Raw genomic sequence first — 53,799 nt, 5'->3', positions numbered from 1 at the left:
AGCGTTAAATACGATAGAACCGATGATGCTCATCACCAGTTCTTTGAGTTCGTTATTACCGTCGAACAGGTGATTACGGCCCAGGGCGTCCCAGATAAGGTTTTTGTTTTTGAGCACCTGATCTTTTTCATTATCCGGGGCGCGGTTTGTGACGTTATCTCCCTGACCACCAACCGTGCATCCCTGCCGTGATGCGGCCCAGTCTGCGAAGATATTGCTTTCGCCGGCAATGTCCTGGCAGATTTTCTGGTTTGAAACCTGCGTTACCGGCCAAAGCCCGCCGATGATGCCCTGAGCGGCCTGACAGGAACTCATGTTTGCGGAGTTAACATCCGACGCCAGCTTTTGCAGAAAGTCTTTGGCCTGCTTGAGTTCGGGCACCATCGTCTGGAGCGCCAGGTCGAAGGCATAGCCGGCAGCGTTACTCATGATCTGTTTCACGAAGCGCTGCAGTTCGGCACCATTGATGAAAGAGAACGCCCCCAGGTAAGAGTCAATTCCGCCACAGCCCGCATTGAGCGTAGGCACCTGCATAGAGATAAGCTGAACCTGTTTAACCTGATTACGCAGGTAGACTGAACCACCGGTAACATAGCCTGCGGCCTGTCCCTGCCATGCCTGCGCTCTTGAGACGTTACCGTCAAAGCCCAGACTGCCAAAATAACCGTTGAGATCGCCCTGCACGTCGGCCAGTGCAGGCGCGCAGATGAACAGTGCCGCAGCGGTAGAAAGAAAGATCTGCCTGAGTTTCATTGTTTCTGTTCTCCGTTAGCAGCCATCACAACTACCAGCTGATTAACAAACTGCATGTCATTTTTTTTCATAAGGTTCCTGCCTCAGAGCAGCCAGTGTCTTAGCCCGCAATACACAGACGGGCATGTCATTACTTGTCATCGCTGGTTCTCATGGTCCATAAATCCCTGGCGGCGCAGCGTGATGCTTATCAGCGCGCCACTGCCTGCGCCTCCGGCAAGTGAGAGCAGGAAAAGCAGCGGGAAATCACGCACAGCGCTCAGCAGCCCCTCCCCTGCTCCGGCTCTGAGAATGAGTAAGCCGCCATCGGTAAATTCGCAGACAAGCCAGGCATAGAGACCTGATGCGGCCAGAAATGAGGCGCAAACAAGCAACAGCACGCTCTCCAGTCTGGTGAGCGTCAGTGGTTCTTCAGTCATGTTTATCCCTGGGCGGCGATGCCGCTGCGTTACTGAGGGGTAACCGAGCCGCTGCTGGGAACCGGCCCCAGCGTGTCCGGAGGAAGGTGATCGATATCCGCTTCAATCATCTGAGAAAGGCGCTGGCTCATGGTGGCCATGTCGGTATCGCCCTGATAAAGCGGATAGGCCGTGTTGGTATTGACGTTGACCATAAACGTTGTCGGCGTGGCTATTGGCAGGCCATTACCGAAAAAGGTCAGGATTTCACCGGCAATGGGTTCATTTGGACCGGCTTTACGGGGTATCAGCGCGACCGGAAAAGACGCGTCCCCATACCCGTCGAGCGAGTAGGGATACACTTTGATGCCCATTTCATCCGCCCAGGTTTTCAGCTTGGGATCGAACTTTGCGCTGTACTGGCACCCACGCTGCATGAAGACCACCACAGCATAGTCATTAATGTTGACCTGACGACCGTCAGCCAGTTGAACCATACTGGGCGGTCTGTTTACATGCCCCTGCGCGCGCTGCGAGCCGGGTATACCCAGATCCGGCAACTGTGGGCCCTGCTTTGCTTTCAAACGCTCAAGCGCGGCAATCTCATCGGCCACCGTCGCCTGCGCCATCACCGGCGCAAAAAGCATCATCATAACGAGCAGCTTTTTAAGCCTCATTGTGACCTCCACTCCCACGCCCTGTGCGCCGGTAAACGATAATTTCATAAATGACTAACATCGCCGTCATACCGAGATAAAGGCTGCTGAGAATGACGAGAACATCGTGTGTGACGGTTACAGACCAGTTAAGTAACTGGCGAAGACAGTTACAGATAATGCCCGCCATAAACAGCGCGGCAATCAGCGGAAGTCGTTGCATCATTTACCTCGATTATTACGGCGGCGGAAATAGTGAGCGGAGTAACTCGCGAACACTGAAATCATCACGCTGGTTAAGTAGAGTTCCCGAAGCAGGTTGTTTTCCTGAACAATCCAGGTTTCACGACTTTCAGCGACCTTTACACATTCAGACGGAGGGGCCTCCGGTAGCTCAGACCTTGCTGTCACGTCATTTCGGGACTGCGGAGGAAAGTCAGCTGGCACAGTGGGCTCAGGCACGTCCTGCGACTTGCAGGTCCATACCTGTCCGGCAGCTGCATCGCGCACCGCCTCTTCAGCCCAATGCAGAAGCATCAGCCCTCCGCTTCCGGTCTCATTTGCGCAAAAAATGAAGAGTAAAAAGAAAAACATCGCCGGATGAATCACAAACGTCCGTAGCGTCAGGTTTGCCAGCCGCTGCACAGCCGTAACCCGTCCCTGCCACGCGGGAGAGAGCAGTAACATAGGAAGTCCTCAGAAGTTGGGTTTAAAGCCGGTGGCTACGTTCAGAAAACGCTTCGCCAGGTCGTCCTGGGTCATAAAGCCGTAGGCCAGCGGCCGGTAATTCTTCGATTTAGGGTCAACCAGAAACAGCGCGGGAAAATGGGTTATTCCCATTCTGGCGGTCTGGCCGGCGTCAGTCCGGCTGTCTGGCACCTGGGGAGAAACGGTGCCGTCCACGCTGACCGGTATCAGCGAGATATGCCGGAGTCTGGCAAAATCTGCCACTACGCCAGCCATCTGCGCGTCAATCGGGTCCTGCCCGCGGTAGAAGTAGAAAAGACCGTATTCGCCGGACAGTTTTTTAATGGCGTCGTTCTGCTCCTCCTGGTCCCGCGCCTGCTGCAACGGTGCCGTACTGTTGTAGTGCGGATGCTCCAGGTTGTAATCGAGGTCCGGATGATCAAGCTGCGCCACGGCAAACGACTGGCTGAACATCGAAGCCCGGTCGGTCCAGAACTTCTGCCAGCGCAGAAACGTCGCGGTATTTTCAGCAGAGGGATGCAGAATGGCGTTGTTAAGCGCCTCCTTCGTGTATCCCTTAAGTACATCAGCCTGCTCGGAAGGGGTTAACCTGCTGAAATCCGGCACACCGGGTTGCGGCGGTTTAACTTTCGGCGCAGGCGTTTCCGGCTTCTTTTTGGGCTCGTTATACCAGTGCCAGCCGGTAAATGGCGCTGCAGGTGTGATTACGGCGTCGGCACTCTGCGCATCATCTGCCAGTACCGGCGCAGCCCCTGCCATCAGCAGACAGGCAAGCAGCAGACGTTTCATTTTTTGCCTCCGTTTTGTGCCGCTGCCTGAGCAGCGATACGCTGTTTAGCCTGCTGAACCATCGTGGACGAATCCGGGATTTTCTGGTTGGCCATGAGGTCGCTGTAGAAGTCCTGGAAGTTAATCAGGTCAAAGTTGATGGACTGCAGCTCCGGCACGGTGATCCCGCGACAGTTCGGCGAATCACCGCTGCCGAAATCCACGTGCAGCTGGTCACGCCGCCCCTGCTCCTGAATGATGCGGCTCAGCTTGCCGCCAAAGACGCAGTAAACCTGACTTTTCTGGACACAGACGCCCAGCACGGCGTGATCGCACTTGTCGCCCACGTAAACCGTGACCTTTTTAGCCTTTGCCTTGCCGATGGCCATCTCCTCGCTGTTGCAGTTCGCCAGTCCGGAACTGTTGCCCCAGCCGGTATCCACGCAGCAGTTAGAGAATCCTGCAACAGCCTTGCGACACGACATCGGCTGACCGGTAAAGGCACGGATGTCCGTCTGACTGCCTTTTTTTACGTCATCTCCTGCAGAGGCGAGACCGGCAAGCTTGGAAATCGACATATCAAAACCATTGTCACCCGTGCCGTCCGTGTCGCTGCAGTCGCCGGAGCGACAGAAATACTGGCCGCCGCACAGCAGGCCCTGTGAGGTGTAAGTGGTCTGACACTGGTAGGTGTCATTTTCATGAATGCAGGCAGTTCCGTAGGTCTGTGAACAGCTTTTACCTGCCAGGGTACAGTTGCGGTTGTTCATGAGCTGGTCGCAGTTGCCCGTCGAGTTAACCGGCACGACATAAGCGTCTGAGTACTGCCAGCAGTCGCTGTACTGGGTGTAATCCCGGCCGTTCTGGGTAATGGTCCGGTTCCCGCCCGGGTCCACGCACTGTGTGCCTGCGCTGCCTGTTGACTGTGACTTGTCAAAAGGGCAGCTTTCGGTCCAGACCACGCGCGAGGAGGTGGTGTCGCGTTCTGCGCTCATTTGCAGATGAATGCGGAAAATCAGACTGCCGTTTGAAAATTGTCTTTCGTTGCCATCACGTGCTTCTTCGTAGTGGCCGTCGGTGTCGTAATGGATATACATGGACACGACCTGGCCCTTTGAAACGCGTTGCGGGCTGATGTTGAAAGCGCCTGAATAGTTGTATTTGGTGGTAATAGAGGTGCCAAAAGCCCGCATGGTATAGCCCAGGCGGTCACCGTGATAATCCGGGGCTCTGGGAAGCAGAAACTCCCAGGAGCCGCTCGTTAACGTGCCGTCATCCGGTACGGTATAGTCATAACGAAGCCACCAGTTGGCTTCGTGGTTAGCCGGTGCGTTTCGTGCATCCATGACAAACTGAGTGGTGTAGGTCTCTTTAGAGCCGGTCACCTGGATGCTTGCGGTGCGTGCGCAGGTCTGAATCTGATTGATGTCTCTGTCGCAGCTGTAGTTCTCAAATACCGATTTAGAAACGACCTTTTCGCTGCAGTTAGCGTTGGTGCCGTCAACAATGCTGCCCCCGTTTGCCTCGGCGTTTTTGCCGTTCTGAATAAAGTCGGCGTTCGGGTCAATTTTCGGCGAGGGGTTTTTGGTGCTGGAATCATTCACCGCCTGACCGGCGTCATTCTGACTGAGTGACGTCTGACCTTTGTCGGCAATGCCGCCGTCTCCGCCCCGCACGCCGCCGTAGTTACTGCTCTGTGAGGGGTTCGGAGTGTAGCCAGGGATAACCGAGGACGGGTCAGTTCCACTGGCGGACGAGGTGCCCTGATTTTTATTATTCTGACCAAAGTTACTCGCATCATTGAAGGCATCACTGTTGGCATCAGCGTAAGCACCGCGTATGCCGGTGAGCAGCAGAAACGCCAGAAGACATAACCGTTTCATCGCCCCTTTTCCCCTTCTCTCAGCAGCTGCGCCGCGACGGAGCCGCAATCGCCGCGCTGCTGAATTTCTTTGAGTGCCTGACTGAGTTCCAGGTTGCCGTAAATGACGTCGAAATTTTTCCCGCAGGTCACCACCAGTGCCGGTACCGCTTTGATGCCGTACTGCTGAAAAAGCGTTGGGTCAATCTGGACACCGGCTTTCTTGTCCTTTTTGGAGAGTTCAACCATGACTTCGGCCGTCTTATGAAAGTCGTTGTTGAGCAGACCGCGAATGGTCGCCGGGATACCAAAACGCCGTGCATCCTGCAGCATGAGCACCAGGCCTTCCTCCGGAATGCCCAGGCTCACGAAATACACCGCGCGCGGCACAGGGCGGTCCGCGCTGTTCTGCTCTGCCTGAGACGCGGCTATCTCGTTCTGGAACTGAGTCACGCGGTTTTGCTGCATGTCAGGCAGCGCAATGTTTGCGCCTTCAAGTTGCTTTTTAAACTGCTCCAGCTCCTGCTGCTGCTGTTTCATGTATGCCAGATTGTCACCTGATACGGTGGGCTGCTCCGCTGCGGACAACGCACAGGCATAAAACAGCGCGGCGCTGATGATCAGTGCCCTCAGAGAAATGTTCATGATGAGTCCTTACAGATAAACGCAGTTGCGCTTTCGCCAGAGCAGCCAGCCGAAGTTCTTCTTCGTGGCCGGGGTGTTATGAGTGCTGCCCCACAGCTGCGTCGAGGTGCCAAACGGATGGCAGTCGCTGGGTTCGGGATACATATTGACCATCTGATAACGCCAGCGCGATTTTGGGATGATCGGGGACGGATATTCATAGCAGACAGCTACGTCAGCCCCGACCGTCTCCATCACCAGCCCCTCCCGGTGCAGCTTGAAGTCCATTCGCTCCGTCACCAGCAGTGATGCCTCCAGGGGGGAAAACTCGTTGCTGGTATAGCCCGTAAAGGGGTACATCGAGCCCTGCGCCCCCGCGCACCAGAACAACGGATCAAGCGGCATGCCTGCTGTGGATGAAATGGAATCAGCTGCACAGGCCCCCTGCGCCAGCAGATTGTTAAACAGCGCCACTTCCGGATTGATGATCATAGAGAGCGTACTGTCGTTCCAGAGCGGATCGACTTCCGACAGATAGGCTATGTCCATGTCGCCGGTCTGCATACATCCTTCACTGGTGATGATGTTCAGCCAGAACAGCAGCGGATACTTGTACCAGTGAACGTGATAAAAGCTGCCGGGCGTGGGTGAATCGCTTTGACCGGCACGGCCCGTTCCGGTCCGGCCCAGGTCGATTTTGAAGCCGCCCATGTTCACCATCACGCCCGGTTCACGCGTAACGTCGGTGAGCGCAAGCGGTTCCCAGAATCCGATGGCCAGCCCCAGACGGTAAAAGATGCCGTAGGGACACAACTGAATCGGCATCGATGGATTGGGTGTATCCGGGTGTGCGCCTGACGCCAGCTGAATACTGCCGAGCGTCATGGGAAACAGGCATTTCCAGCAGACGTCGCTGATGGGATTCACCCACCGGCCATCCCCGGCGTTACTCCCTCCAGCCATTGCAGGCCTTACGACCGTCACTGACAGCAGCAGACACAGGACCAGTAATAATCGTTTCATTCGTCCGTCCTGTCCGACAGTGGACGGAGCCAGACACAGACCGGGCCGTCGTCGGTATCATGGATACTGCCGGTAAACCAGCCTTCTCCGGGCGGTTTAGCCGGAGTCCAGTCACTGCAGTCACCGGTTTTCCAGAATCGATTCATCTGCCTTTCCTCCACCTCATTTTCCATCCACGACGTGGCTGATTTCAGATTGTTTGCTTTAAGCCAGTCATTAAATGCACCGGGCAGCGCAAACTCTCTGTCCTCTGGTGGGGAATAATAAAAAGGATGGGTCCAGTGTCCCCAGCGATCGCGCACGACTTCGTGCGCCGAAATTTCAGCGACATTATTCATAGAAGATATTCCGGTTACGGAGAGTGTCAGTTAGTCAGGCCTGCCCGCGAAATGCAGGCTGAGGCGTACCACAGCAGGGCGAGGAACGAACAGCCTGCATGCAGCGGGAAGGAAGGTTTCAGACGCTCACGCGAAATGCTTTTTGACCAGAAGGCTGGCAAAAAACACGCCCAGTACCAGGGTCATTACAATGCTGTACCTGTCCATAATTTGAACTCCGGTTAAGAAAGTTGTGTCAGCAGGCCATAAGAGGCTCAGCCCGCATAAAATGCAGGGAGGCAGGATGAGTCAGACTCAGTGACTGCCTCCGTCACCGCCACCGCAGTCGCCGCCGGCATCGGATGCGCTACAGCCTCCGTCATACCCTCCACTGCCCGAGTCGCTCATCATTACGACCGACGTGATGCTGCTGTCATCACCTGCTTTACGGGTCCGGGACGTGTCTGCCTGCAAGTCGGGTGCGCTTTTACCGAAAATCATCATCCAGAACATCCACAGCACGGTTGCAATACCTGCTGTCACCAGAAGGAGCTTTACCACAATCATGACTCAGGGCTCCTTATTGAGGCCTGCTCTGCCTTGCACGGATAAACACGGAAGGCGTAGCCGCATTCATCATCATGATCGCCCGCAGCCAGCTGGCCTTGTTCAATCCGGCTGGCTGTCTGTTCAAGGAACCAGCCTGTTTCTCCCTCTCCACCGTGGCGCGTCAGTTGCAGCAGTACCCTCACATTTTCCCGGTCAGGTTTGTCAGTCTGTTCACCAAATACCTCTGTCCACACATCTGGCTCGACGTGACCGCCACACCCCGCGCTGCCAAAGTAAGAAGGCTTGTCTGTGACCGTCCTGGCCATAATGCATACGGTCATGTTGTGGTCTGAGAATAATCGCCTCAGTTCTTCTCCCGGCGAACACAGCTGTGATACCGGGATTCTGCGCAGCATGTCCGGTACAGCCATCGTCAGGGTTCCGGGCGTTACCCCTACGTCCAGGCTGATTTGCCGCAGTGGCCAGGCATGCTTATACCATCCGACATCTGTCCCGATGCTTTCTGCCAGCCTGCTGAGTTTCCTGTCCTCTTCACATCCCTCAAGCCTTATCCAGTGACGCCTTAACTCGTTCATTTTCTCCGGATCGGTATAAAACCCCTGAATTGCCTTTTCTTTTCGGTTCAGTGCTTCTCTCAGCTTATCTGTCTGCCTGTACTTCTGTAACAGGCTTACCACTGCGGTAAACAGTACCATCACGAATACCAGATATATTTCATGTGTCATGATCATCACCTCTGATACAACGAAGTTCCGGCCATCCAGTCATCGTCAGTTCCGGCCAGATGCGAGGAGCGTGCTTTTTTTGATGGACAGGAAATAAAAGCCCAGCCGGTATAACCGTCGTTAACGCCATACTGGAGGATGCCTTTTTCAATCTGCTCTGCCACGGATCGCAGAAAATGCGGCAGCGTTTCAGGGGCTGTCTGGTGTGTACCCTGCAGCAGAACCACCACTGCCTCTCTGTCAGGCATCGGCATGTAAGGACCGAAAACCTGCGTATAGGCCCCGGGCTGCGCTCTGCCCCCGAAAGAGTCGGGACCAAAAAATGAGGGGTTGTCTGCGGTGATATCAGACTCCATCTGCCAGCGTAAAACCCCCTCTTTGCCCAGTTTTCCACCCGTAAATGTTCCTCTTTCCTTTCTGAGTGAGCGGGCAAGCTGGCGCAGGCCATCAGGTATTTCCCGCTGCAGCGTACCCGGCGAGCCCCAGCAGAGGATGCTGACCTGCTGCAGTGGCCATGCCTCCTGCAGCCAGCCCGAATGCACATCGCGCTGTGTTATAAACGAACGCGGTGTAATGACTGTCTCTGCTTCAGTATGCCGTGATGCGTTTCGTCCGGCTGCGCGCAGTGCCAGCGCTTTGTTCGTTCGCCTGCGTATGATTCTTCTGACTTTTGAGGCTACCCACAGGGTTAAGGGAAGCCCACCCGCGACATACAGCACTTGAAGTTTTTCCACCTGGTGCCTCCCGGTTCATGGGTCAGATCTGGTGCGCCCCGAACGCAGCCTCTTCCGGGGGCCTCGTCGCGTCATGGCAGGCCGGAAAGGCATCACCTTTCAGTGTGACGAACCAGCCTGCTGCCTCCGCAGCCCTCTGGCAGGAAGCCGCCCAGCTGTGCGCATACCCCTCTTCTGACGCCTGGGTCTGCAGCTTTTCCTCATGCTCACTGCCCAGAAACGGCGTGAAATAGCGGTGACGGGCACCGACGACTTTCAGCCCCACCCTTAACTGCACATCATCAGGAAGTAACACCTTAAGACGCTCGTTTCTGCGCAACCTGTGGCCCTCATCCTCCAGCGCCCCGCCATAAGCGGCCAGCAGATGCTGCCAGAGCCGCGCGTTCTCGCTCTGAGCCATACACGCCGCCATGTTCAGACTCCCCAGCGGATAACACCCGGTTTTCTCGACCGGAAGGTCGTAAGTCATCTCCTGCTTCGGAGGCTGCAGCCGGGTATGCACAGCCTTCAGTACTTTCCCGGTAAGCGTTCCGATAACGTAACCCGTCACCATTGTGAGCAGCACCGACCAGACCGTTACGCCATCAGGAAGAAAAGGTGCGTCCACAGCCTCGGGCAGTGAACCGGGCTGCTGTATCTGTAGAACGGGCATTCCCGCCACCGTTTGAGGCGGGTCATAGGCCGAAGTAACAGCCTGTCTGATGCCCTCTGCCAGGGCATGGGCCGATTCATCCTTCATAGCTTCCACCCTTCTGCGACGCAGGATCGATAAACGACTCCTGGAGAAAACCATCACGGCGCAGTACTGTTGCCACATCCGCTTCGTTCAGGGACGCCCAGACAATGTCTTTGCGCATTTTGCCGTTAAACGCCAGAAGGACCTGCAGCGCGGCACGGACAATCACTGACTCCGTGTAAAGCGGATGTTCCTCCGTCATGAGCCGCAGACCGGCCTTGTCGGCGTCATTCATACGCACCGTGGTCGCATGTCGCTTAACGTGTTCGGGTGTCGTTACATCCCGCATGTTGTGACTCATTTCAGTGCCACCTCCTCCACCCTGAGCGTGCGGCCGTCACGCGTGATGCGAACCGGGGTATGCTCAAAGCCAAATTTTGTTGTTAACGTGCCGTACTGATCAAAATAAACAGGCTCATCAAGCGCCAGACTGCTGTCGTGGATGTTGCCTTTGACCAGGATGACTTTGACGTTTTGTTGCCCTTTAATCTGCTTTGCCGCCCAGCCCATCTGCGCCGCATTGTCACCGTCGATGAAATAAAGCGTCTCACTGAAAGCCACCCTGTCCAGTGGATTGATTTTGTCACCGGCACGGGCAATGACGTTGCCGCGCATATCTGTGATGGTTTCCTTTACCGTGAAGGTCGGGTCAAAACTGTAAACCCGGTCTTTTGTCGCGGGCGAAAGCCCTGCAACCGGCGTCGGGCGAACGGCATGGGCTTTGACTCTTGCCTCCGCTTCCCGTTGCAGCCTTGCCAGCTCTCCGCTGTCCTGCATCCCTTTGAGCCGCTGAGCGATAAAATCCAGCAGGTCAGGTTCGGATATCGGAAACAGATGGCCAACCGTGCCCAGGTCTTTTGCGGCGGCTGGCCACACAACGGCAATACTGAGCAGCAGCGCAACCAGCCTCGCTCTCATCGTGCCTCCTTCATCTGGCGGGCTATGTCGGCCTGAATCTCTGGCGTGATATCCTCTGCACCGTTTACAACAGCCCCTTTCACCAGAATCAGGGCTGAATGGTGCTGCTGCCAGTCACTGAGACTGTTGTCCAGGGCTTTGCTGAAGCGGTTTGTCAGTACCTCAGCCGCTTCTTTTGTGAGGGGGTTGAGGGCGCTCTGTTGCCTGAATGCATCAATTGTCCCCTTCATATCAAACACCACCGTGGCAGGCCTTTCGGCACTGGCTACCAGAGCGCTGATACCGGCGCTGAGGAACAGAATCAGTGCCCCTCCGGCAAGGTAATGCACTCCGGATCGCCGCCAGAAAGGCTGCACTGCGGGAAGAGGTGTGTCGTCAGACTGGTGTGAATTGCCAGACGACTGCCCGCCCTCACTGACGGGCAACGTGTTTTCATCCTGCATCGTTATTTCCTCTGGTTATGCCGCCGTAATCCCGGCCCAGCGTTCGAGTTCTTCCATCTCTTCCTTATACATATGCGGCTGGCACGCAAGCAGGTAAGCCGCCTCCTCACTGGTCGCCCCCATCTCCTGTGCGTTCGTCATAAACTGATAATCATCTCCACGCGTACTGAACATCGCCCGCGTGACCGGATCGACAAACACACGATGGAAAGAACTGTGTTCACCACTGGAAATCATTACCGAACTGAACCCTGTGCTGCGCGCAGGCTGGAAGCCACGGATGATCTGCGTCTCTGCCTCACTGAACTGATCGGGGTTGGCCTGGAGGTAAGTTTTAAAGGCTCTTGCCTCCTGCAACAGCGTAACTTTGGTACCGGAGCAGTCCCATGCCGCAGCCGCAGCCGGTGGGGGTGCCTGATCTTTGGTGCCGGTGAAGTCTTTGATGCCCTGCGTGATGGTGATGAAAGCCCCCTTGTGGCGGCGCACGGTGCGGTAACCGGTATCGATAAATTTGGCGGCATGTGGGTTTGAGCCACTGAACAGTCGCCAGGCTTCGTCGATAATGGCCAGTTTTTTCAGGTCACGCGGCGAGTGGTACATCTTTTCCTGAATCGCCAGAATGAGCGAATACAGGATGGCCGACAGCAGATGCGGCTGATTTTCCAGGCTCAGCAATTCAAGAACCGCAAAGCGGGTGTTTGCATCGAGCGTCGGGTTATCGGAGTTGAAGTATTCCCCGTTGGCTCCCCATGTGCACCAGCGGTCAAGCAGCAGTACCAGCTCGTTGATGCGGTTCATGATGGTAGGCTGCTCTGAGTAAGTCGCCTTCACTTCTGGCGACGTCATGTAATGAACCACGTCATCGATGCGGGCCTTGTTCTTCTTGGCCTCCCATGCGGCAACCACACCTTTAAGCAGGATGGTTTCGCTGACCTTGTCCAGCGGCTCATTCGGACTGGCCAGCACGGTCAGCAGCCCCTGAATGCCCTCAGACGACTCCTTGATATCGGTGACGTTCGCAAAGGGATTAAAGCGCAGCGTGGCACCATCAAGATACGAACCGCCCGCCTGACGGCAGAAGTTTTTATAACTGCCGCCCATATCGATAACCCAGCCGAATCCGCCGGAGTTAAGAACCTGCCGCAGGATTTCCTGAATAAAGAAACTCTTCCCTGCGCCGGTTGTCCCCGTCACGGCAACGTTAAAATTCGTTGAGCCGTTGTTTTCATTGAACATGTCAAAGAAAGCGAGCGCATTACGGTAAGTGGGAAGCGGGCTACCGGACTTAGCCATCTGCCGCTCTGCCACCACCGGCATCAGGTTCACCGCATTAAAGCTCTTGCAGCGCAGCGTGGCATTCATATGTTTCATGTCATCCCACAACCCCTCCTGCATCATGAACGGTAGCGTGGTCAGCCAGTTACGCAACTGCATATAGCGCGGAGCCGAAATCTCCAGGTCATTCTTACGAAAGACGTTTATCGCCGACAGTTCGCATTTCTGCTGTTCACTGTCGTCGTCAGGACAAAACAGCGTCAGGTTGAGGTTGAAGCTGCACATGGCGATTTCGTTGCTGGCCAGTCCCATACGCAGGTCGCGGTATTCCTGATAGGTCCGCTGGGTATTGGGAAAAAGCTTTCCGTAGGAGGAGTTGGCCTTTTTGCCCAGGTCCTGCTCTTTGCGGAAAGCTTCGTTCTGACTGGCCACCTGGTCCTCCAGACAGACCGTCCAGCTCAGCATAAACGGACACGGGATGCCCAGATCCGGATAACGAATGTTCTGCAGGTTGTCTGCGACCTGCCACAGCGCGAACCTTTTTGGTACGGTCGTCAGTTGCATATTGACGATGCGGGAGCTGGCCACACGGGAGTTCCCCTCATCGCCCATTCGCCGGTCACTGGGTTTGCGTGCCGTGGTCAGACGAAGGTAGTCCGGATGCACTTCCATTTCCGTGCTGTGGTCTACGCACTGCCGATGCAGTTCCTGCTCTGGATTCCACTGCACGTCATCCCGGGTAACCTGCCCCGGTCGGTAGTTGAGCTGCTCACGGATGACGCTCAGGAATTCATCAGGCCCGACACGCTCAGTTTCCATATGGGCCGCGAGCAGTGACACGCGCAGCGTTTCACGCAGCTGTGACACAGTGTCCATTGTTTTGATCCCGCCGCTGCCCGGATGCGCATACACCAGAAACACACGGTAGTTACGCAGATAAAGGGGGTACTCACGGTTATTGGCGAGTCCCTTCAGCGCTGAGCGCTCCCAGAAAGCTTTGGTGATGGCGTTAAGGCGGGGTGCCATGTCCCCTTTCCACATGTCGCGACTGAGGCCATCTTCGAGCATGTCGCCCACGCATTTGCTTGCGACCATCAAAACGGTCACGGGCGTTTTGCGCGGCAGCTTTTTACGGAGCAGGTCATCGAGCGCCTGCACCACCTGCTGATTGGCACCGGCCAGGGGGGCCACCTCAAGGATGAAGCCGACCGAGCGCGTATTGATAAAGAGGTCGGTCTTGTCATCAAACTCACGCCACGGCAGCAGGCTGGTAATTGAGGGATGATTCATGCTGTCTTTCAGCATTTTACGCGCCGAACTGGCGCCGCCCTCATAACGGCTGCTGTCCAGAATGCCTGTGAGGTGATCGAGAACTTTAGCGAGCATGGCTGTCCTCCGACGGGGTAAAATAGGTACACGAGGCGTTACCGAAAGATATCCACTGCCGGTCACCTGTCGCGGGCGACGTTACCAGGGAGGCCATAAACGGATCTCTGCAGATTTTGCCGTAGCCGGTTGTGCCTACACCGATGGCATTACATTGGTTCAAAGGACTATCAACTACGGAATCCCACGGGCCACCTCTGTTTGCCTGACTGATCATGGCCCCCACAGCTGCCATGTTCTCCGGCATATGCTGCAACATGAAAGCCCCGTAACCACTGCCTCTGCCGCTGAGCAGGCTCACGCTTTCACATCTCTTCATGGTTAATCCCCCTGACTTATCACGCGGTAATCTTCATCCCAGCGCGATTTTTTCTTCACAAACTCCACAACGGCGGGCTGATGAAAACTGTCTTCGCCGTCCACCCAGGGGGCAATCCAGAGGCGCTGCGTGGCATCCGGAATGCGTTCCGCATCCACATGGCCCGGCCCGCTGTAATCTGACGGCGTAATGCTGCCATCGGGTACTGACGTCGTTCTGACAGGGATGGTCGAGGCGCGCAGCGAATCGCTGCTCAGGTGCGAACTGCCTCCTGCACGGGGAGTAAATGTCGGAACGGTGATTTTTCGATTCGGATCAATGGCGGGCTTCACATTGCCGGGCGTCGCCAGCGCCTCAGCGGCAGGCTTTGGGCCTGCTTCTCTGCTTGCCGTCAGGTCATCAAGACTTTTTCCCTTGTCTGCCAGGTGACTGGCTTCTGACATCGTCAGACACTGATCAGTCGCCGTTTTGTTGCAGTCAAAATCGGAATTCATGCCGGCACAGCCGGTCAGCGCCGCGCACAGCAGTGCGCACGCAAACAGTTTTTGCATGGGAGTTACCTCAGTGGCGGCGGAGCCGCAGGTTAATCGTAGTGAGTAGAAACAAGAGTGGCAGGTGAGTCCTGCTCATGGGTGCCGGAGAAAAGCCCTGGTGTTGGTACCTTTCTTTTCATGCCTGAAACGTTGGTTTTGATTACTGTAAGAATCTGCTCTTAGTTTTATAGGTTCTTCAATTACACAGGAAACTGAAGTTTGTGCCACAGGCGATCTCTTCAGTTCTGAGCCGTATCCACAGGCCTTCAGTGCGCTTTACCGAACCGGAAACGCCGTTTCCTCAGTTTTTTTCTTTATCCGTGCGTTCATAACAAATATCATTAACACACCAGTATTTACCGATGTCCCGACCGTCTGTTAATAAAGTGGTTTCCGGCTCCATCACCGCTGTGCCTGGTTTTGCGTTCACACAGCCGCTGACTGTCACTACGTAACCACTGGTCATCACCAGCACAGAAACATCGTCATCGTGGTAAAAGAAGCCGTGGCAGTTGTTTTTCACCATCGCCAGCGAGCCAATCTGTTGCAGTTTATTTTCACTCTTAGCATGGAGCATCATCGGCAACCCATACAGCACGCCTACCGTCAGCAACCCGAAAAACCCCGCGAGTAAGAGAAGTGAGCGAAGGATTTCAATGATCTTCGATGATCGGTTATCTGACATTTTACTGGTCGTCATATTCTGTCACTCCTTACCGCGTCATACCGCAGCTTACCTGTTAACGTCAGGGATTCTCTGGCCATTCGCTGTTCCTCTCTCATGACCGCTGCTGTTTGCTGAAGGCAGGGGTTCTGGCTCAATGCAGGGACCGTTCAGTGACTGGTTAACAGATTCAATGGCCGTCAGCAGCGCAGCCAGGGTGTTACTGTCGGCCTGTGACAGCCATGCTTTACGATACCGGATGCGGAGCGAGCAGAGCCGTATCCGCGCTTCACGGGTGCCGGGCGTCGTCATGATGGCGATCCTCTGTTTCATGGCATATTTTGCGTAACGTGAAAGCGAACTCCCGACGATTCAAAGCCTGTTGTTTGTCCCGAATTGCGCGTTCCTCCGCTTTTACCCATTCATCCAGCACCTTTAGGTCAAGATGGCCATCCGTTAAAACACGCTCCTGCAGTCTGGTAAAAGCATCCGGATCAGTGGGAAGGTACGAAACCAGTTCACCTGCAATAAGGTCAGCCCATTTATGCGGTTTCTTTCTCCACCGAAGCCATAACACACCCGATAAAACGACCGATGCCAGACCTGCCGTCAGGAGTACGGGGCGGATTTGTTCCGAAAAAAAATCATCCAGATTGATTAACACGATAAAGGCAGTAACAGCCCACACAGCAAGGGTTTCAACATGAGGTGGCTGTCTTTCCAGCCATCCAGCATTCATCCAACGGATACGATTAAACTGTTTTCGCTGCCTGTTAAAAGTATCCTCATTCTGGTTCAGCTTCAGATTCACTTTCCCCTCCACTCATTTGAGAAACGGCAAGCAGACGCTGGTCTACCCAGCCCTCTGCCCTGCAGGTTGCCACGGCAGAAAACGTGTCTTCTGGCGTCCAGTTCAGCACCGCCGCGTTGTTTTCCGGCACACTCTTTACATCGTCGAGTTCACAGGAAGGCAAAACCGCTCTCCCGTGACGAACCGCCGTCACGACGATTTTTACCGGCAGACCACTCACAATGTGTGACGGAACGGACCACTGAAAACTGACGTCAGATTGTCCGGACACGGGGACGGGTTGCTCACTGCTGCTGTCGCTGTCTGCTTCACGCAGTCGGCTGTTTATCCATTCGCGATCGCTGGAAGACAAATCGTGCTGACTGAGTAACCAGACCAGCGCAGCCGTTCCCACCCAGCCGGGACCACTGGCCTCTTTTTCCCTGATGATAGTCTGAAGCCGGGGTGAAGGCTGAGGCCCGTTGCTGCTCAGCAGAGACTGCCGGTTAGTGGGTGAAGGCCGGTATCCCGGAGACGTGCTGTTAACCCGGCCCGCTGGACTGCCGTTTCCTCCGGCAGTTGTCGCGCCGCTGCCCGATTCCGGCCTGAAGCTTTTATAGGCGGGCGCGCTGCCTGTTGAGGAGGGCCGGTACGACGGACTGCGCGCGGCAAAGCCTGATGAAGACTTAAAAGATGATCGCGAAGTGGAACTGCCCGCCATAACGGCCAGCGTCTGCAGAAGAAAAAGCGCGACAATCGCCACTCTGACGAGAATGTTCATTTCGCCTCCCAGTTTGCCTGCCCGTTGACGGTGATAATGCTCCGGTCTTTTGCAAGAGACTGAATGCGCAGAATCTCTCTCGGACTCAGCGTCGCGAGGTCATCGTCAGTTTCCAGTTTGTCGTAACAGTCGCCAATACAGCGCAACCGCCACAGCAGCGCGCTGGCCTCATCGTGCTGCTCGCTGTAAAGACGACTGAGACTGGCGGGTGCCTTCGTATCATACGCAAGCCAGGCCTGAGCAAAAAAAGCAGCGGCACGGACGCTGTCTTTCTGCACCCACTGCCCCCGTTCCAGTACGTGGGCAGCAGTGGCCAGAAGACGCGCTGACGACCTGTCACCCGCCGAATGCGTGGCAAGATTAATCAGTTCTTCAGCGAGTTGGGGCATCCGGGATTGCAGCTCCTCCGGCGGGTCATCCCGCATAAACAGGTCAATGAAGGCGGCGGGAGAGCGCCGGTTTAACGCTGTGCGGTAAACTGAAAGTGCGAGCTGCTGATACGCAGTATGAACTTCCTCTGAGCATGTCGCTCTGAACACTCCGGGATGGCAGTTTTTTTCCGCGTCCTTGTTCAGCTGCAGCCAGGCCTGAAACGCATCAGGGTTCTGCAGTGCTTTTGTCCGGTCTTCATCAAACTGCCTGTCACCATAGTCACAGCCGGCCAGCATCATGACTGACAGCAGGGCGAGCACTCTGAAAAATTGTGTTTTCATTACAGCCCCGCACTCTACCGGCGTCTTCTTTCAAACATCTGCACGAATACGGCCGCGCCGAACGAGAGCACAATCCCTGTGCAGGGGCCCATATAAAGGAATGCTTTGCTGGCCACCTGAAGCTGACCGGCACGGGCAACCTCAACGAGCCAGCCTGCCGGCACGATAAGCCAGGTAACGAGCCCTGCGGAAACCGGGGCCATACTCAATCCGCTACCTAAAGACAGAACCTGTAGTCCCAGCGTGAACGCAGCAAGCAGGGTCAGCATCTGCCACTCCTGCCACGTTATGCCCCCGGACGGTCCCACCCCCATACGAAGCATGATGTATACAGCGACCACATTCAGGGTAAGCACAAGAAAAGTAAGCAGAAAAACCATAAGGCGTGCATGCGAATTGTTCATATACGGTTTCCTTGTCAGGTTCTGATGTGCTCAGGCCCGATCAAATGTCAGTTCAAACAGGGTGATAGCAGGAGCAAAAACAGCACCCATGCAGGCAGATACACACATTGCGGAATACAAAAAAGCGGAGGATGGCCACGCCCATATGATGACTGAGTTACCAATACAGACCATGAGCGACAGTGCCCATAAACCTGTCAGCATCTGCACCGTAGTCAACAGCGTGTATTTACCTCTCCGGACCTGGACTCCCAGTGTCACCAGCGACGCCAGCACCATCATTCGCCAGACCGGCCAGCTGACAACATCAACCTGACCAGTCTTAATCAGCCACGCCATGACGAGATTGTCTGTCAACAACATGGCGACAAGGCCACACAGATTGATCCCTTTACCGCGTGGCCACCGCCGCTTAAGCATCACGTTCATATCCTTTTCCTGTCCGGCTGGTCCGCCGCCCGTGCGGCAATATGAAAACGCATGTGGCTTTCCACCGGCACCCGCATCTGACGGTTCAGAATTTTGAAGAGCAGCACCGCGCGGCTCATTCCGTCCGGCTCACACCAGATGGCCTCAATGCCCTCAAATGCGCCGTCCTGAATGATTACGCGGTCACCGTCTTCCGGCATCTGCTTGTTCTGCGGCGCACCCTGCCAGCCCTTCTTCAGCCTTTCAATCACGCGCTCAGGCACAATGGCGGGCAGACCGCCAAAGCTGATGAGTGACGCAATGCCGCGTGTGGCCTTGATGGCGGTGGTATGCACCTTTTCCGGATCGAAACGCACAAAAATGTAGTTTGGGAAAAGAGGCTGCTCAGCGACGCGACGTATTAAGCCGTTTTTCAGCCTGACCTCGGAAAACACCGGCAGCAGGGTTTCCACCCCCTGACTGGTCAGCTGCTGCTCCGCTTTTTTTTCCTGTCCAAATTTTGTCTGTGCCACATGCCAGTTTTCCATTCCCTGCTCCCTTAATTAATGGTGTCACCCAGTCTCAATTGGCTCGCCTGCTTAAGGACCTCGTTCGGGTCGGGGACTGTCGGGTTGCCATTGCCGGACGTGCCTGCCGTTGTGCTGGCGGCGGTCTGCTGCACCTGCGGCTGCGGTGCTTCTTTCTTCTCTTTTTCTGCGTCGGCCTCTTCAATGGTCTGAAGCCGGAAACCCTGCTGGAAGACCACGGTCACGGCATTGCCCGCGCCAATGTCAATGACGGGGTGATACTGCTCTGCACGCTTGATGTAGTACTGACTCAGGGTTTCAGAGGCTTTGCTGGCACCGCCGCCAAACCCCTGTTTGAGAATGTCACCGGCACCGATGGTGGCCGTTCCCCCCAGCCCTACCATCGGCGTGGCCGCAGATTTGAAGCCATCCCCGAGGCCTGACAGGAAGCCCGCTCCGCCCGCATTCATCAGAATCTGGCCGTTACGCATCACCGGTTTCCCGCGAATGCCGACCTTCCCCTGGAAGGACACGTGCCCCTCAAACGGCATATCGATGTGGTCGCCGTTTTTCAGGATGCAGCTGATGTTTTTGGTCCGGACGTCACCGCGCTCGCTGGAGATATCCCCGTAGATTTCGCCGGTCACGCGGCACTTGTCCATGTTGTAGGTGCGGCCATTCGGCATGGAGACGTCGCCGAGCAGCGTGATGACCACGGGCGAGGTGTTCTGCTGACCGGTCACGCTGGCGTTGGCGTCTGCGCCCTCAATCATCACGGCCTCAGAAAACGAGCCTGACGGTATCCAGGGCAGCTTGTGAACGGGCTTTTTCAGCGAGGCGTAGGTAAAGGTATCGCGCTGCAGTCCACCCGTGCGCGGCGGGGTATTGCCGTGGGCATACCCCTGTCCCTGCACCGGATAGAACTGACTGCCCTGCCCCGCAGCGGGACCGCGTTGCGGGTCGGTAATACTCCACTGCGCCGGACCGGCAGGACCATGCGCAACCGGGCCACTGGCAGAGGTCTGGCTGGCGGTGCCGCTCCCCTGTCCGGGTCCGTTTACGGGCTTGCTTTCCTGAGCCTGCCGCGTCTGCAGCTGTGTCAGCTGCTCCGTGAGGGTGTTCAGCTGCTTCTTCAGCTCCTCATTCTGCGTGACGAGGGTGTTTTTTATCGTGCCCAGGTCACGCTCCAGGCCGGCTGTCTTCTCCTGCTGCTGCTGAAGGGCTGAGGTGTTCACGCCCTGCGTGAATGAGGTGTTGACCAGCCCGCCCGTCATATCCGGTGCCGGCTTTGCAGCGGGATGCTCCAGCTCGGCCTGATGATGCGAATAAGCCCAGACACCGCCCCCGATGGCGAGCATCACGGCAGCGGATACGCCTGCAATGGTCCACTGGCGGCGGCGCGTGGCGATGTTAATGTTACTCATCCCCGCCCTCCGTTCCGGTAGAGAAGACCACCCAGAGCAGCCCTTCACCACTGGCGTACAGGGTGCTTGTGGACAGCATCACGGCACGCACGCCCTTCTGCCAGAACTGCTTCTCGGCAAGCATGCGCGTCACGTAACCGGTGTTTTTCATGCGGTAGCGCACCACGCGCAGGTGAGAGCCGACCAGCTGGCGCTCGGGCGTCAGCAGCACACCGGCAGGCGGATTGTAGGCCGGGCCCCGGCTGACCTTCATGTCGGTATAGCCGTCAGGCACGCCCCCGTTCACGACGGTGCGGGCCAGGCTGACCAGCGTGGTCTGGAAAGGCTGACTTTCCTCCCAGGCTTTCGCGTCCGGATTGGCCTTAACCGGCGCATCTGCCGGTATCAGTTCAATCGTGCGTCCGCTGCCGGGCCTGGGCGACACGTCCAGTGACAGGCTGATGCCGTTTGCGGTCTCGATAAAAACGGTGAAGTCCCGTGTGGTGAGCGGGGCTATCAGCAGGGCACCATCGGCGGTTGTTTCTTTGGTGTACGCCCCTTCGGGACCGGTCACGCCGGTAATCAGCTCGCCATCGATGACGATTTTGTTCGGACTGGTCGTGCTCATCTGCGCCTTCAGGTGCGCATTGTTTTCAAACGGCGTGCCGGTCGGTCCGGGCACGGCATACTGTGCGGCGGCAGGCAGCGAGGCCAGCGCACCGGCAACCGCCAGGGCGGCAAGGGTTATCTTCATGGTTCAGTCCTGTTGCGGGCGGCGTTCAGGTTTCGTCCAGGGCACTTCGCGGAAGGCTGTCAGGCGGATAAGCCCGTCCACGTAGTGCACGCTGAGCCGGTAGGCTTTATTCGCATCCGGGAGTGGCAGCTTGCCGTTTGACGTACTGGCGTTGAGTACTCCCTGGACCGTGATGTCACCGGTGGTGGTATCGGTGGCTGCATCGTCGATGCGGAACACGGAGGTCACCCCGCTCTTCTTGATATAGTCAGCTTCGGCGGCAAGCTGCTTTTTCATGGCGTCGCGGTCTGCCGGGGGGACGAAGCTCAGCAGGGCGGTGTGCTGGGCATCCACGGTTTCCGGCGTGACGGACAGGCGGAGGTTGACGAATGCCCTGACCAGCATGGCGTTCAGGGCCGCATCACCTCCTGATTCGTCAGAGAGAAAAGGCCGGTCAAAGCCCATCGGTATGGTGAGCGTTTTCTGGGTGCGATAGAAATGCCACGCCAGTGAACCGGTGATGACATTGCCGGCACCGAGCAGAAAGACCAGCAACAGCAGCCCCGCCAGCGTCGCGACAACCACACGGTTACGCTCATTCCCGACCTGATACTTCATAGCGTTCTCCAGTTAGTCAAAAAAGCGCCACCGTGCGGTGGCGCCGGGTTTACTGCATCCAGTGCCGGTTTGCTGAGTCAGGTACGCGCCGGAACTGCAACCGCAGAAGCACGGTCGGCAGATACCAGTAGAGAAGGTTCAGAAGCCACCAGGTGCCCTGGCCCTTCTTCAGATGGCGGATTAACAGCCACAGCGCACCGGCCACAAACAACATCACGATGAATATGTCGCAGAGCAGCCCGATACCGGCGCAGGCAATGACAACAATGGCCTCCTCGGTCGGGAGTCCCATCAGGCGTTTTTGTTGGTTGAGTGTTTCCGGAAACAGATACTGCTGAGCGTCCCCGTCCATGTCGGTTTAACCGGCGAGGGCGAAGAACGTTTTGGTGATGACAATCAGGAAGGCAAGACCACCGACGAAGTGCATCGGGTTACGCGTTTTCATGTAGAGACCTGCAGAGAGGATGATTTCACAGATGTAAATCCCCCACTCCACCGTTGAGCCGTGACCAAACGTATCTTTGGCGTCCTGCTTCTGCCCTGCCAGCAGGTCAGTTGCATGCCCGATGTGCGGCAGTGCAAAAACCAGAATGGCCATACAGACAAGAATGGCATTTGCGCGGTGCTGACGAAGATACGAAAACCCCCGACTGGCCATGACGGTCAGGACCGTCAGCGGCGCCTCACTGAACGTCGGACAGGCTTCCGCAGCCCCCTCCGTCAGAGCGGAGCCGGATGTGGCAACTTTCATGTATAAATCCCTCTGTTTGAGTTAAGGAAATGTCAACGCACGTAAACAGACGTAACGCGACGCAAGTGTACATTTTCTCAAAAAAAAAAAATCTGTGACGCATGTCACACTTTTACAGGTTACTTTAATGAATTTTAAGATTAATCCTGAAAGCGCCTGGCGTAGGCTTTTGCTCCTGACAAGGGATGCCTCGCAAGGAGGAACCAGTAGCATGAAAGTTAAAGAAAAAATGGGTGGCAACAGGGGAAGGCCCCGCAAGTATGCTCAGGGAGAAGTCCAGTACCGTAAGCTGTGGCTGCCGGAAAACCTCCTGACGGAGCTGCGCGTCGCCGCGCGGGTTCGCGGATATACCACCAACGATGAAATTATCAGCCGGTTAATATTCTCTCTTCAGTTCTCTCCCCGAAGGCCGCTTATTAAAACGGATGAAGGCCAGCGGCTTATTGCGCTGGCAAGGATGTTCGATGAATTTATTCAGAGCAGACTGGACATCATTCGCCAGACGCATGCTGAAGATGAAAAAAAGAATGAGGATAAAAAAATCTTTATTCCCGGACAGAGACGGGCGTTCAGCAGCAGCTTTCCGGTTAACCTGCGGCGTGATATTGACATAAGCGCACGATTTAACAGGCGGAGCATGAACGATGAAATAATGCAGCGACTGCTTGGCTCACTGAATTATCTGACCGAACATCAGCTGCCGGAAAATGAAGAGGTTCACCGCTTACGGGAACTGGCCGTACTTTTTGATGAATTTATTTATGAAAAAGTAGGGCATGCAGAAAACCCCTTATCTTCAGGTTAACCCCTTCCCTTCCGAAATCCGAAACCGTGCTGAAAAAAAATTAAGGCGTGATTAGTTCGTCACGGTGGTGATACGTGCCGTTTATTTTAAGCCCTGTCGGGCCTGGAGCAATTCAGGCTTAACGTTGTCACGCCGTATTTCAGCACACTGAAAAGAGGATATATATAACGGCGTAAACGACACAATAAACATGTCGTTTGCGCCACCGGATAAAGGACATTCAATCACGGCAGGGACCGCTCTTATATCACCGGAAGAAAGGTGAGTGCAAAGAAATTTCACCTACCCACTCAATACCTGACACCCACTCTGATGTGAGGCTGATGATTTCAGTTAAACCCCCGCACTTATCCAGTGCAGGGATAAAACCATCATGGCAACACTTACAGCAAAAGCATGAATGATACCGGCGATAATTTAATTTCACTCAGTCATTAACGAGGCAGGACTGAAGAAATACTGACATGCCTTCGACGCTATTCCTGTGCAAGGAAATGCTTACTGGATGCTTTGTCTTCAGCGTCATTAATTGCAGATAAATTCCTGTCCAGAAGTTCCTCCATTGACTCACTGGTGTTTTCTCCACGCATGTTCAGGTACATCTCTGACACCATCGCGATTAAAATACTCACACCCTCCCTCGTCCCTGACACCTTCCGAATGAGGTCACGATTAAACCCTTCCAAATCAAATTTACTGCCCTCACCCTGATGTTTTTTTACCATCAGTCCGAGACCAACCAGTTCATTCACGATTGATGAGAAATTTATTTCACCGTGAGTCGCCCCGTTCTGGATTTCCATATCAACCAGCTCCTGCACTTCCCTTTCTGTTTTTTCTTTGAAATAGATATTTCTTCTTCCCATCATTTTCCCCTGCGCTTCACCTGGCAACCACGCCAGACGAGAGCGAATAAATAACATTAAAATGGCCTGTTCAATACCGCGCGAACCGTGTAAAAGTCAGGTAGCTTCTTTTTATTATTCGGCCTGTTTTAACTGTGTGTCAATCCGGCACTTTATATTTTTTTTCAGTACGTCTTTTTGGGTGTGTCAATGCAGCACCTCACATCATTCTGGTGTGTGTTAATACGGCACTTCTGTTTCAAAATCACCTTAAAAAGCCACTTTTAGAGGTGTGTTAATTGAGCACTATCACCTGAAATCAGGTGTGACAATCCGGCACCACAGGGCAATTTCAGGTGTGACAATTCAGCACTAAGCGCCTTCCTCATGAACTTAAGATATTGATAATAATTAACAACCACAATAAACACACATAACAGTGCCTTTCATGGTGCCGGATTCACACACAGACCGGCACTGTAGCCCCACACTATCCGGCACTGCAATCACACACAATCAGGCACTGTCATATCGCTTAATCAGGCACTGCAATGTGTGCGTATTCACACACTATTTCATTCATACCTTAAAAATAACAAAATAATTTCAGGCTAACTACATGTTTTAAATAAACAAAACCGCAAGATGAAATCTTGCGTGGGGTGTGATGAAAGAGAAACTATAAAAGCGGCTTGTTGAATATGTGCCTTAAGTGGAATTTAAATAACCTCAGCCAGGTACTGCCAACACACGTCAAGCGCAGAGTGCGCGTCTGTAACGAATTAACTTGCGCGGGCTGATCTGAAAAGGTATTTTCTGCACAAATACGGCACAGTGCATTCTGCGCGCATATACGAGACTCTTTTAATATGAAGTGGTTAACCGCAGCCGCCTTTTTTACCGCGTTCAGCGTCCAGGCTGAGCCTGAAATGTGTTTCACCAAAGCCGGACATGATTTCGGAATCGATCCGCGTCTGCTCATGGCGCATTCCATTCAGGAGTCGCATATGCGTAATAACGCGATAAACAGCAAAAGCGCGCGAAAAAGCACTGACGTATGCAACATGCAAATCAACAGTTCAAACTTCAATGCTTTAAAGAAATTCAATATTACGCGGGAACGTTTACTGGCCGATCCGTGTATTTGCATTTATACCGGCGCATGGATCGAGGCGAGCAATTTCAAAAAGTATGGCAGAACGTGGGATACGGTCGGCATGTATAACACCGGACCGAACCCGAAGTTAATTAAACAGCGCAGAGAGTATGCCGCGATAATTAAAAGTATCTACCGCGTTCTGGTTGCGAGGGATGAAGTTTATGCGCGAATGAATAAAACCGGGCCTCTTGAAAAATCGCCTTCTATAACGCTTAGCCGGAATGAGCCAGGCACGGCCCAAAAGTAAACCCCGGCGAACCGGGGTTTACTTTTTTCAGCTTTTCAGCTTCGCAAATTCCTCCGCCATCTTCCACAGCGCCTGATTTAATTTTATGTCGCCGTCGATGCCGTTAACGGGGCGCGTGGTGGTACGCTTCCCTTTTTCAGTACGTCCCGGCAGGCCACCTTTTACCAGATTCTCCTGCACGATATTAAAGGACGTCCACAGGTCCGTGCCCTTGTCATGCCAGCGGCGGGGGTGAATAATATTTTCGGCCGTCACCGGCGGTGCCTTGTCTTCATATTTGTATTCCAGCGCCAGCTGGCCCAGCAGCAGCCTTTCCGCCTTATCCAGCTGAATTCCCTTCATCATGCCGATATTATTTTCGACTTTTTCAAACACATCCAGAACTGAATACGCGCCTTCGATCACCTGGCTGACAATATCGCCTTTGTGCGGCACGCTGATTTCGCCAAACGTTTTCCAGCAGACCAGCCCGTTGGTGCAGACTTCGCGGAAAATACCGGGGATCATTTTATAACTGCTGGAACCGTCATGACTGTTCACCAGAACAATTTCAGGCACCTCTTTGCCGCTGCCGTTATTTCCGCGACGCAGGCGGATCATGTGTTTGGTAAAATCCCGGCGGTTCTGGTCGCGCACGCGGGACTGTTTTGCATAGAAAGGTTCGAACCCTTCTGAGCGGAGTTTGTCGAGCAGGGTAATTGTCGGAATATACGTATAACGGTCTGATCGCGACTCATGTTTTTCAACGGAAAACGCACTCGGGACGAACCGCATAAGCTCATCATTGGTGAGTGGGCGGTTTTCGCGAATGGATGTTTTTGGGGCATAACGGCTTGCAAAACTGACCATATTGATTACCTCTCAGATATGTTGTTATTAAGCCGGGCTTGTCCCGGCATCGGGCGTTTGTCGCTCAGCGCGGCGCTGAGGAATGTTTACCGGCGTTGTCCAGTGACCAGGCGATCATTTTTCGGGTCTGTGCGTAATTGATTGCCGTGTAGCCCAGGTCGAATTCATAAAGGGCGTACGGCCAGCCCTCCCAGACATAAATTTTGCGTGTCTCACCGTCTTCTGACGGGTCGCTGATTTCGTCAAACAGCGCCAGCTCCTGCCAGGTCACCCCACCCGGCCCGCAGAAGGTGCCGTTGTCGATGATGAATTCGCTGAGATCCTGAAACTGCGCCGCCGTGAGTCCGGTGTTGACTTTTGTCCCTTCAACCCGTGTTTCGGTAGATTCAGAAGCGGCGGTCTTGACGTTGTGGGTGTTCATGCTGGTTCTCCTCTGTCGGTTGCTGTTAACCATGTTTCGGTGAGTTCATCGCGGCGAAGGGCAAAGTGGCACCGGCCGCCGACCGGAACACAGGCGTCCCGGAAGCCGCAGCGCAAGCGAGCCGGTTTTTCGGCGAGTGCGAACGGGTGAGGAACGGCGTAAGCGGACCTGTGTGGGAGGGAGAAGGACTGTGCGACTGTCAGCCCTCCGCGCTGAACCACCGGAACAGAACAGCCGCACGGGATGAAATGAGCATGAACACCTCCGGCACGGCGGAACGGCGTGACGGCCTTACAGGGCGCGCCCGCGCCCGGTGAACGCACCGGCGAAGCCGGTTGCAGCCCTTGACCTCAGCCATCAGACCTTAGCCGGGAGGCCCGAAACGCGGCCCTTTGCGGTTCGGCGGAGACGGGCGGCAGCTTTTCCGCCGCCTGTCGGAGTAGGGCTGACGACTGCCCGCCAGGGCAGGAGCCGAAGGTGGCCATGCCCCGGCTGTTGGTGTTAAGTCAGTAAAGGCAGCAACCGCATACTGGCCAGCCCAACCGGCACCGGCATAAAGACAGCAGGGGAATAAAACATACCGGCAGGAAGCTGAACAGAACGCGGCGGGGGAAGTGCGGTGCGTCAGCACCGCCTCTCCCCTGCCCCGCAGGGGCGCGGGGTTTATGCGGCGGTGCAGGCAGGGATGAACCCCGCCCGCGTTTACCGGCCTGTCAGGCGGCATCTGACAGGGAGCGCATGAAATCCATCATCGCGTTAATTCTGCGCTGCGCTTTCAGCCGCTCCTCAAACCCGTTGATGTAATATACAGGCGTGTAACGCACGCGGCTGAACTGCATTGTCAGCGTGTTACCGGTGATGACTTCCGCAGGAATGCCCAGCAACGAAAGCTGGATAAACGCCATGTCCGCCGCCACCGGATCGATGTCGATGCAGTTCACAAACATCTGCTCTGAGGGATTCAGCCCCGCCTCAAGCATACATTCGGCCACCGCAACCACCATGCTGCCCGCGCCGCAGGTCGGCTCTGACAGCGTAAACAGCCCTTCACGCTTCACGGCTTCTTCCACGCCGGGCATGAGCATGCGCGCCATCAGCGACTGTACGGAGTACGGCGTAAAATACTGCCCCTGCCTGCCGTCGCCCAGCTCCAGCTCCATGAAAATGGCTCCCAGAAAGTCATGAAACTTCGCTTCCAGCGCGCTCACCATCAGGCTGAAAAGCCGGTGAAGGTCGCTGATGTCCTCCGGCCTGTAGCGCTCGCAGATTTTGCGGCAGCGTTCCACGCTTTCCGGTGCGCGGATCGTGGCAAGGTCGAGTTCACTGGCCGTAAGCGTAATGAAGTCGCTGAACACGTCCCAGCGGCGCAGGTGCCGGGCCGTGTGCCTGAACACGCTGACGAACTGTTTACGCGCCGTCTCGATGCTCATCATGCGATGCACGGGGGACTGATCGCAGGCGGGGGCTGACGGGTTGAGGACAACCGGCGCGGGCGCGGGATCTTCAGCCTGGTTAAAAAAATCGGCAAAATCTAACTGTGACATAAACCACTCCTTGAACGGCCGCCCCGCAGGGGGGCGGCCGGATTTACATCACGCGAGGCCGAGGCCTGCGTAAACCAGTGTCATGAACTGCTGCCAGTGCTCCAGACGAATAGCCGGAACGCGGGCGCGCTTCCCTTTGCGCAGGGCATTTACAAACGCCTGCGCGTGTGACACGATTTGCGGGTCAAATTGCATGGTTTCTCTCCATTAAGTTTGATGAAGACCGGATGCAGACTTTTGCGGAGTACACATCCGGCGTGGACAGAGCAGGCTCAGGCCTGCTTTTTTCATTTCTGACTCAGGTCAAAGGCCTCCTTAACGCGCGTCATGATCTGCGCGTGGCTCAGGTGGGAATAATCCCGCAGCCGGAAGTAACGCGCTCCGGCACGGGCGTAAATGTCGGTCACCTGCCCGCAGTAAAACTCGGCCAGCATGAACGTTTCACACTCCCCTTCTTCACTGCATGACCAGTTCAGCGGATACGCCACGCCCAGCGCGTCGTGAAAGCGGTGGACGTCAATTTCCGCAGGCGCTTTCAGCGCCGCTTTCTCGCGGCCCTGCCAGTAAAGCCGCTCCTCCTCGGCGGTGTCGCGCCCGCCGTCATAGAGTGAGGCGATAAACGCCGCCTCTCGGGGGTTCCGGCACTTCAGCAGGTCGGCATCGAGGCCCGTCAGGACGTCACGGATAATCAGGTTCATAAAGTTCTCCCTGTCAGTGGTTGGGGGTTACGCCGCCTGAGCGGCGCATAAAAATCACCAGATGTTGTCGCGCCAGAAGTGAAAACCCGCGTCCAGTTCCGTGCGCAGATAATTCAGGGCATACGCCCATGCGCCCTGCCCGATTTCACCGAACTGCGCCAGGGCAACGTCACGCGCCGCCAGCCACACCCGCACCAGCGGAAACGGCAGTCGCGGGCGACGGGCTGACCAGTCCGGCACGGCATCGCGCAGGGCTTCCGCGAGGCTCAACAGCGAACCGAGCAGCAGTTCCGCACGTTCGCCCTCTTCCATGCCGTCCTCTGCCAGACGGCCCAGAAATGCCAGCGTCTGCGCGACACCGGACGGAAGGCCGTTGACGTTTGTCCGTAAAACCCGTGTTTCGGTAGATTCAGAAGGGCAGGAGCCGAAGGGGGCCATGTTTCACAGGGGTTTGCTTTGAAAAGAACCTGAGAGAAAAACGGAGGTGAACACTGAGAGGATGAAAACACAAAGAAAATGACCGGAAAATGCCGCCCTGAGACAACCACTGAACAACCCCGCCCGGCTGAGCGGGGTCAGCCATCAGCTTCTGCGCATCAGCCTGCCTGTCCGCACCTGTTATTCCTTGCCGGGATCACCGCCGCCGCGCCAGTATTCAATGTCTTCATCCAGCGCTTTAATATGCTCGTCGAGCGCCTTCAGAAGCTGCTCCGTACCTGTTTCCAGCGGCCCGGAAAGGCCGTCCCATTCCGACACCATTTCGGTTATTTTTGCACGTATGGTGGCCAGTTTGCGGCGCTGGCGGCGGGCCGTTTTCAGTTCGGTATCGTAATCGCCTCTGCTCATACGGCCACCCTGCCCTGCGTGAGCTTGTTCGGCACCATCCAGCGCTCCAGTTCCCGCACCGCTTCTGTCGCTTCCGCTGACATATGACGGGCTTCCGCTCCGATTTTCCACAGCGGCTGCCCCTCTGTCATCCAGCGCTCAAGCCCTTTCATGGAAGGGAAACGTTCGCTCCAATGGAAAAACAGGGTTTCCAGATCGTACTGTGTCACCCCGGATTCCGACCAGCGGGACACCCAGCACGAGACCGTCTCCGGCGTGTGAAAGGCCAGGTCGATTTCGGCCTGGCCTTTTTCCGCCAGGTAGGCCCGCTCCCTGCCCTGCCTTTCCCGCTGCCGCTGGCGGGAATATTTCTCTGCATGCAGTTCCCTTTTCATGCGCCGCCGCTCTGTCTGCTGAAAACGCTTTTCGGGAAAAACCCAGCCCGCATCGTTGCAACTGAGCGGCAGCGGGCAGCACCCGCCCTCGCTCGCTATCAGTATATCGATGGCCTTCAGCCACGCCTGCTTTCTTCCCCGCAGTTCAGACTCCTGCAGGCAGGGGCAGAAAACACGAATTTCTTTCAGCGTGATCCGCTTGCTGCCCATAAGGAAGCGGAAATAAGCCCGCGCATAAGGGTATTCGGCACAGTAAAGCCTGCGTCCGGCTTTCTGCTCCACGTACATAATCGCCTGTATCGCGGCCTGCCGCTCACGCGATAGCGGCACCAGAGAACGGTTGTTGGGGATCATACGCCGCCCTCCTGTACCAGGTAATCAGCCAGGCCGGTGACGCTGTACTCCAGCAGACAGGCCTGCGCGGCAGCGGCGATCAGGGCGCTGATGCGCGCAGGATCGAACGGCGTCAGCCGGAGGACGTCGCGCACGCAGCCGCCATCCGCCGACGCGATCAGGACAACCCACTCTCCGGCGACTTCGCCGGGGCTGCACACGCACAGGCAGAATGCCTCACCGGGCGGCGCGAAGCGCAACTGCACCGGGAACAGGCCGCCGAACTCGGCCCGGTACTCGCCGTTGACCGTCCAGCCCGCCGGGACGGTCAACAGGGAAAGCACGGCGCTGGTCAGCACATGCCTTTCGCCCTCGCCCCGCTCACGCCACTCTTCAAACTCACAGGGATGCATGGCTGTCAGCACTTCGAGATTGTTCATTACGGTATTTTTCATGATGGTCTCCCTGCGGCCCCGAAGGGCCGCGCTCCCTGTCAGGCCGCGTGAGCGGGATCGTTGTTGTTACTGTCGCTGTCAGCCTCGCTGGCAACGGCGTCGTCAGTGGCCTTTTCCGGCTCCGGCCCCTTCATCCAGGCAGGCACCCAGCGCGAGTCGCGCATTCTGTTTTCAGCCAGTTCTGCGGCGTCGCCCTTCTTCATCTTCTGCGCATCCCGCGCCGCGCCCGTGAGTCCGGCCTCGTTCAGGGCATCGATAATCTGGGCGTGTTTCAGGTCAGCGAAGAATCCGGCTTTTGTCGGCTGCCACCAGTCGCGCAGGTTGAAGCCCAGCGCGGCTTCAAGCTCGATAAGCTGGCTGCGCGAGGTGTGGCCACATTCGCGGGTCTGGACGCCGTCTACCGAACAGGCGACACAGAAGGTCAACAGGGCCATGAGCGTTTCGCCGTTCAGCGAGAAAAACGCGGTGAGGTCTTCACCCCAGCCCTTCGGTAACAGCGCTTCCAGCCTTTTGCGCTCCTCCGTGAGCGCCAGAAAGGCGGCCCCGTCCTTGCCAGACGGTGCATTGCCCGTCAGGGTGGAATGTGATTCGGTCAGGTTAATCCGGAACGGTCTGCTGCGGAAATAACCGGCAGTGAACACGCTCCGGCAGAGATGCCAGGTCAGCAGGGCAATCGCTTTTTTCTGCTGCTGCATCAGCGCGGCCTGCACGGCAAGGGTGCGCTCGGAGGACATTTTCGTGAGCAGCGGCAGGCTGATCCCCTCGGCCTCATCGGGCGGTGACTGATACTCAAAGCGGCTGGCACCGGATGTTTCGGCGGTGCTCTCCTGCGGCTCCTGTGGCTGCTCCGCGTCGCGGCTTTCTTCCGTTTCCGCCGTCTCGATATCCGTAAGGCGAATCACGCCGCGCTGTACGCAGAGATCGCCGTAACCGTCAAAGCCCACCACAACGCCTGACGTTGCGCGGAATTCCGGCGTCCACGCACGGATTTGCGCGGCTTTTTCAATGGCTTCCCACTCCCTCTCGGCATCGCTGTAGCCGTCATCGTCGCCGCCCTCCGCGCACTCGTCGCCTTTCGCATACAGCGCGGTCAGGCGCTGTTCTTCGTCACTGATGTAAACCGGCTCCGGCGCGTCCGTCAGGCGGTATTCCATACCATCCCCGTGCGGCCACAGTGATCTCATCCGGCCCATGCTCCACTTCCAGCCCTCCTGTTCCTGGATTTCCTGCGCCATCGCCTCCAGCTTCTGCACGGTCAGTTTTTCCAGCAACACGATGTCTGCCGTTCCGTCGCCGTCCTGCTGGCTGAACAGGTCTTCACGCACCACGCCGCCTGCGTTCTCGTAGGCCTCACGGCCCACGAACAGGAAACGATCGTCTGTTACGGAAATTTCTTTGTCGGTGATCTGCTTTTTCAGCATGGAGAGGGGCAGTTCAGGCCAGCCCGATTTTACCGACTCGTAGACGCTCACCTGACGCTCCTGATCGTCCTCCAGGCAGAGCACCTGACACTGTTCAACGGTCAGTTTGTCGTCTGCCAGCAGCTTAAGGAGTGACGGGGCGAGGTTCGCGAGTTTGAGCATGCGCTGGACGTGGCGGGTGCTGTAACCCGCCTCTGCACCAATCTGCTCGGCGGTTTTCCCCAGCGCCGCCTGCGTACCGAAGCTGGCGATCTGCTCTGCCGCGTGCATGTCGCTGCGCTGGGCGTTTTCGATATAAGAGACGAGCGCAGCCATGTCTTCAGACACGCGCTTGAACGCCACCGGATGATCGGGCGTCAGAACCTGCTGTGACAGCAGCAGATTCAGGGCGGTGAGGCGTCTGCCGCCTGCGGCCACCGCCAGTTGCCCGTCAGGCAGCGCGTGGGCGACCAGATTCTGCAACAGGCCGACCGACTTAATGGTGGCCGCAAGGCTCCCCACGCTCTCAGCAGAATACGGAATGGTGCGCGCATTGAGCGGCGACACCACGAACGCCGACAGGGGCGCGTGTTCAAGTGGCGCGGCTTCCAGTGCCGCGCTGACCGCCGCCTGTTCGGCGTCGGTGACTTTTTTTGCGCTGGTTTTTTTTGCTGCTTTTGCATTAACATTGGCTACTGACATCGTTGATACCTCTCAGATTAATGACTGTCACGCCCTGCGGAATGACCTCTCCGGCAGGGCACCTTTCACTGCTTACTGCGTTTTGCGGAAGCCGTACTCACCGATATAACGGTTGAGCCAGTACCCCGCATTTGACTCAAAATTCCACGCGCGCCAGGCCACCTGACCGTCTTTACGCACGACCAGGCGAAAGTGCGTAATCTGATCGTCCTCGATGGCGACGTTGCTGTACTGCGCTGCGACCGCGTTCGCTTCCTCACGCGTAAAGGTGTCGTCCGGTAAGCGCACCACGGCTGACTGTTCCACTGAAACCCCCTCTGTTTTTGCCCTTAAAAACCGTCACCCGTTGAGTTGCCGGGGCCGCGGTCCTGACGTTTTGCGGGGAACTGCTGCTTTGTCCCCAGGTTGTATCCTTCACCCGTTTGAGAGCCGTTCGCCGCAAAGGGCGTAACGAGCACGGGCCGGTGCAGCTGTCCGGGCGCGAGCGGAAAAATTTTTAGCCACATCAAAAAATTTTCCGGCGAGAGGCTTCAGCCGTCCCTGGACAGCCAGGCGGTTTGTGCTTGTCTCAGCCCCGGCGAAAGGACTCAGACGGGCGAACACAACCCCTGCGGAAAGCGGGAACCCGCCGCAACGACGTGACGCGCGGGCGCGAAACGGCGTTGCCCCTTACATCCCGCCGTGTGTGCTGGCGGGATGCGCGGAGCGCCGGATACGGCGCGACTGAGCGGCGCAGCCGGAACGGCTGCTGCAGGCGAGAGGTGTTGCGTCAGGATGGAAACCCGCTGGCCCGTAACCGGAACGGGGACGGGCCCGGGCAGAGACGGCGCGCCGGCTCTGTGCGGAGCATGACAGCCGACAGGACGCCCGGCGTAGCAGCATTTTTCTCCGGTGACACGTGCCGAAACGGCCATTCCGGTCACGCATCACGACAAAAAAGCCTGAAAAAATGGCGGCAAAAATGACGCTGAGGGATTCCGGTATTCGGGGCAGTGCGGTGGCCGCGCCGTCAGGCGCGCGCCCTGCCGTTCTGCCGCCGCAGGCGGAAGGGGGTTCGCCCGGCCGGAACGGGCCTCGGGCTTCCCTGCCCTGCTCCCCGCGTTTACGGGTTAATGGCCTCCCAGGCACGACTGAGCGCGTCTTCAATGGCGCGCGGATCATCATCCCCGCCCGTTTCAAGCAGACGGCCCGCGGCTTCAGCCAGTATTTCCAGGTCGCTGGCAGAAACGGTCACCAACCGGTTACGCCGTGCGGCGGTGTGCCGGACGGCACTGGCGATAAACCGGACGGTTTCAGCGCCCACGCCGGCTTCGTGCTGTGCATCCCTGTCCCATGTCGAGATGTCGCACACGATTTCGGCGGCGGTTTCCTCCGTAATGGGGTCGTCACTGAGTACCTTCATCACGTCCTCTTTACGCCAGATGATGAGCGTGATTTTTTCCTCGCCCTGAAATTCGGTTTTCAGGCGGTGGCAAAGCTGGCTGACGGTTCCGTACATGATTTTTCCTCCGCAAAGGGGCGGCCCCGCCGCCCCGCATTATCAGATTTTGACTGTTTCACTGCGCTGCTGCTCAAGCGCGGCCCCGACACGACGAAGCGCTTCTGCCTGAGCCGGATACAGACGCGCGGCGGCCCCTTCTTCCCCGCTCTGCGCATCGTGAAGCCGCATGAATTCCCACGCCAGCTGCACCACGGTTTCCGCTGCGGTGGCGGGTAGCGTCACCTCGCGGGCCTGCCTCTCTTCCTCGCGGATGTTGTCCAGTACCGCCTGGAGTGTTTCCAGGCTCACGCCGTATTCGTGCTGGTCATTAATCCCGTCGATTTGCTGCAAAATTTCGTCGGCGGTTTCGTCGGTGATCTGTGTGCTATCCAGCACGTCCCGCACGTCATCTTTCGTCCAGATAATCAATGTCATGAGTTCGTCGGATTTGTAGCGCTGGCGAAGTTGCTCACAGATTTCGTTAACGGTTCCGTACATGGTGTTTTCCTCGGTAGGGGGCGGCCCCGCCGCCCCGTGGGTTATCAGTCAAGGGCGCAGAAAATGGCGGCGGCTTCGGGATGGATTTGTGCAAATGCGGTCAGCTGGCGGTAGCGACGGCAGAAATGCGCACACAGTTCCTCGTCGTCGTGGCGGTCGTAGAGCCAGCTACGGTGATTGAGTACCAGCGCCGTGATGATGATCCCCGCCGCGTCCGAACTGATTTCAAGGTCAGTCCAGACGTGGGGGCTGGAAAACTGCCAGCGTTCATCTCCGGCGGGCTTCATGTAGCCGCCGCCGTGTGGCACGCCTGGCACCCTGACGAAATCCCACACCGCCCCGTCATAGTTGGCCAGATAGCGGTCGGCGTAGAGGTACACGTTGTTTTCGGCCAGTATGAAATCGTGGCCAAACAGCGCAGGAAGAAAATGCAGCCTTTCAGCATCTGCCAGGACAGACGCTGGCGGGTAAACGTGGGGTTGTGTGTTCATCAGATATCTCCGCAGTCAGAGGGAATTAACGTTCCGGCCTGTGCCGTGCCTGAATGACAGCCCGACGAAAAGCGGAGTGATCAGGAGCGACGACGAGGCCGCAGCGCAAGCGAGCGGAGCCGTGATTACGCACGGCGCTGACGCGAATACTGAGCGGAAGCGCGACGGGAGTAAGCGCGGCGGAGGGAGTGCGAACGGGGGAGGCGTCGAGCGAAGCGATCTCTTGATCACGCAGCGGTCGGGCTAAAGTGAAGGCACGGCACCGGCCGCAGACCGCACGGCCCGTGTTTTCTGCCCTGTCCCGCCGACAGGCGGAGCAAAGCGGCGCGCAGCAACTTCCTTATTCTCTGTTGTCCACAGCACAGTGAATAAACCGGCCGGAACCCTGTGGATAAAAGCACAGCGGCGGCAGTATCCGCGAAGTAGAAAGGAGTGGTCACTAAATGACCACTCCGGCATCTTAATTCATGTGGCTGCGCATCAGGGCGGCGCGCCGGTAAAGCTCAAGGAGCTGCAAATCCATGTCCTCAATCAGGACGCCCGCCATTTTCTGCGCCGGCGAGGCGCCGCGGTACAGGTTTCGCTTTACCATGTCACGCAGCCTAAGATGAAACTCGTAAAGCGATTCCTCCAGGTCGTTCACGTCGTCGGTGAGCTGTGTCAGTTCTGTATTCAGGGTCAGGTCTGTCATGGTGCTGTCCTTCTGGTCTGGTTAAGGGGAAATATCAGGCGGCCCGGGCGGCGCGCAGTTCGCCGATGCGCTTAAGACCGGCTGCGTGGTACTGCTCCAGCAGTTCGATCCCAATCCAGCGCCGGCCGCACTGGTCCGCGGCGACGCAGGTCGAACCGCTTCCCGCGAAAGGGTCCAGAACCAGGTCGCCGGGCTTCGTGAAGGACTCGATAAGCGGCCGCAGGACGCTCACCGGCTTTTCGGTCGGGTGGTGGCGGTTGCCCGTATACTGCCAGGGGATGACGTCGGGCAGCGGGTTCGCCGGCAGCGGCGGACGGCCCTTGGCCAGCACGTAGGCGTTTTCGTGCTGATACCCGACAAACGCCGATTTTGAGGCGTAGGATTTGGTGAAAACGAGGTGCCCGACGACGCGGAAGCCCGCCGCCTTCCAGGCCTGCATGAAGACGTCAATGCGGTTCCAGCCGTAGAAACTCACCGCCAGGCTGTTGTTTTTCAGCACCCTGAACATCTGCCGGCTCGCCGGCAGCACCCACTCGTCGTTAACGTCGCCCGCAATCGAACGGCCGGACCGGTCCTTAAAGCCGACGAGGTATGGCGGGTCGGTCAGGATGAAATCAATACTCGCATCCGGAAAGCCGGCCATGATCTGTACGCTGTCTCCACGCATGAAACGGGACATAATTCTGCTCCTCACTGTCAGAGGGCACCCCTGTGGTGCCGTGACCATCACCCAGCCGGGCGACGAGCTGGGCAGACAGGGGCGGGCGCGCAGGCCGCACGCGCCGCCGGAGCGGACTGGATGTGCCGCGCACGGCGGGGAACGGGCGAGCAGACCGGCGTCAGCTTCCCTTGTCTGAACAGCAGCCCGGCTACAGTGAGGGCACGGCACTTTGCCGTCGCCGGTTTCCGGCCGGAGGACGGGAAGCGGAAAAAAAAGCGGAGCGGAGCGACACACTAATGGGTTTCTGAAGGGGATGACTGGTAAAAACATTCGCCAAAAAGACTCTAGGACAAGTGAAGCCCCATGATTTTAGGCTTACGTAAAGACATGCTAATTAAGTTGCATATGTTCATATTTCAGGTAGAAGGGATTTAGTGCGGTAAATTTTCCGCCCACACAGAAGGAGACAGAGAATGACGACAGAAGAATTTCAGCAGATGTTAGCGACTAACAACCAGATGATGATTGCAACATTCAATGCAATGCTGGCACAGCAAAATAAGCATTTTGAACAAATACTTAGCCAGGCAACTACTGCTTATTATATGCAGGGGTTTAACGATGGTTCAGCACAGGGCTACGTTACAGCTGTTAACTCTCTTAAACCTGCACTTTCCGATGGCCTTCGCAGTGGGTCATCTGAGTGTGGAAAAGCAATGCAGTCGCTGCACAAACTCGGCCTTAATGACAGCGATGGACAGTAATAAAAGCCGCCTGATGGCGGCTTCTTGATTTCAAAAAACCTTTGTCACACTTCACTGTTTGAGCTAAATAACCTTCGGCTGTAGGAGCTCTCGCTCCTGATCTCTGGCCTCATTTTTCTGCACATTCTGTTGTTATCTAAAAGAAAGATCTACAACTGGCGACCTGCAATTCGTTCTATTGGTGTAAGGCTGTCAATCTAAGCTTTCCGGTCGCCTGTATTCGGCAATAAGCCAGGTAGGTAAGGGGTGTCGGTGTAGTCGTGCTGACAGTGCAATCAGAACTTGCCACTGAGCTGACCATCTGAAATCTGAGGCTGAGGGAGTATTTTCCACGTTTTTGATTGAAGCCTCAGCCTCTTCCTTAGCAGAAAGTCTGATGCCGGACAGTGCCTTGGATATCCCAACACTCTGAACTACCATCGATGATCCGGTGAGTGTTTCAAGAGCCGGATAAGGATACCAACGCTCAAGCGTTACGCCCTTCATCAAGGGCAGCACCTCACTACGCAAGAGCTCAAGGGCTTCTTCGTCATTCAGTAAGGCAGCTACGGTAGCCAGTGCAGGTACAAGCGTTGATGTCTGGAAGTAATCCCGGCTTTTGGCTTGCCCTTTGTCGAGCGAGACGGCATCCTCCAGAGAATCGGTATCTACCGGGAGGTATCGCTCCGCTCTCAGTGCATGGATAAGTCGGTTCACACAACCTCTTGTGAGAACCTGTGCGTTGTTCCAATCCGACTGTCCCATAAGGGCACAGAAGAGTAAGGTGAGGTCAATGGCTTGCCCATCGTAAACGGGAAGCAATGCGCCAGGATGTTGGTTAATGAGGTTTATGATAGCTTGGTGTAGACGTGTTTGAAGCGCCTCATGCCCAGATTTTCTTTGGAGTAACAGCTGTAGAGTGGCCAGACGGCCAAGTTCCTCGAACAGAAGATCCAGATAAAAGATTCGGTTCGGGCGGTAAGAGAGGACTGCTCGCGGTGTCTCCAGAGCAGGCATCACCTTCTCAAAATAATCCACCAAATACTGCGTATGCAGGTCTGTCATTGTTTCAAGTCGGTTAGTAAACGCGCGGTCAGAATCCCACTGAAGTTTTACCGCTTCGGCCCACATGCGCAGTATCAAATATTCCCCCGTTACAGCGCCGGGTTTCAGGTTTCCCTCGCTTTTGCCCCAGACCAGCAGTACCGCCCACCCCATAGAAGCCGCTGCGCAGCGTCTTAAAAATTTTTTCTTACGCGTTGGCTCACTCTGCTTCATTTCCTTGTCGGAATATTCAAAACAGGTGTCGATAAAGCGAACGAAACGGCCTATAGCTGCGTCCGACTCTTCGATACCCGCAAGGGCGGCACGTAAATCGGACTTGCCCTTAGCCAGGAGCAATGTCTCATCAAACAAAAATTGCTCAATTAAGGGGGTGAGTTGATCGCTTCCCCAGAATTCGAGCCTGCAGAGCGGCCGTTCAGCAACGTCTTCAGTCAGCGCTGAAAAACCGGCCTGTGCTTCCTGTAGCAGCACACCATTGGATACAAGAATAATTCTTTTAGACAAAGACTTGAGGTGTGCTGGCAGGCGATTTCGTAGGAAGTCGGTACATGCTTCTCGCACAGAAGGATCGATGGACTGTTGACCTCCATAAAAGTCGGCTCGTCCCAGATCCCCAAACTTGATAATGAATACGTAAACCTCAGTAATACCTTCTGGGTTTTTTCTGGTCGATAATACATCCACACCTGCCTGAGCCGGGCCAATCTGCGGCCGGCTTAGTACAGAGTGCCCCATAGCTTTTAACAGTTCAGGGAGAAGGGCATCTAATTCATTGCGCTCACGTAAGCCCGCCAGATAATGGGAGAGAACCAACTGGATGCTCATTGCAGATCTCCCTCCCATAGTCTCATCATTTCAAAATTGGCTGAAATCGGATCAGTGAGCCAGGTTACGGGTAGCTCTGCTTCAACATGAAATGACGTCATTTCAAGAGAAGTTTCCCTGACATCATTCCCAGTCTGGAACTCTATAGCGGTTTTGTTAGCGTACTTAAAAAAGTGCTTAGTAAAAAACATGCTCATAATCGATTTTTCATCCGCGTGCCGTTGAATATCACGGTTCTCGCTACGTTTCAGGCTGGCATAAATCAGACGCATTTCAGGTGGCATCAAAAATTCACGTATTCTCGGCAGTGTGTTCAGATTGCTTTGTTGTTGTTCAAGTTGCCTGAGCGTTTCCTGAGCCAGTTGAACCGAGGCGAACGGGGAGTCTGGACTGGAAAGAAGTCGTAACGTAGTCAACGGATATTCCTTCATGTGATGCAGAAGGAGTGTCTGGACAGTTTTAAGTACGTTAATACTTGTTGGAAAGGATGTTGCCAGGCTTAATGTCCACCCAAGAGATACCGCTGGAGAAGCAGGAAGCACACAAAGTCGACATGCTGTAAGCATTGAGCGGGATTCATCAGTAGAAGACAAATTATAAGCCACGGAGCTTTTTGCCTGAAAGTGCTTGGCGCTTTCCTCATTCTCCAGTTTCTTAGCCAGGCCGAGACATTCATCCACGGTAATCCAGCGGGTCATGGCTAAAGTGAAAAGGCGTTCTGAATGACCAATTTCACTAAAACAAGGATCTGCAGCCGCCAGACATTCTTGTACGGATGATTTACTGATTGTTTCGAGGCACAGCCGGGTCAGTTCCTCAATAACTGAACAGCAATCAGCGTCGCTGGTTTGTGATGCAGAAAGCTGTTTATAGATTTCATGGAAATTTTTATCATTCATATAATTTTTGTGTTGAGCATTGAGGTAGTAGAGATAAATTGATTATTCATAATAGAGCTCACCAAAAAGCCCCCTCATCACATCACCATGTAAGACTTCAAAAGGTAATTCTACATATTCATCACGATGGCGGGGTAAAGCCTTGCCGTCATTGGGCGCACTTTTAGTATGCCCCTGCACGTAATCACCATTCTCTTTGATGTAAGGCAGAACTACTATTCGACCATGGTTTTTTGAAATAATAGTTCCTTCTTTCCATAAAGCATTCCCCTTTGCGCCAGCGCCGCTGTCACTGGCTTCCTTAACTGTCCATCCAACCTGATTATGATCCTCAAACCAGAACACGAATCCATCAACTAAAAGAACCTTTTGCCCTTTTGAGAGGGCTTCTGAAAGCATTCTCTTTACGCTGGCAAGTTGCAAAAGTTGGTTAGCTCTTGGCAAGAGCATGGCCCGGATAGCTGATTTTGTTTTACCCCAGTGTTCAAAGCCAGACAGCCCAAAACCTCTTGCAATACATTCACGATAAAAAAACTTCTCGGCTTTAGATGTACTGCACTGCTCACGTACCCAGGAACCATCTTCCTTAAGGGAGAGAGAACAGCGATATTTTGATATATGAATGAAGTGAAGATAAGGCATCTCGTTGAGAACATTAAAAATAAAAGACTTTAATTCACTGTTAGTTATCTCAGGATCAATGATTAATTCCTCCTGTTTTAAACGGGGCACTTGAGCATTCTTTTTTATTCCTTCCTCTAACATAAGTTGCTCTTCATTCGTTAATCGCGTTTTTGCCGTGAGTGCCTTTTCAACTTTTAAACGTAATGATGCTTTTTTAAATCTCTCCAGAGGGAGTAAATCAATATTTGATAAAAATTCGTTATTGAGTTTATCAGCTGCTTCTGTCGCGCAAGAATAGCTATCATACATATCCGCAAAAATGTAATTTTCATTGCTATCTTTTTCAATAAATCGTTGGTACCAGTGGAGAGTGTCATCTTTTCGAAGTTTTAAAATGTACATGTGCCATTTTTCACCTCCATAGCGGGGCTGAGGCCAGGCTGCCAATTCAGGAAAATTGAAACTTCCTAATTCATTTAATCGCATAAGTCGATGTCCTCACATTCAAACTCAAATTTTATCACAAAGCACTAAATCTGGTTCCTTAATATAAGAGTCAGTAACGCTCGCCGCAGAACACGGCTGAGGCGTACCGCAGCGGAGCGAGGAACGTACAGCCGTGTTGAGGAAGCGTAATTTCACTTATGTCAGCAACGACTGCTTACGCGCTCCCCTGACTGAAACTGCCCGACAAAAAAATAATTAGCCTGCTCAGTAACATAGACATCCCTTTAACAGAGTACCGTTTCGTTACTCTTGCCATGCGCTCCCGGCTCAATGATACTGTTTTTATATACAGTGTTATTTAGGGAGGAAATCAACCATGTCAGACTCACTCACAACCGCCCCAGCCTCAGACCATTCAGTCCGGAGAGCGGCGCCATGAAAGCGACATCCTCTAAGGGCGGGCTGACACTATTCAGGCCTGCCGATATCCGTCCCGTGATGCGCATCCCGCTATTTGTTGAGCGCTGCGCGGCCGGTTTCCCCTCCCCTGCCACCGACTACGTTGAGGCGGAACTGGACCTGAACGAGCTCTGCATCACCCACCGGGCTGCCACGTTTTTTGTGCGCGCCAGCGGTAGCAGCATGGAAGACCTCGGACTGTACGACGGGGACGTGATGGTCGTCGATCGCGCGAAGGAAGCCACGCACGGTGACATCGTCATCGCGGAGATTGGCGGGGAGTTCACCGTCAAGCGCCTGCAACTGCACCCGCAGATTGCACTGCGCCCGATGAACCCGGCCTATCCGGTGATATACCCGGAGGAGCTGCACCTGCTGGGCGTGGTCACCTGGTTTTTCCACAATACTGAGGCGCGCCGGAGGTAACAATGCCGATGTTTGGTCTGGCTGATGTGAACAGCTTTTATGCGTCCTGTGAAGCTCTTTTCAGGCCTGACTTACGGGGAAAACCCGTGGTCGTCCTTTCGAATAATGACGGCTGCGTCATTGCAAGAAGCAAGGGAGCCAAAGCCCTCGGTATAAAAATGGGAATTCCGTGGTTTCAGATAAAATCAAAGGATTTCCCTGAGAAAGTGCATGTCTTTAGCTCAAATTATGCGCTATATCATAGCCTTAGTCAGCGCGTAATGGCAGCGCTTGAAGATATGACGCCTAAAGTCGAACAGTATTCCATTGATGAGATGTTCCTCGATCTGAACGGTATCGATGGCTGCGAGGATTTTGAACACTTCGGGCACCGGCTGCGTGCCCATGTTCTGGCCAGAACCGGACTGACGATTGGCGCCGGCATCGGCCCGACCAAAACGCTGGCCAAATCAGCGCAGTGGGCCTCCAAAGAGTGGCCACAGTTTAAGGGCGTGCTGGCGCTGACGCCCGGAAACCCGAAGCGGACCGAGGCGCTGCTGATGCGCCAGCCCGTCGAGGAAATCTGGGGCGTTGGCAGGCGTATCGGCAAGAAACTGAACCTGCTCGGCATCACCAACGCACTCGAGCTGGCGCGCACGCATCCCGCCTTCATCCGGAAGAACTTTTCGGTGGTGCTGGAAAGAACGGTGCGGGAACTGAACGGCGAGGCGTGCATTCCGCTCGAAGAAATGCCGCCGGCAAAGCAGCAGATTGTCTGCAGCCGGAGCTTCGGTTCACGCATTACCACCAAAGTGGCCATGCAGCAGGCACTCTGCCAGTACGCCACGCGCGCCGCTGAGAAGCTACGGGGCGAACGCCAGTACTGCAGACACATCAGCGTGTTTGTCCGGACCTCGCCGCATGCTGTCGGCGAGACGTTTTACGGCAACACAGCCGGGGAAAAACTCACCCTGCCCACCCAGGACACGCGCGATATCATCGGCGTGGCCATGCGCGCGCTGGACCGTATCTGGATTGACGGCCACCGGTACATGAAAGCCGGCGTCATGCTCGATGACTTCACGCCTCACGGCGTCAGCCAGCTGAACATGTTTGACGACAACCGGCCGCGGGCGAACAGCTCACAGCTGATGCAGGTGCTGGACGGCATCAATCAGTCAGGCCTGGGGCGGGTATGGTTTGCGGGTCAGGGAATTGATACCGAGTGGGAGATGAAGCGGGACATGCTGTCACCGGCGTGGACAACGCGCTGGAGCGATATACCGGTTGCACGCGTTGTGTGATGATTGAGTGGCCAGTCTGTTCATGCTGTACTGACCATGACTTTCACCATCATGATAGAGAGCAGGCAGCACTATGAACGATAAACTTAAACTGAAAGTTTTCCCTGTAATAATTATTGTTGCCCTGCTGTTATTTCTGTTCAGTTGCGCCGAAGCCCTGTCCAGGCTTCGTGACTACAACGCCAACAGTGAAAAACTTGAAAACATGCGTAATGCAATGCGTTCAACCTGCTCCGTGCTGGTACTTCAGAATCCACTTGATGAGCCAGCCGGGGAGCGCAGAGAGAGTCTGCAGGAAAGTATCGACAGTTGTAAAAAGGAGTTCAGCGGAGAGTTGTAGTTATCCCTCCCTGCTCCCTGACTGGAGTGAAGAGCCAGTGACGCTGTCACCGGCTGGTATTATTTCATCGCTGCTGCTTGTTCTTTTTCCATGTTTCATTGGCCAGAAAAGCTGAACGGGTCAGAAAACCTGCCCAGAACAGCTGCAGCACAATTTTTATGACCTCTTTTTCAATCATCCCCAGTAGTAACGGAACGATGAAAAGCATACTCAGCAGAAAGCCCCACTCCCCTGCACTTTTCCTGTCTTTGCCGGTGAGCTTTCTGAAGCCCAGAAACCCCGTTACCAGCAGTATCACTCTGTTCATGATGACCTCGTTAAATTAGCTGCCGCCAAACATGCCTCTGGCATTACTGCGGGTTTCATCGACAGTGGCATTCGGGGATGCTTCAGCCGACTCAGCAACGCTTTCAGCCTGAGACAGAGTGTGCGCGGTGGCGATTTTAGGGCTGACAGCCCGTATCACCTGAAGCACTTCTTCTGCCGTCGTGTTTTCGCTCAGCAGTTCCGACAGCAGGAACGGCAGACGCGGATCAATACGCTCAAGTGCAAACCCGCTGAGCATGGCCGCTTTCCAGAGACGGCCGCGCTCACCCTGCGGAGTTTCATCGGTGTGACTGTCTGCATAGGCCTCACCGAGGCTGCTTTTAGGATTGATGTAAAACTGGATCTTTCTGCGCGTATCCATGACGTTATCCGATAGCAATCATCCCCCTGACCAAATCAAACTGGGATGAGTCGGTTTTATAAAAGCGCTCTGCCCTCACACCGCAGTGCGTGCGAACGGCCTCGGCAATAATTTCAGCCCCCCCGCCAATCACCATGACATGGGTATAGCCTTCAAACGCCTTCATGGCGCTGAGAACACGCTGCGTGAGACGTTCGAGTGATTCGTTAATGGTACTTTGAACCAGGCTCACACGGGAGAGGTCGTTAATCCGGTGCTCCAGGTAAGCATCATCATTACGATGGACAATAATATCATCGGCAAGATAACTGCTGCCCCGCGTTCCTGCAACACGCAGCGCGTCTGCGACAGCGGTCGTCACCAGTGACACACCGATGGTTGCGTCACCATGTATGCGCGTAATACCGCTCATGCGACCACGTACCTGTGAGATGTCGAGCGTCGTTCCCCCCAGATCAACAATGAGAAGTGAATCAAGCGGGTCCAGCCCGCTCAGCAGCTCAAACCCGGCAGGGATGGATTCGGGCATGACCGAGACACTGCGGATTTTAAAGCCTTCACCCCCGTTCAGCGAAACAGGACGCATCAGGCTCGTCTTTTTCTTTTCGATGTTTGCTGCAGCGGGCTGGTTATTGTGATCATAAAACTCTGTCAGCGGCAGCGTGACAGTAATGTCAACCTCACAGGGTTTGAGGCCGGTCTGCAGAAGTGCATGATGCACAGCAACAACGTTCACGTCGCTGTACTGCCATGCAATGTTCGTGGTTTTAACCGCTTCTGGCGCAATTGGGTCGTAGGAGTACTGCTCGCCATTCATGGTGTAGTTGAAAACCGGTTTTTCACCAAATGCCACTGACCATTCGCGCTTGAAGCTGTTCGGGCTCAGGTGCGTTTTGACACAGTCTTTGTCGTGCCAGGCCAGCTTTACGTTTGTAGAACCATCATCGATAAACACTTTCATATCCCAAATCATCCATTAAGTGAGAATAATATGAGATAAATATACACTAAAGAACTATCCGTATATATACCCAGCCTCAATATCTCTCAAATAAATCTCAATAAAATCTCATTTAGTCTTCTAATCTTGCTGCAAGATTGCAGATAACATAAAAATTAGATTTATAAACTGGTTTGATAAGATCGGAGTTTGAAGCAAGATGACAGCAAGATAGCTGCTAGCTTGCTGCTATCTTTTTTAACCAGCTATCACTAAGTCGCCTTCAACGTTATGCAGCAAGATTGCTGCAATCTTACTGCAACATAAAAATGGAGGATACAATGCTCGATGAATGAAAACAGATAGCAGCATGATTGCAGCAAGATATTTTCATTAAAACTAGAGGAACCAAATTTATAAGAATGCTGCAAGATAGCAGCTATCTTGCAGGCAGATAAAACATAACTTGATGTTCCTATTAGCACGAAGGGAAATACAAACACGCTGCAATCTAGCAGCAATCTAGCAGCAATCTTGCTGCTACTTATAACCCTGTTTTTCCGCATAAGCTTGCAGGGCCTTTTCCAACAGCTCAACTATTTTGAGATCTTCCTGATAAGCTATATCCCTGAAGCGCTGATCAAACTCAGCAGATACGCGAGTCGCGAAAGGAATTGTGCGATTGGTTTTTCGCATGCTTCTGCCGTCACGCTTGACATAAGGTTCCTGATTTGACTTTTCCGATGCCCCCACAGCTAAAGAAGATTCTTTTGCTGCTTCAGCAATATCTGGAGCTGGCGCGACTTCTGGAGAGTTCAAGCTCGTAGCGTATTCATCAGGTCCCGGAGGGGATCCTAACCCTTTAGATTTAGATTTATTCTTCAATGCAGACAAATCAGCCATTTTGCTCTCCCACTTTGTTAATGAGAGCCTGAATCAGTTCATCAGCTCTTTCGTTGAGACCTTTGTATCGGGTTTCTGTAACTGCAAGCCCACCATTCATAGCTTTGCGATAAGCGGGCTTTTCGAACAGACAACCGTCAAGGACGTCATAGCCAGCCTCTAAAATATAAGCGCGAGCATCAGCCTCTTCGGCATCAGTTCCAACCCGGCTCAAGGAGAAAACGAGCTTACTGCGCGGAACGCCTTCTTTTACAAGCGCATGGAAGACTTTAATGGCAGGAACTAAATCATCAAGAGATGCACCTGTAGGCTGCACAACGAGATCAGCAACCTTAGCAATTTCAGTCGTGCCTTTGCTAGCACGAGCAGGCCCATCCAGGATGAGAAGATCGACGTTGTCGGCAACGGAAAGCGCCTGAGATACTGTCTTGAAAAGCTCGACTGAACAGGCAGGGGGAAGACCATTTGAAAGGCGCCTACGGTGCCAATCGGTAGTAGTCGCTTGCTCAGTATCAAGATCAGCTATTTTAGTGACAATGCCGCCAGCATTTGCCTCTCGGCCGAACGCCCGTGACATTGTACTTTTACCAACGCCACCTTTTTGCGAAATAAATCCAACAATCCAGGCCATATACCCTCTCAAGTAAGCAGCAATCTTGCTGCAAGATAGAATAAAGTGAAATAAAAAGCAAACATATAGTTAGCTGCAATATTGCAGCATGCATCTATATTGCAGCAAGACAATTGTAATGATTAGATTGAAAAATGTCATGTTTGATCAATGGATTACAGTAAAAAAAAGTGGGTCTAGCTGGGACTCAGATGTGGAATTGAAGCATGATGAACGGAGAGTCCATCATGCTGCATGAGGTGTAAGATAATAATCTGAGGTGCCGATCGGATCAGCACAATAGCCGGACATCGCGATAAAGAACGGCTGTTGCATGACGCGTTTAGCCCTCGATGAATCTAAGGAGCGCCTGAGTAAAATCGTCTGCCTCCTGCTCAAAGCCCTTTTCAAGAATTCGAAAGATATCTTCCCGAGTCAGACCATGCTGCTCACGGTTCTCAAGCAGCTTTTTCCAATAAACTTTCGATTTTGCGTTTTCAGGAGCCACATCGGGAAGATCATGTACTTCGTTTTCTTCCCTATACTTTCTGTGTATTTCATCTTCTATGTCGTCAAACGGACTGATTATCACATCCGGCCGGCGACCATATTTGTCTGCAGCATCGCCATCCAATACGGCTTTCGCGTCCACGGGTTGGCAGATGAAGTGGTTCATAGAGTTACGCTTGAGTAAATCAACGACATTGTCGCAACCGCCGATATAAATAACCTTGTATCGGTTGCGTATTGGCAGCCCTGTTAATCTGTAGTTAATGTAGTGTTCAAGCGTGACATCTTCAGTGAAGATGAACTTGTCATATCCCTGAAAGCCGAACATTTCAAGTTGGATAAAACTGTACGATACCAGATTATGACTTATTTCACCGCCTTCATTGCTAAGATAGACAATTGGCGTGCCGTATTCATAAATCGTTTTCATGATGGCAAGAGAGTGAGTGGTAAAGAGTATTTTTTTGTCCAATTTAACGCAGATATTCCGGACTGCATTCATCAGCGAAACCTGTGCTGATGAATCAAGAGAAACGTCTATTTCATCTACAATGAGAAAGCGACTTGGAGACATTATCATTTTAAATATACTGATAACAAAGTACTCTCCCGAGCTGAAATAGTCCTCCCGAATATAGCGGTCATTGCCCAGCGGGAGGAAATAGTAATTATCACCCTTAATACGAACGACTTTAAGATTCTGAAATTTTCCGTTATCTCCGTATACGGACTTCATAAACGCAATCAGATCAGACGCATCCTGATAGTCTCCCTTCAGGAACATCTCCCTCAGCGTCATATCGATGTTGCCCAGCGCAGGAAACTCTGAAAATCGCTTTCCGTAGGGGATTGGAAGCTCAACGCTGATAAACGACTCATCCCGGAGAATATCTTTGGTATCTAGATCCCCGTCGCGATAGCGGAAGGCATACACATTATCGTTTAACGTGACGTCAACCTGCGTCTCCTCGCTGATGCTGAAAGCGGATGAGGTTTTACTAATAACAGCCGTGTCTCTGAGCAGGGCAAGAGCCTTGATAATAGAGGTTTTTCCCACTCCATTTTTGCTGGTCATGCAGATAAGCGGATCGCGTGAAAAATCGAAAGATACGCTGATATCAGCAAGATGCTGCAGGGCCTTAATGCTGACACTGACAATCATTTAAGCAACTCCTTACCTCTAAGCAGTTTGCTGATAATGGCATTACCGTATTTCCTGCGGAGATGGTAAAGATAGTCTTTATCAATGTTGTTAATCTGGCTCAGCACGCCTGCGATTGACAAGATCGACGACATCTCATCCATTCCAGTGTAGTCCATCAGTTTTTCCCGGTTCGTTCTGAGCAGATGCAGTTTAACTTCTATATCAATCTTCGTAGTTTTGCTGACTGTCATTTTCCCGTTATTCAGAATGCTGACCCCGAGGATCTTTCTCTCGTACTTTTTCGTTATAACCTTGGTTTTTTTATGATTAAGAGATAGCCTGAGCAATGAGTCAGATGTCAGGATAGTCGAGAGGTCAGCCGTAAGGTTTTCTTTATTAATTTCACTCTGTGAAGATATAATCAGATCATCCGCATAGCGGCTGTAGATATAGTTGTTTTCCTTGCAGTAAGACTCAATAAGATTGTCATAATCGTAAAAACAAAAGTTACTGACAGAGGGTGAAGAGGCAAAACCCACAGGCAGTTGGTTATTGAGCGTACACAGATAAACAATTCTTCCGATTTTTGCCCTCACGTCTTCGACATCCACGGTACTTATCCGTGTGCAGTATTTTTCCAGTTTGTCCGATACAGCGTCCGCGCTGATTGATGGGAAAAATTTTGAAATGTCAGTTTTAAAAATAAAGTCGCTTTCGCAATGTGGACGCACGGCATCGGTAATATTTACTTCTTTACGGTACGAAAAAACAATATCCTTTCTGACGGGCATTTCGGAAAAAACAAAGCGAGACAAAAAATTATGAATCGCCTTAATCCTGTCAGAACATTGATAAATCTCGGCATTATTTCTTTTAAGGGGAATACGACGGACTTCTTCCTCCGTGCGGAGTTTATGGAAGTCAGAAAAGTCTTTTTTGTTATTGAAGTAAGCGTTAAACACGTTTTCCAGGTTGTTATTCTTCATAGATCCTCTACCTATACAGGAACCGTGTGGCCATCTGAAAAAATGAGCACAGAATGCCTTTCTGGGACCGGAAATTACTAAGGCCCCCGGTAATCGCTTAACGGGGGCCTTAGTAATAAACCTGACTATACTGCCTATAGAGGCTTCCTGATTGACCGGAGATACTCCAAGTCAGAAGCATAGTGTCATTATGGTCCCTTAAGCCCGCTTAATCAAGCCCGCCTTCTTCGGCACGTATCTGACCTTGGCCAGCGCGTTCAGACTAACCGGATGTCGTCCCAGCCATCAGCAAGACTTTTAGCCTTTTTAGATTCTACCTCGTATTATCCAAAAATCACCAAGCCATTGCCCCTTTAGTTCTCAGAAAGCAAATCTCTGAATGAAATCGTTTTGCTTCTGGGTTTCTGCTCAGGAGCAAGTTCAGATACCCTGAGTTTCAATGGCATAGGGCTGACGATACCGCTGAAGATGCAGGTTCCTGTTGAAAGTGTCGGAATAGACTCCTCTGTCAGACGATCGATATAGGATACTGACTTTTCGATAGCATACAGATCGTTCTGGTTAATAAGCCTGTGTATAAAGTAGTTATGCGCTTGCGAAATGATCGTTGAGGAAATGTCATTGGGTCGCTGGCTGGATATCGTTATAAAAACTCCAAACTTACGACCCTCTTTTATAATTTCTTCAAAGGTTTCTAACCGATAATCCTTCCAGCTTTCTGTTTCCCGAAACGAAGTATTAGACAGAATATTGTGAGCTTCGTCGATAATCATATGTAACGTGGAAGGTATAAGTGACAATTTTTTTAAGTTATATGCCCACTTCGCAATCAGAAGCGGTAGTGTTTTTTTCATAGTTATATTCACCATATTTAGATTTATGATGGTGAAGTTTTTATTGTTCCAGAAATCCCGCTGACCTGTAGTATCAAAAATTTTTGCGATATCTTTGCGGTTTGCATTCATCCTGTTTATTACAGGAGATATATGTTCAGGATTTGACTTATTTGATAAATACTCCTGGATTAGCTGGAGATACATAAAATCGAGAAGGTCTTCAATCATGTCATTTTTGAATTGAAAGCCGCAAGCCAGCGTAAAAATGTACGATCGCTCAGTATCAACTTCGGAATTAAAAATATTACCGCCTCGTAACTTCCACTTGACGGCCTGTGAATGAAACTCCAGGTCAGCAATCAAATCCGGATCATCTTTAAATATTGGTCCAAAAAGCTGATGCACCGCGTCGCTTTTTGCCTTATCTCCAGTGAAGAGATTTTGCCTGACTTTTTTCTTCAATATATTTCGCATGTACTGAAGCGGGTCCTCGCTATTCATTACTCTCAGGCGAAAATCAATTACCCGTTTAAGAAACGGCTTCTGAGTTTTGTCTGTTGCATCGGTCAGAACAGACAGCATGTCATGTTCAAGCAGGACTTCGCTGGGAAGGGGAAGCTTATCGCCGTTTGCATGGTGAGTGTCCAGATTGTACACCGTTTTATCTTCGGTAATGCAGTGCGAGCCGGTGTATTCTCCGTTGAAATCGAACAGGATGAATTTACATCTTTCCCTGAAATTATCCCCGAGCTGGTCTTTTATTTGTTTAATACCAGCCTGGTAGAGCGCGGCAAGCGTGTTGGATTTTCCGCTCCCGGTATTCCCGAAAATAGCAATATGGGAGTTGATGAGGCCATTAACCGGTAAAGCAATGCTGATATCTTCAAGGTCCGTACGGGTGAAAGTCATGACGGTTTCGCCGGCACCGGCAATCTGATGGACCGTCTGTATCATCTCTTCGGTAACCACAAAGGCCTCGTTACCGATGAGGGGCAGCTCACGCGAACCGCCAATGAAGTTTCCGTTACGATCGACATACCCCGTCAGGGAAGCCGAGAGGTAGCGACGGTAACGCCAGGCATCGCTGCCGCTGCCGGAGGGGTGCTTTTCCTCAACTATCCTTTCTGCTTCAACTTTACCAATCAGGCTCATGAAGCCCTTCTTAATCTCTATGAAGCTGCCTACAGAGACGTTTCGCAGAACTTTTCCCTGATAAAACAGGTCGCTGAGATTCTTGTTCTTATCAACAAGAATGGTTACTGAACGCCCGGACACCTCGCAGACTTCACCCACCCTCAGAACGGCTTCCACATCAGCAAAATGTCCGCTCATTTCGAGCCTCCCAGAAAGCACGTAATAATCCTGTTCATTTCTGGGAAATCCACGTTTCCACCCGGGCGATGAATAATTTCGACATTAGAATAATCGCGAAATTTCTCCATAAATCTGTCTACGCTTGCCTCATCGTAAGCAAATATCAGAAGTTTCAGCGTTGCATTGCGCAGGGCTTTTTTTGTCAGCGTTTCCAGATGTTCATCTGCAAAAGAAAAGCCAAAGGCAAGAAGGAGCGTGGCCTCTTTATCAAGGTCATTTGAGTATGTTCTTAATAAATCATAATATACATTTTCTAACAGCGTCTCTTTAAATTTTTCCTTACGCGGAAGGATGAGAGCATGACCGAGCACCCACTTTTTCATTTCGGCTGGGGTGGCAAAGTTAAGCCGATGGCTTTTTATCGGCAATATTGTAGATTAACTTTCCTTTATAATGCTCCCACGAAAGTGAACCATGCAACTTAATCAGATTAACCACAGGTAACTCAACTTTATAATTGTACAAATTACCAATAGCGCTGACAGAATGATTATAACTTCCTGCATCAAACTCCAAATCTGCCCAGACATTCATCCTCTTATTAAATCCGTCATTAAAGAGGAGATTGTTATTTCTGGTAGCTGCATCTTCAAAAAATAAATCATAATTCGTGGTAAAAATATTTATTCGTCTCGGAAGCAGGCCCGTTCTACGTCTCGTAAGTATTTTTTCCAATGAATTAAAAAAAGAATCATAATTTACCCGGGTATTATTTACATTTTCAATTATATAGGGTGGGAAAGGGGTGCCGTTACTGCGCTCGAGCATACAGTCATGCGGGAGCCAGACCTGTGTTAAAAATTTCGCGGCCAATTCAAAATATTCGTCTTCTTTTTCATCTTCGATAAGTTTCTGAAGATCGGTTTCAATTGTCCCCAGCACCTGAATGGCTGGCAGCGATGCACCGGAACCAATAAGGAAGTTGATATTTGCCGACTGGAATACCCGCTCAAAGTAGTCCCTGTCGCCGTCGTTACCGTAAAAAGGGCGCTTTAGTGCCATCTGATTCGTCCCTGAAGTATTAAGAAAATTTGTATCCTTCATCTTAGCGCCGCACCGCTCACTTTTACATCACTTATTTACTCACCTGGCTTTACCCCATTTATACCAAACAGGCGGATCGGGGGCGCAGGCCCTGCGCCACGCGGGCTGTCGCGGTTTTTCGTGAAAAAAGGATCCTTTACGGGGTTTGGATAAGGCGCTAATTTGCGGGTAAAACCAAATTGAGGATCCACTCTGCGCGATTTATTGATCTGGCTCCTGCTGCGAAGGTGCGGGAAAATAACCACTCCGGCTTAACGATCGCGCTGCGTGAAAAACAGATGATAATGAACCCTCCAGGACTGCAGAATGCGCCAGAACGCGTCACCGCGCTTCACTTCGCCCCGGGCGCCGATTTTGCGACCGCGGTGGCGCTGCGGCGCATGGCCACCGCCAACGGCGTGACGCCCTTTTACCTGCTCGCACCGGAGGTGAGCGCGCTTCTTTACTACATGCCCGACCGCCGGCACCACTTTCTGTTCAGCACGCTCTGGAACACCGGCGCGCGCATCGGCGAGGCCTGTACGCTGACGCCGGAATCCTTTGAGCTGGACGGGCCCCGGCCGTTCGTGAGGATCCTGTCGGAGAAGGTCAGAAGCCGGCGCGGCCGCCCGCCGA

General features: G+C 53.8%; 70 protein-coding genes and 1 pseudogene (1 of these 71 only partly in view). 7 read left to right on the top strand and 64 right to left on the bottom strand.

What is annotated here, in order from left to right; all coding sequences use genetic code 11:
* From traH to EL29_RS20925, 32 genes are all read right to left on the bottom strand, one after another.
* Positions 1–753 carry the 5' portion of a conjugal transfer pilus assembly protein TraH gene (gene traH, locus EL29_RS21080; RefSeq protein ID WP_028715673.1) on the bottom strand. Its footprint begins 615 nt before the window's first position, so 753 of the gene's 1,368 nt are visible here — the first part of the coding sequence; it begins with the start codon at positions 751–753; its stop codon lies off the left edge, out of view.
* A 137-nt stretch (positions 754–890) separates the two neighbouring features.
* Positions 891–1,172 carry a hypothetical protein gene (locus tag EL29_RS21075; protein WP_028715672.1) on the bottom strand — a complete coding sequence of 94 codons (282 nt, stop codon included), beginning with the start codon at positions 1,170–1,172 and terminating at the stop codon, positions 891–893.
* Between the two features lie 29 nt (positions 1,173–1,201).
* Positions 1,202–1,828 carry an F-type conjugal transfer protein TrbB gene (gene trbB, locus EL29_RS21070; protein WP_028715671.1) on the bottom strand — a complete coding sequence of 209 codons (627 nt, stop codon included), beginning with the start codon at positions 1,826–1,828 and terminating at the stop codon, positions 1,202–1,204.
* Positions 1,818–2,033 (bottom strand): hypothetical protein, encoded by a 216-nt coding sequence (locus EL29_RS21065; protein WP_235193329.1) that lies wholly within the window; start codon positions 2,031–2,033, stop codon positions 1,818–1,820. Before EL29_RS21065 ends, trbB begins: the two co-directional genes overlap by 11 nt.
* The gene (locus EL29_RS21060) at positions 2,030–2,494 is read right to left on the bottom strand and encodes a hypothetical protein (RefSeq protein ID WP_028715669.1); all 465 of its coding nucleotides are present in this window, start codon (positions 2,492–2,494) and stop codon (positions 2,030–2,032) included. Before EL29_RS21060 ends, EL29_RS21065 begins: the two co-directional genes overlap by 4 nt.
* 9 nt (positions 2,495–2,503) lie before the next feature.
* Positions 2,504–3,304, bottom strand: coding sequence for a type-F conjugative transfer system pilin assembly protein TraF (gene traF / locus EL29_RS21055; RefSeq protein WP_028715668.1), 801 nt, complete (start codon positions 3,302–3,304; stop codon positions 2,504–2,506).
* Complete coding sequence (gene traN, locus EL29_RS21050; RefSeq protein WP_028715667.1) at positions 3,301–5,166, bottom strand: type-F conjugative transfer system mating-pair stabilization protein TraN; 1,866 nt, start codon at positions 5,164–5,166, stop codon at positions 3,301–3,303. The genes traF and traN overlap by 4 nt, the downstream gene beginning before the upstream one ends.
* Positions 5,163–5,789 carry a type-F conjugative transfer system pilin assembly protein TrbC gene (trbC, locus tag EL29_RS21045; RefSeq protein WP_028715666.1) on the bottom strand — a complete coding sequence of 209 codons (627 nt, stop codon included), beginning with the start codon at positions 5,787–5,789 and terminating at the stop codon, positions 5,163–5,165. Before trbC ends, traN begins: the two co-directional genes overlap by 4 nt.
* 9 nt (positions 5,790–5,798) lie before the next feature.
* Positions 5,799–6,791, bottom strand: coding sequence for a conjugal transfer pilus assembly protein TraU (gene traU, locus EL29_RS21040; protein WP_028715665.1), 993 nt, complete (start codon positions 6,789–6,791; stop codon positions 5,799–5,801).
* On the bottom strand, positions 6,788–7,129 hold the full coding sequence (locus EL29_RS21035; protein ID WP_028715664.1) for a hypothetical protein: 342 nt from the start codon (positions 7,127–7,129) through the stop codon (positions 6,788–6,790). The genes traU and EL29_RS21035 overlap by 4 nt, the downstream gene beginning before the upstream one ends.
* Positions 7,130–7,423: 294 nt before the next feature.
* The gene (locus EL29_RS21030) at positions 7,424–7,675 is read right to left on the bottom strand and encodes a hypothetical protein (protein WP_028715663.1); all 252 of its coding nucleotides are present in this window, start codon (positions 7,673–7,675) and stop codon (positions 7,424–7,426) included.
* Positions 7,672–8,403 carry a hypothetical protein gene (locus EL29_RS21025; RefSeq protein ID WP_152548278.1) on the bottom strand — a complete coding sequence of 244 codons (732 nt, stop codon included), beginning with the start codon at positions 8,401–8,403 and terminating at the stop codon, positions 7,672–7,674. The genes EL29_RS21030 and EL29_RS21025 overlap by 4 nt, the downstream gene beginning before the upstream one ends.
* A 5-nt stretch (positions 8,404–8,408) precedes the next feature.
* Complete coding sequence (locus EL29_RS21020) at positions 8,409–9,137, bottom strand: hypothetical protein (protein WP_028715661.1); 729 nt, start codon at positions 9,135–9,137, stop codon at positions 8,409–8,411.
* Between the two features lie 22 nt (positions 9,138–9,159).
* A complete protein-coding gene (locus EL29_RS21015) occupies positions 9,160–9,876 on the bottom strand; it encodes a hypothetical protein (protein ID WP_028715660.1) in 717 nt (238 codons plus the stop codon).
* Complete coding sequence (locus EL29_RS21010) at positions 9,866–10,174, bottom strand: hypothetical protein (protein ID WP_028715659.1); 309 nt, start codon at positions 10,172–10,174, stop codon at positions 9,866–9,868. The genes EL29_RS21015 and EL29_RS21010 overlap by 11 nt, the downstream gene beginning before the upstream one ends.
* Positions 10,171–10,791 carry a type-F conjugative transfer system protein TraW gene (gene traW / locus EL29_RS21005; RefSeq protein ID WP_028715658.1) on the bottom strand — a complete coding sequence of 207 codons (621 nt, stop codon included), beginning with the start codon at positions 10,789–10,791 and terminating at the stop codon, positions 10,171–10,173. The genes EL29_RS21010 and traW overlap by 4 nt, the downstream gene beginning before the upstream one ends.
* Complete coding sequence (gene trbI / locus EL29_RS21000; protein ID WP_028715657.1) at positions 10,788–11,234, bottom strand: type-F conjugative transfer system protein TrbI; 447 nt, start codon at positions 11,232–11,234, stop codon at positions 10,788–10,790. Before trbI ends, traW begins: the two co-directional genes overlap by 4 nt.
* A gap of 15 nt (positions 11,235–11,249) precedes the next feature.
* On the bottom strand, positions 11,250–13,895 hold the full coding sequence (traC, locus tag EL29_RS20995) for a type IV secretion system protein TraC (protein ID WP_028715656.1): 2,646 nt from the start codon (positions 13,893–13,895) through the stop codon (positions 11,250–11,252).
* Between the two features lie 321 nt (positions 13,896–14,216).
* Positions 14,217–14,765 carry a type IV conjugative transfer system lipoprotein TraV gene (gene traV / locus EL29_RS20990; RefSeq protein WP_028715654.1) on the bottom strand — a complete coding sequence of 183 codons (549 nt, stop codon included), beginning with the start codon at positions 14,763–14,765 and terminating at the stop codon, positions 14,217–14,219.
* 283 nt (positions 14,766–15,048) lie between these two features.
* A complete protein-coding gene (locus EL29_RS20985) occupies positions 15,049–15,447 on the bottom strand; it encodes a hypothetical protein (RefSeq protein WP_028715653.1) in 399 nt (132 codons plus the stop codon).
* A 33-nt stretch (positions 15,448–15,480) separates the two neighbouring features.
* Complete coding sequence (locus EL29_RS20980) at positions 15,481–15,723, bottom strand: hypothetical protein (RefSeq protein WP_028715652.1); 243 nt, start codon at positions 15,721–15,723, stop codon at positions 15,481–15,483.
* Entirely contained in the window at positions 15,701–16,222 is a 522-nt protein-coding gene (locus EL29_RS20975) for a hypothetical protein (RefSeq protein ID WP_235193328.1), read from the bottom strand. The genes EL29_RS20980 and EL29_RS20975 overlap by 23 nt, the downstream gene beginning before the upstream one ends.
* Positions 16,197–16,982, bottom strand: a complete 786-nt coding sequence (locus tag EL29_RS20970; RefSeq protein WP_028715650.1) for a hypothetical protein — start codon at positions 16,980–16,982, stop codon at positions 16,197–16,199. The genes EL29_RS20975 and EL29_RS20970 overlap by 26 nt, the downstream gene beginning before the upstream one ends.
* Positions 16,979–17,695: a hypothetical protein gene (locus EL29_RS20965; protein WP_028715649.1), complete on the bottom strand. Its 717-nt coding sequence runs from the start codon at positions 17,693–17,695 to the stop codon at positions 16,979–16,981. The genes EL29_RS20970 and EL29_RS20965 overlap by 4 nt, the downstream gene beginning before the upstream one ends.
* Before the next feature lie 14 nt (positions 17,696–17,709).
* A complete protein-coding gene (locus EL29_RS20960; RefSeq protein ID WP_028715648.1) occupies positions 17,710–18,099 on the bottom strand; it encodes a hypothetical protein in 390 nt (129 codons plus the stop codon).
* Positions 18,100–18,129: 30 nt separating this feature from the next.
* Complete coding sequence (locus tag EL29_RS20955) at positions 18,130–18,528, bottom strand: hypothetical protein (RefSeq protein ID WP_028715647.1); 399 nt, start codon at positions 18,526–18,528, stop codon at positions 18,130–18,132.
* Positions 18,525–19,055, bottom strand: a complete 531-nt coding sequence (gene rfaH / locus EL29_RS20950) for a transcription/translation regulatory transformer protein RfaH (RefSeq protein WP_028715646.1) — start codon at positions 19,053–19,055, stop codon at positions 18,525–18,527. Before rfaH ends, EL29_RS20955 begins: the two co-directional genes overlap by 4 nt.
* An 11-nt stretch (positions 19,056–19,066) precedes the next feature.
* On the bottom strand, positions 19,067–20,458 hold the full coding sequence (traB, locus tag EL29_RS20945) for an F-type conjugal transfer pilus assembly protein TraB (RefSeq protein ID WP_028715645.1): 1,392 nt from the start codon (positions 20,456–20,458) through the stop codon (positions 19,067–19,069).
* Entirely contained in the window at positions 20,451–21,191 is a 741-nt protein-coding gene (traK, locus tag EL29_RS20940; RefSeq protein WP_028715644.1) for a type-F conjugative transfer system secretin TraK, read from the bottom strand. The genes traB and traK overlap by 8 nt, the downstream gene beginning before the upstream one ends.
* Positions 21,192–21,194: 3 nt before the next feature.
* Positions 21,195–21,788, bottom strand: a complete 594-nt coding sequence (locus tag EL29_RS20935) for a TraE/TraK family type IV conjugative transfer system protein (protein ID WP_028715643.1) — start codon at positions 21,786–21,788, stop codon at positions 21,195–21,197.
* Positions 21,789–21,837: 49 nt separating this feature from the next.
* Positions 21,838–22,140, bottom strand: coding sequence for a type IV conjugative transfer system protein TraL (gene traL, locus EL29_RS20930; protein ID WP_019105069.1), 303 nt, complete (start codon positions 22,138–22,140; stop codon positions 21,838–21,840).
* Positions 22,141–22,146: 6 nt separating this feature from the next.
* Positions 22,147–22,539 carry a type IV conjugative transfer system pilin TraA gene (locus EL29_RS20925; RefSeq protein ID WP_028715642.1) on the bottom strand — a complete coding sequence of 131 codons (393 nt, stop codon included), beginning with the start codon at positions 22,537–22,539 and terminating at the stop codon, positions 22,147–22,149.
* A gap of 211 nt (positions 22,540–22,750) precedes the next feature.
* Here EL29_RS20925 and EL29_RS20920 point away from each other — a divergent pair, with 211 nt between their 5' ends.
* Complete coding sequence (locus EL29_RS20920; RefSeq protein ID WP_028715641.1) at positions 22,751–23,344, top strand: Arc family DNA-binding protein; 594 nt, start codon at positions 22,751–22,753, stop codon at positions 23,342–23,344.
* Between the two features lie 476 nt (positions 23,345–23,820).
* Here EL29_RS20920 and EL29_RS20915 read toward each other — a convergent pair whose 3' ends face one another.
* Positions 23,821–24,267: a relaxosome protein TraM gene (locus tag EL29_RS20915; RefSeq protein WP_080695295.1), complete on the bottom strand. Its 447-nt coding sequence runs from the start codon at positions 24,265–24,267 to the stop codon at positions 23,821–23,823.
* 791 nt (positions 24,268–25,058) lie between these two features.
* Between EL29_RS20915 and EL29_RS20910 the strand changes: the two genes are divergently transcribed.
* Positions 25,059–25,595: a lytic transglycosylase domain-containing protein gene (locus EL29_RS20910; RefSeq protein WP_028715639.1), complete on the top strand. Its 537-nt coding sequence runs from the start codon at positions 25,059–25,061 to the stop codon at positions 25,593–25,595.
* A 27-nt stretch (positions 25,596–25,622) separates the two neighbouring features.
* Here the strand turns inward: EL29_RS20910 and EL29_RS20905 are convergent, their stop codons facing one another.
* The 18 genes from EL29_RS20905 to EL29_RS20820 form a co-directional block, all read right to left on the bottom strand.
* Positions 25,623–26,444, bottom strand: coding sequence for a DUF932 domain-containing protein (locus tag EL29_RS20905; protein ID WP_028715638.1), 822 nt, complete (start codon positions 26,442–26,444; stop codon positions 25,623–25,625).
* A 64-nt stretch (positions 26,445–26,508) separates the two neighbouring features.
* Positions 26,509–26,865 carry a hypothetical protein gene (locus tag EL29_RS20900; RefSeq protein ID WP_029571483.1) on the bottom strand — a complete coding sequence of 119 codons (357 nt, stop codon included), beginning with the start codon at positions 26,863–26,865 and terminating at the stop codon, positions 26,509–26,511.
* A 713-nt stretch (positions 26,866–27,578) separates the two neighbouring features.
* Positions 27,579–28,409 (bottom strand): N-6 DNA methylase, encoded by an 831-nt coding sequence (locus EL29_RS20895; protein WP_028715634.1) that lies wholly within the window; start codon positions 28,407–28,409, stop codon positions 27,579–27,581.
* Positions 28,410–28,457: 48 nt separating this feature from the next.
* Positions 28,458–28,604, bottom strand: a complete 147-nt coding sequence (locus EL29_RS20890) for a hypothetical protein (RefSeq protein ID WP_033766153.1) — start codon at positions 28,602–28,604, stop codon at positions 28,458–28,460.
* A 92-nt stretch (positions 28,605–28,696) separates the two neighbouring features.
* Positions 28,697–29,026: a hypothetical protein gene (locus EL29_RS20885; RefSeq protein WP_028715633.1), complete on the bottom strand. Its 330-nt coding sequence runs from the start codon at positions 29,024–29,026 to the stop codon at positions 28,697–28,699.
* 135 nt (positions 29,027–29,161) lie between these two features.
* Positions 29,162–29,545 carry a hypothetical protein gene (locus EL29_RS20880; RefSeq protein WP_029571482.1) on the bottom strand — a complete coding sequence of 128 codons (384 nt, stop codon included), beginning with the start codon at positions 29,543–29,545 and terminating at the stop codon, positions 29,162–29,164.
* 180 nt (positions 29,546–29,725) lie between these two features.
* Positions 29,726–29,953, bottom strand: a complete 228-nt coding sequence (locus EL29_RS20875) for a hypothetical protein (protein WP_028715631.1) — start codon at positions 29,951–29,953, stop codon at positions 29,726–29,728.
* Positions 29,950–30,681, bottom strand: a complete 732-nt coding sequence (locus EL29_RS20870) for a plasmid SOS inhibition protein A (RefSeq protein WP_028715630.1) — start codon at positions 30,679–30,681, stop codon at positions 29,950–29,952. Before EL29_RS20870 ends, EL29_RS20875 begins: the two co-directional genes overlap by 4 nt.
* Positions 30,678–31,115 carry a conjugation system SOS inhibitor PsiB gene (gene psiB, locus EL29_RS20865; RefSeq protein WP_028715629.1) on the bottom strand — a complete coding sequence of 146 codons (438 nt, stop codon included), beginning with the start codon at positions 31,113–31,115 and terminating at the stop codon, positions 30,678–30,680. The genes EL29_RS20870 and psiB overlap by 4 nt, the downstream gene beginning before the upstream one ends.
* A gap of 38 nt (positions 31,116–31,153) precedes the next feature.
* Entirely contained in the window at positions 31,154–33,217 is a 2,064-nt protein-coding gene (locus EL29_RS20860; RefSeq protein ID WP_028715628.1) for a ParB/RepB/Spo0J family partition protein, read from the bottom strand.
* 72 nt (positions 33,218–33,289) lie between these two features.
* Positions 33,290–33,523, bottom strand: coding sequence for a DUF905 domain-containing protein (locus EL29_RS20855; protein WP_028715627.1), 234 nt, complete (start codon positions 33,521–33,523; stop codon positions 33,290–33,292).
* A 23-nt stretch (positions 33,524–33,546) separates the two neighbouring features.
* Positions 33,547–33,723: a hypothetical protein gene (locus tag EL29_RS20850; protein WP_155270048.1), complete on the bottom strand. Its 177-nt coding sequence runs from the start codon at positions 33,721–33,723 to the stop codon at positions 33,547–33,549.
* Positions 33,724–33,804: 81 nt separating this feature from the next.
* A complete protein-coding gene (locus tag EL29_RS20845; protein WP_162176191.1) occupies positions 33,805–34,131 on the bottom strand; it encodes a hypothetical protein in 327 nt (108 codons plus the stop codon).
* Positions 34,132–34,319: 188 nt separating this feature from the next.
* Complete coding sequence (locus EL29_RS20840) at positions 34,320–34,715, bottom strand: DUF1380 family protein (protein WP_028715626.1); 396 nt, start codon at positions 34,713–34,715, stop codon at positions 34,320–34,322.
* 42 nt (positions 34,716–34,757) lie between these two features.
* The gene (locus EL29_RS20835) at positions 34,758–35,195 is read right to left on the bottom strand and encodes a DUF1380 family protein (protein ID WP_028715625.1); all 438 of its coding nucleotides are present in this window, start codon (positions 35,193–35,195) and stop codon (positions 34,758–34,760) included.
* A 44-nt stretch (positions 35,196–35,239) separates the two neighbouring features.
* Positions 35,240–35,686 (bottom strand): antirestriction protein, encoded by a 447-nt coding sequence (locus EL29_RS20830; protein WP_033766151.1) that lies wholly within the window; start codon positions 35,684–35,686, stop codon positions 35,240–35,242.
* A 460-nt stretch (positions 35,687–36,146) separates the two neighbouring features.
* On the bottom strand, positions 36,147–36,377 hold the full coding sequence (locus EL29_RS20825) for a YubE family protein (RefSeq protein ID WP_028715622.1): 231 nt from the start codon (positions 36,375–36,377) through the stop codon (positions 36,147–36,149).
* 34 nt (positions 36,378–36,411) lie between these two features.
* Positions 36,412–37,056 (bottom strand): DNA methyltransferase, encoded by a 645-nt coding sequence (locus tag EL29_RS20820; protein WP_028715621.1) that lies wholly within the window; start codon positions 37,054–37,056, stop codon positions 36,412–36,414.
* Positions 37,057–37,511: 455 nt separating this feature from the next.
* Here EL29_RS20820 and EL29_RS20815 point away from each other — a divergent pair, with 455 nt between their 5' ends.
* Positions 37,512–37,802 (top strand): hypothetical protein, encoded by a 291-nt coding sequence (locus EL29_RS20815; RefSeq protein ID WP_050442544.1) that lies wholly within the window; start codon positions 37,512–37,514, stop codon positions 37,800–37,802.
* Positions 37,803–37,994: 192 nt separating this feature from the next.
* On the opposite strand, the gene EL29_RS20810 is transcribed toward EL29_RS20815, so the two are convergent.
* From EL29_RS20810 to EL29_RS20800, 3 genes are read right to left on the bottom strand one after another with little or no spacing between them, the layout of a single operon-like run.
* A complete protein-coding gene (locus tag EL29_RS20810) occupies positions 37,995–39,671 on the bottom strand; it encodes a hypothetical protein (RefSeq protein ID WP_028715619.1) in 1,677 nt (558 codons plus the stop codon).
* Positions 39,668–40,570, bottom strand: coding sequence for a hypothetical protein (locus tag EL29_RS20805; RefSeq protein ID WP_152548276.1), 903 nt, complete (start codon positions 40,568–40,570; stop codon positions 39,668–39,670). Before EL29_RS20805 ends, EL29_RS20810 begins: the two co-directional genes overlap by 4 nt.
* Before the next feature lie 42 nt (positions 40,571–40,612).
* Entirely contained in the window at positions 40,613–41,680 is a 1,068-nt protein-coding gene (locus tag EL29_RS20800; protein ID WP_028715617.1) for a hypothetical protein, read from the bottom strand.
* Between the two features lie 396 nt (positions 41,681–42,076).
* On the opposite strand from EL29_RS20800, the gene EL29_RS20795 reads away from it, so the two are divergent.
* The 3 genes from EL29_RS20795 (at position 42,077) to EL29_RS20785 (ending at position 44,149) form a co-directional block, all read left to right on the top strand.
* On the top strand, positions 42,077–42,526 hold the full coding sequence (locus EL29_RS20795) for a translesion error-prone DNA polymerase V autoproteolytic subunit (RefSeq protein WP_080695293.1): 450 nt from the start codon (positions 42,077–42,079) through the stop codon (positions 42,524–42,526).
* A gap of 8 nt (positions 42,527–42,534) precedes the next feature.
* Positions 42,535–43,809, top strand: a complete 1,275-nt coding sequence (locus EL29_RS20790; RefSeq protein ID WP_028715615.1) for a translesion error-prone DNA polymerase V subunit UmuC — start codon at positions 42,535–42,537, stop codon at positions 43,807–43,809.
* Between the two features lie 73 nt (positions 43,810–43,882).
* A complete protein-coding gene (locus EL29_RS20785; protein WP_028715614.1) occupies positions 43,883–44,149 on the top strand; it encodes a hypothetical protein in 267 nt (88 codons plus the stop codon).
* 64 nt (positions 44,150–44,213) lie between these two features.
* Here EL29_RS20785 and EL29_RS20780 read toward each other — a convergent pair whose 3' ends face one another.
* The 10 genes from EL29_RS20780 to EL29_RS23160 form a co-directional block, all read right to left on the bottom strand.
* Entirely contained in the window at positions 44,214–44,456 is a 243-nt protein-coding gene (locus tag EL29_RS20780) for a hypothetical protein (protein WP_028715613.1), read from the bottom strand.
* A 15-nt stretch (positions 44,457–44,471) separates the two neighbouring features.
* Positions 44,472–44,837 carry a plasmid partitioning/stability family protein gene (locus tag EL29_RS20775; protein WP_028715612.1) on the bottom strand — a complete coding sequence of 122 codons (366 nt, stop codon included), beginning with the start codon at positions 44,835–44,837 and terminating at the stop codon, positions 44,472–44,474.
* A 4-nt stretch (positions 44,838–44,841) separates the two neighbouring features.
* A complete protein-coding gene (parM, locus tag EL29_RS20770) occupies positions 44,842–45,798 on the bottom strand; it encodes a plasmid segregation protein ParM (protein ID WP_028715611.1) in 957 nt (318 codons plus the stop codon).
* A gap of 519 nt (positions 45,799–46,317) precedes the next feature.
* Entirely contained in the window at positions 46,318–46,680 is a 363-nt protein-coding gene (locus tag EL29_RS20765) for a hypothetical protein (RefSeq protein ID WP_028715610.1), read from the bottom strand.
* On the bottom strand, positions 46,673–47,311 hold the full coding sequence (locus tag EL29_RS20760; RefSeq protein WP_028715609.1) for a nucleotide-binding protein: 639 nt from the start codon (positions 47,309–47,311) through the stop codon (positions 46,673–46,675). Before EL29_RS20760 ends, EL29_RS20765 begins: the two co-directional genes overlap by 8 nt.
* Before the next feature lie 322 nt (positions 47,312–47,633).
* Positions 47,634–48,962, bottom strand: a complete 1,329-nt coding sequence (locus tag EL29_RS20755) for an OLD family protein (RefSeq protein WP_028715608.1) — start codon at positions 48,960–48,962, stop codon at positions 47,634–47,636.
* The gene (locus EL29_RS20750) at positions 48,959–49,930 is read right to left on the bottom strand and encodes a reverse transcriptase domain-containing protein (protein WP_028715607.1); all 972 of its coding nucleotides are present in this window, start codon (positions 49,928–49,930) and stop codon (positions 48,959–48,961) included. Before EL29_RS20750 ends, EL29_RS20755 begins: the two co-directional genes overlap by 4 nt.
* A gap of 353 nt (positions 49,931–50,283) precedes the next feature.
* Positions 50,284–52,098, bottom strand: coding sequence for an ATP-binding protein (locus EL29_RS20745; protein ID WP_028715606.1), 1,815 nt, complete (start codon positions 52,096–52,098; stop codon positions 50,284–50,286).
* Entirely contained in the window at positions 52,095–52,463 is a 369-nt protein-coding gene (locus EL29_RS23165; protein ID WP_242640091.1) for an SIR2 family protein, read from the bottom strand. Before EL29_RS23165 ends, EL29_RS20745 begins: the two co-directional genes overlap by 4 nt.
* A gap of 19 nt (positions 52,464–52,482) precedes the next feature.
* Complete coding sequence (locus EL29_RS23160; RefSeq protein ID WP_242640090.1) at positions 52,483–53,184, bottom strand: SIR2 family protein; 702 nt, start codon at positions 53,182–53,184, stop codon at positions 52,483–52,485.
* Between the two features lie 284 nt (positions 53,185–53,468).
* On the opposite strand from EL29_RS23160, the pseudogene EL29_RS20735 reads away from it, so the two are divergent.
* Positions 53,469–53,799, top strand: a pseudogene (locus EL29_RS20735) (tyrosine-type recombinase/integrase); the annotation flags it as partial.

The organism is Pantoea ananatis LMG 2665 (assembly GCF_000710035.2).
Classification (GTDB): domain Bacteria; phylum Pseudomonadota; class Gammaproteobacteria; order Enterobacterales; family Enterobacteriaceae; genus Pantoea; species Pantoea ananatis.
Note: the sequence above shows the minus strand (reverse complement) of the source record. Positions and strands in the feature narration are given on the sequence as shown.

Coding starts and splice junctions, on each gene's coding strand:
- EL29_RS21075 (WP_028715672.1), bottom strand. CDS start 1,172: ATGACTGAAGAACCACTGACGCTCACCAGACTGGAGAGCGTGCTGTTG.
- trbB (WP_028715671.1), bottom strand. CDS start 1,828: ATGAGGCTTAAAAAGCTGCTCGTTATGATGATGCTTTTTGCGCCGGTG.
- EL29_RS21065 (WP_235193329.1), bottom strand. CDS start 2,033: ATGATGCAACGACTTCCGCTGATTGCCGCGCTGTTTATGGCGGGCATT.
- EL29_RS21060 (WP_028715669.1), bottom strand. CDS start 2,494: ATGTTACTGCTCTCTCCCGCGTGGCAGGGACGGGTTACGGCTGTGCAG.
- traF (WP_028715668.1), bottom strand. CDS start 3,304: ATGAAACGTCTGCTGCTTGCCTGTCTGCTGATGGCAGGGGCTGCGCCG.
- traN (WP_028715667.1), bottom strand. CDS start 5,166: ATGAAACGGTTATGTCTTCTGGCGTTTCTGCTGCTCACCGGCATACGC.
- trbC (WP_028715666.1), bottom strand. CDS start 5,789: ATGAACATTTCTCTGAGGGCACTGATCATCAGCGCCGCGCTGTTTTAT.
- traU (WP_028715665.1), bottom strand. CDS start 6,791: ATGAAACGATTATTACTGGTCCTGTGTCTGCTGCTGTCAGTGACGGTC.
- EL29_RS21035 (WP_028715664.1), bottom strand. CDS start 7,129: ATGAATAATGTCGCTGAAATTTCGGCGCACGAAGTCGTGCGCGATCGC.
- EL29_RS21030 (WP_028715663.1), bottom strand. CDS start 7,675: ATGATTGTGGTAAAGCTCCTTCTGGTGACAGCAGGTATTGCAACCGTG.
- EL29_RS21025 (WP_152548278.1), bottom strand. CDS start 8,403: ATGACACATGAAATATATCTGGTATTCGTGATGGTACTGTTTACCGCA.
- EL29_RS21015 (WP_028715660.1), bottom strand. CDS start 9,876: ATGAAGGATGAATCGGCCCATGCCCTGGCAGAGGGCATCAGACAGGCT.
- EL29_RS21010 (WP_028715659.1), bottom strand. CDS start 10,174: ATGAGTCACAACATGCGGGATGTAACGACACCCGAACACGTTAAGCGA.
- traW (WP_028715658.1), bottom strand. CDS start 10,791: ATGAGAGCGAGGCTGGTTGCGCTGCTGCTCAGTATTGCCGTTGTGTGG.
- trbI (WP_028715657.1), bottom strand. CDS start 11,234: ATGCAGGATGAAAACACGTTGCCCGTCAGTGAGGGCGGGCAGTCGTCT.
- traC (WP_028715656.1), bottom strand. CDS start 13,895: ATGCTCGCTAAAGTTCTCGATCACCTCACAGGCATTCTGGACAGCAGC.
- traV (WP_028715654.1), bottom strand. CDS start 14,765: ATGCAAAAACTGTTTGCGTGCGCACTGCTGTGCGCGGCGCTGACCGGC.
- EL29_RS20985 (WP_028715653.1), bottom strand. CDS start 15,447: ATGACGACCAGTAAAATGTCAGATAACCGATCATCGAAGATCATTGAA.
- EL29_RS20980 (WP_028715652.1), bottom strand. CDS start 15,723: ATGACGACGCCCGGCACCCGTGAAGCGCGGATACGGCTCTGCTCGCTC.
- EL29_RS20970 (WP_028715650.1), bottom strand. CDS start 16,982: ATGAACATTCTCGTCAGAGTGGCGATTGTCGCGCTTTTTCTTCTGCAG.
- EL29_RS20965 (WP_028715649.1), bottom strand. CDS start 17,695: ATGAAAACACAATTTTTCAGAGTGCTCGCCCTGCTGTCAGTCATGATG.
- EL29_RS20960 (WP_028715648.1), bottom strand. CDS start 18,099: ATGAACAATTCGCATGCACGCCTTATGGTTTTTCTGCTTACTTTTCTT.
- EL29_RS20955 (WP_028715647.1), bottom strand. CDS start 18,528: ATGAACGTGATGCTTAAGCGGCGGTGGCCACGCGGTAAAGGGATCAAT.
- rfaH (WP_028715646.1), bottom strand. CDS start 19,055: ATGGAAAACTGGCATGTGGCACAGACAAAATTTGGACAGGAAAAAAAA.
- traB (WP_028715645.1), bottom strand. CDS start 20,458: ATGAGTAACATTAACATCGCCACGCGCCGCCGCCAGTGGACCATTGCA.
- traK (WP_028715644.1), bottom strand. CDS start 21,191: ATGAAGATAACCCTTGCCGCCCTGGCGGTTGCCGGTGCGCTGGCCTCG.
- EL29_RS20935 (WP_028715643.1), bottom strand. CDS start 21,788: ATGAAGTATCAGGTCGGGAATGAGCGTAACCGTGTGGTTGTCGCGACG.
- traL (WP_019105069.1), bottom strand. CDS start 22,140: ATGGACGGGGACGCTCAGCAGTATCTGTTTCCGGAAACACTCAACCAA.
- EL29_RS20925 (WP_028715642.1), bottom strand. CDS start 22,539: ATGAAAGTTGCCACATCCGGCTCCGCTCTGACGGAGGGGGCTGCGGAA.
- EL29_RS20920 (WP_028715641.1), top strand. CDS start 22,751: ATGAAAGTTAAAGAAAAAATGGGTGGCAACAGGGGAAGGCCCCGCAAG.
- EL29_RS20915 (WP_080695295.1), bottom strand. CDS start 24,267: ATGTTATTTATTCGCTCTCGTCTGGCGTGGTTGCCAGGTGAAGCGCAG.
- EL29_RS20910 (WP_028715639.1), top strand. CDS start 25,059: ATGAAGTGGTTAACCGCAGCCGCCTTTTTTACCGCGTTCAGCGTCCAG.
- EL29_RS20905 (WP_028715638.1), bottom strand. CDS start 26,444: ATGGTCAGTTTTGCAAGCCGTTATGCCCCAAAAACATCCATTCGCGAA.
- EL29_RS20900 (WP_029571483.1), bottom strand. CDS start 26,865: ATGAACACCCACAACGTCAAGACCGCCGCTTCTGAATCTACCGAAACA.
- EL29_RS20895 (WP_028715634.1), bottom strand. CDS start 28,409: ATGTCACAGTTAGATTTTGCCGATTTTTTTAACCAGGCTGAAGATCCC.
- EL29_RS20890 (WP_033766153.1), bottom strand. CDS start 28,604: ATGCAATTTGACCCGCAAATCGTGTCACACGCGCAGGCGTTTGTAAAT.
- EL29_RS20880 (WP_029571482.1), bottom strand. CDS start 29,545: ATGGCCCCCTTCGGCTCCTGCCCTTCTGAATCTACCGAAACACGGGTT.
- EL29_RS20875 (WP_028715631.1), bottom strand. CDS start 29,953: ATGAGCAGAGGCGATTACGATACCGAACTGAAAACGGCCCGCCGCCAG.
- EL29_RS20870 (WP_028715630.1), bottom strand. CDS start 30,681: ATGATCCCCAACAACCGTTCTCTGGTGCCGCTATCGCGTGAGCGGCAG.
- psiB (WP_028715629.1), bottom strand. CDS start 31,115: ATGAAAAATACCGTAATGAACAATCTCGAAGTGCTGACAGCCATGCAT.
- EL29_RS20860 (WP_028715628.1), bottom strand. CDS start 33,217: ATGTCAGTAGCCAATGTTAATGCAAAAGCAGCAAAAAAAACCAGCGCA.
- EL29_RS20850 (WP_155270048.1), bottom strand. CDS start 33,723: ATGTGGCTAAAAATTTTTCCGCTCGCGCCCGGACAGCTGCACCGGCCC.
- EL29_RS20845 (WP_162176191.1), bottom strand. CDS start 34,131: ATGGCCGTTTCGGCACGTGTCACCGGAGAAAAATGCTGCTACGCCGGG.
- EL29_RS20840 (WP_028715626.1), bottom strand. CDS start 34,715: ATGTACGGAACCGTCAGCCAGCTTTGCCACCGCCTGAAAACCGAATTT.
- EL29_RS20835 (WP_028715625.1), bottom strand. CDS start 35,195: ATGTACGGAACCGTTAACGAAATCTGTGAGCAACTTCGCCAGCGCTAC.
- EL29_RS20830 (WP_033766151.1), bottom strand. CDS start 35,686: ATGAACACACAACCCCACGTTTACCCGCCAGCGTCTGTCCTGGCAGAT.
- EL29_RS20825 (WP_028715622.1), bottom strand. CDS start 36,377: ATGACAGACCTGACCCTGAATACAGAACTGACACAGCTCACCGACGAC.
- EL29_RS20820 (WP_028715621.1), bottom strand. CDS start 37,056: ATGTCCCGTTTCATGCGTGGAGACAGCGTACAGATCATGGCCGGCTTT.
- EL29_RS20815 (WP_050442544.1), top strand. CDS start 37,512: ATGACGACAGAAGAATTTCAGCAGATGTTAGCGACTAACAACCAGATG.
- EL29_RS20810 (WP_028715619.1), bottom strand. CDS start 39,671: ATGAGCATCCAGTTGGTTCTCTCCCATTATCTGGCGGGCTTACGTGAG.
- EL29_RS20805 (WP_152548276.1), bottom strand. CDS start 40,570: ATGAATGATAAAAATTTCCATGAAATCTATAAACAGCTTTCTGCATCA.
- EL29_RS20800 (WP_028715617.1), bottom strand. CDS start 41,680: ATGCGATTAAATGAATTAGGAAGTTTCAATTTTCCTGAATTGGCAGCC.
- EL29_RS20795 (WP_080695293.1), top strand. CDS start 42,077: ATGAAAGCGACATCCTCTAAGGGCGGGCTGACACTATTCAGGCCTGCC.
- EL29_RS20790 (WP_028715615.1), top strand. CDS start 42,535: ATGTTTGGTCTGGCTGATGTGAACAGCTTTTATGCGTCCTGTGAAGCT.
- EL29_RS20785 (WP_028715614.1), top strand. CDS start 43,883: ATGAACGATAAACTTAAACTGAAAGTTTTCCCTGTAATAATTATTGTT.
- EL29_RS20780 (WP_028715613.1), bottom strand. CDS start 44,456: ATGAACAGAGTGATACTGCTGGTAACGGGGTTTCTGGGCTTCAGAAAG.
- EL29_RS20775 (WP_028715612.1), bottom strand. CDS start 44,837: ATGGATACGCGCAGAAAGATCCAGTTTTACATCAATCCTAAAAGCAGC.
- parM (WP_028715611.1), bottom strand. CDS start 45,798: ATGAAAGTGTTTATCGATGATGGTTCTACAAACGTAAAGCTGGCCTGG.
- EL29_RS20765 (WP_028715610.1), bottom strand. CDS start 46,680: ATGGCTGATTTGTCTGCATTGAAGAATAAATCTAAATCTAAAGGGTTA.
- EL29_RS20760 (WP_028715609.1), bottom strand. CDS start 47,311: ATGGCCTGGATTGTTGGATTTATTTCGCAAAAAGGTGGCGTTGGTAAA.
- EL29_RS20755 (WP_028715608.1), bottom strand. CDS start 48,962: ATGATTGTCAGTGTCAGCATTAAGGCCCTGCAGCATCTTGCTGATATC.
- EL29_RS20750 (WP_028715607.1), bottom strand. CDS start 49,930: ATGAAGAATAACAACCTGGAAAACGTGTTTAACGCTTACTTCAATAAC.
- EL29_RS20745 (WP_028715606.1), bottom strand. CDS start 52,098: ATGAGCGGACATTTTGCTGATGTGGAAGCCGTTCTGAGGGTGGGTGAA.
- EL29_RS23165 (WP_242640091.1), bottom strand. CDS start 52,463: ATGAAAAAGTGGGTGCTCGGTCATGCTCTCATCCTTCCGCGTAAGGAA.
- EL29_RS23160 (WP_242640090.1), bottom strand. CDS start 53,184: ATGAAGGATACAAATTTTCTTAATACTTCAGGGACGAATCAGATGGCA.